The organism is Paenibacillus luteus (assembly GCF_006542765.1).
GTDB classification, from domain to species: Bacteria; Bacillota; Bacilli; order Paenibacillales; family Paenibacillaceae; genus Pristimantibacillus; species Pristimantibacillus luteus.
Genome location: NZ_SKCD01000006.1, coordinates 57,672 through 115,342, shown reverse-complemented (window position 1 = coordinate 115,342; position 57,671 = coordinate 57,672). Strand labels below are relative to the sequence as shown.

Genomic DNA, 57,671 nt, shown 5'->3' with positions numbered 1-57,671 from the left:
CAATTGATTTATTGAGAGAAGTGGCACCCACAAGCGCGAAGATGGTTAAGGATGTCCGTTATGTCGACAATGGGCAAATCATTTTATCTGCGGGAGTAACAGCCGGAATGGATGCCGCGCTTCATATCGTCCGCAGGCTGCTTGGATCAGAGAGAGCACATAATTCAGCTTCAATGCTCGAGTATCATTGGCGAGAGTCGGACTTTTCAGGGCTAGTCTCTAAAGATAGCTTACAAAAGGATGAGAAGCTGCTCATACGAAAAGCCGGATTAGCAGATCTGGAGGCAATGCAGCAGTTATATAGGGAAGCGGCTCGCTGGATTCACTCGTCCACAGGCTTCTTTCAGTGGCCTGAAGCGGCGTTTACAAAAGAGTACCTAACCTCGTTTGTTGAAGAACAAGAGGTATTTGCTGCATTTTTGAAGGAAGAGCTTGTAGGCTGCTTCTCGATCCAATGGCAGTATGAAGAGATATGGGGAGACCAGTTTCATGATAATGCCGGTTATGTTCATCGGCTGGCCGTATCTCGGAAATATAAAGGACAAGGGTTCGGCAGCCGCATTTTGGCTTGGGCAGAGCACTATATCCGCTATAGAGGCAAGGCTTGGCTTAGATTAGATTGCATGGCAGACAACCCGGCACTCAATCGCTATTATCTTAGTCAGGGTATGACATTTCGGGGGCGGTTCGACAGTCAAGGCTGGAGCGCGAATTTGTATGAGCGGAAAATCAAACGTGAGGAAGAAGACTTGTCCCATGAATAGGAGGATAGGGGCATAACGTTTCAGATTAGGAATAAAAACCAGAAAATGTGATGCTGATTGGGCAAAATAATACGACAACAAGAAAATGCAGCCGACGGGGCCTGCATTTTCTTTATAATAATGGACAGCTAACCTTTCAGCTTGCTCCGATACTCGGAAGGCGAGGAGCCGATAATCTTTTTGAACAGGCGCGAGAAATAATATGGATCACTAAGGCCGATAGATAGGCTGATTTCCTTAATGCTTCTATCCGTGAGATCGAGCAGTTGGCATGCTCTTTGCATTTTCAAGCGCAAGTAATAATCAATCGGTGCACAGCCAGTCGATTGCTTGAATAAGTGATTGAGATGCTGCTTGGAGATGTTGGTGAAAGCAACCAGACTCTCGAGCGTAATGTTGCTCTCAAGCCTCTCCTGCATATAGATGATGGCTTGTTCAATGTAGGCGAGCGTTTTTTCCTCCTGCTTCCTTCTCGGGATAAGCCCAATGAAGCTCAGCATGTAGCGCATCGTATGCGAGATATGAATTTGGTGCGCAACCGAATAGGCTTTCACAGATAGCAGGTCAAAGCATTGGTGAAACAACTCCAATATTTTATCCGCGTCGGATAGGACTAGCTGAAGCGGACCGTTATTAGAGCCGAAGCTTTCCATAAGCACATCTACCTGCGTACCCTTCAAATGAAACCAATAGATGCTCCAAGGATTGCTCTCGTCAGCACCATACGCGTGAGGCGTATCGGCTGGTATGAATGCAATGGATTGTTCCATCACAATAAATCGTTCGCCGTTCCTCATTTCAATCCAGCCTTGTCCGCTCGCACAATAAAAAAATATATAGGAATCGCAGCCGTCAGGCCGTTCGCGAAAATGATGCTTGGCTCTTGGGAAATAGCCAATGTCTGTAATATACAGCTGCTTTATAATGGGGTGTTCAATCATTTCACTCAATTGGTAAGGGGGAAGCACAATAATTTTTTGAGCATTAAAGCCATCAGCTTTTTTTAACATTTGTCGCTGCCTCCTTGACTGTACCGTTCTATTTTACAATTACAGGCTTCCTTAGTACAAGCTGCAAATAGACATTGACAGCGCTTCAAATCATTGTTAACATATGCCCATAAACGCGCGTTTACAAGCAAAGGAGGACATCGGTTGAGCAAGGAAATAAATAGTACGGAGATCGCCAGGCTGGCAGGCGTTTCCCGCAGCACGGTCAGCCGTGTCATTAACAACTATGCGAACGTTCCTGAGCAGACGAAGCAGAAAGTGATGAAGGTGATTCAGCAGTATAACTATTATCCCAATTTGTCCGCTCAGGTGCTGGCAGGGAAACGTACGCGAACGATCGGCTTGTTCATGATTGACTCTGGCCGCGTGTCAGGCGATAGCATTTCAAGTCTGTTGCTCGCCCGTATTATTGAAAGCGCTTCTTCACAGGGCTATTATGTGCTTACTCATATCGTTCGGGATATGAAGGATTCGGATGAAGCGAGGACGATCAAGGAAAGCTTCTACCAGCGCAGAATCGATGGTGGTATATTCATTGGCGCTGCCAATCACGAGCCTTTAATTGAAGAGCTGATTGCGGAAGGTTTTCAGGTTGGCATTGTAGATCAGTATCTGCCAGGCAGAACGGAGCCAAACCGTCTCGTATACAACTTTGACAATGAGACAGGCGTTGGGCAGGCCATCGATTATTTGGTTAGCCTGAGGCACAAGCGAATCGGCATGATTAATGGGGATATGAACCGCTATTCTGGTCCGTCGAAGCTAAAGAGCTTCCAGGCAGCGATGCTGCGGCATCAGCTTCCGATCATGCAGCAGTGGATGCTGCCAGGTGATTTTAACGAGGAGAGTGGCTACAAAGCTATAAAAGCTTTTCTGCAGACAAAGCCCTCGGAGCTTCCGACTGCGATATTCGCTGTGAATGACAGCGTGGCTTTCGGTGCGGTCCGCGCTCTCAAGGAGATGGGAATAAGCGTACCTGGGCAAATGTCCGTCATCGGTTTTGATGACCATTTTAGAAGCTCGTATTTTAGCCCAGCCTTAACGACCATTCACGTGGATTTTGCGGATATGATGGATCGGTTGACGAAGTCTCTTATCACAAGCATTGAGAAAGGCGCGGCAGCTTTTCAAATATTCTCAGCAGAAACCAAGCTGGTGGTACGTAATTCATGTCAAAGCCTGCTTGTGACGCAGCCGTAGATCATTTTATGCAGGCAAGCAGCAAGTTCGAATAAACACGTGTTCAGGAAGGTTGGGCATATTTTGAGAGGGGGGATGTGGGTGTAGAGAAGGTCTATTAACTTTATGATCGTTTAGACGAGTAATGATGACAACTAAAACCGATAGGGAGATGATAGGCATGGGGGAAAATGTTCTAGGATCACGGACAATTACGCAAATTGGGCTATTGGTTAACGATATTGAAGAGGTTTCGCAGGCGTATGCTGATTTTTTCGGCGTGGAGAAGCCGGCATGGTTTTGGACAGACACGGTTGATAAGGCTCAAACCGAATACAAAGGAGAATCGTCAGTGGCTCGCGCTAAGCTAGCGTTCTTCGATATGGGCTCGCTGCAGTTGGAGCTGATTGAACCAGATGAGCATCCGAGCACCTGGCGGGAGCATCTCGATAAGCATGGGGAAGGGCCTCACCATATTGCTTTTGTTGTGGATGGCATGAAGGAGAAGACGGCTTCTATGGAAAAGCTGGGCATGCCGTTAATTCAAAAAGGGGAATACACCGGAGGGCGTTATGCCTATATGGATACGTTCAAACAGTTAAAAGTGATGCTGGAGCTGCTTGAGAACGATAAGCAATAGCTCACGCCATTGGACACAGCAAGCTAAACTTAGAGAATGACTGGAGGATACATATCATGAATATTTTGATAACGGGCGCAAACCGAGGATTAGGCTTGGCTCTTGCAACCGAAGCATGTAAGCGTGGCCATCATGTGATAGCGGGCGTTCGCAGCCCCGGCTCGGATGCCGAAGGCTTGCAGAAGCTGCTTGCGGCCTTTCCAGAGCAAGTCACGATACTGCCGCTGGATGTAGCGGATGAGAATTCGGTACGCTACGCCAGTGAGCAAGCGGGAAGCCGCTTAAGCAGCCTTGATGCTGTCATTAACAGCGCGGCTATTCTGCTTGGGAGGGACCAAAAGTTGGAGCAGCTTGATATGGAGCAGGTCGAGCAATCATTCCAAATTAATTTATATGGTCCAATCGTCGTACTCAAGCACTTCTTGCCGCTGCTGCGCCAAGGATCGCAGCAAGTTATTATTAACATCAGCTCTGAAGCGGGCAGCTTTGCTGGGGCCTATGGTGGAGACTATTCCTATGCGCTCTCCAAGTCAGCCCTGAATATGTTCTCGGCTCAGCTAAAGCGTGAGCTTGCTCCCGCAGGCATAATCGTACATGCGCTCCATCCAGGCTGGATCAAGACCGACATGGGCGGTGATCAAGCCCCAGGCGACGCAGCGTCCTCAGCTGTGGGCATATTAAACCTTGTTGAGCGGAAGACGACGGCGGATGAGCTGTTTATTGACCATAGCGGCTCTGCTATGCGGTTATAAGGATTATAAGGAATTCGAACAGAGAGGAGCGAATTGGAATGAAAATAATTGCTGCTTTGGTTGGCGATTACTATCATAAAGAGGAACTGGCTCGTGCTTCATTGCAGGGGGCCCTAGCGGAACCGATCGCCTCGGGAGCATTGCAGCTTCTGTTAGTATCCGATACGGAACATCTGATTTCCGTGCTTGACGATAAGCCCGATGCAGTTATTCTGTTTGCAGAAAACCGGGTGGCTCCTGAAGCGCAGCCGGATCTTCACTGGATGACGCCTGACATCGAGGCTCGAATTGTGCAATATGTGGATGAGGGGGGAGGCTGGTTAGCCTGGCATTCCGGGCTCGCTTCATATCCCGCAGATGGAAGCTATACGGGAATGCTTCGGGGTTACTTCTTGTCACATCCTGAGCAGCATAAACGGGTCACGTATTTGGCCGCAAATGGGCAGTTGGATAAAGCGTTTGAATTTGTAGACGAGCATTATTTTGTTCATTGTGAGGAAGAGAATACAGAGGTGTTCCTTCGGTCTTCTTCGGTTGACGGATCATCGATTGCGGGATGGCGGCATCCTTATGGCGCTGGGAAAATAAGCTGCCTAACACCGGCGCACAGAGAAGAGGGCTTGCTGCATCCGGATTTCTTGCGCTTGCTGAAGGCGGAGGCGGAGTGGCTGGTTGAACTTCAACAGATCGACCATGCGTAAGCCTAAGCAGAACCTGATCTGGATAGGCGCAGCTTCGGCTCTATTGTTATGCGCTGTATTTTTCATAGTCATACTAACTTCTTCCAAAGGAGGTGATTCGTTGAACAAGCAGCAAATTGGAGATATTGCCCCATCAACGATTGAGACAGCAGTTCCGGCTGCGATGGAAGAAATCGTAAAGCCCGTGGAGCCATCCGGCATACAGCCACAGATAGGTGAGATGGTAAAGGTTGATCAGATCGGATACGGAACTGAAGAATCAAAGCTTGCGATAATCGAGGGTGACCATCCGGATGGAAAACCATTCGAGCTGATTGAAAAGAACAGCGGCGCAACGGTATTTACAGGCCGTCTCTCGGCTCCGCTGGCTGATGCAGCCTCGCTCAAAACGGTAAGAAGAGCGGATTTTACCAGCTTCCAGAAGGTTGGTGAATATCGCATTTTCGTGGAGGGAGCCGGAAGTTCCTATACCTTTGCGATAGCTGCCTCCCCGTACGATAAGCCATTGGAAACGCTGCTTCGTTCTTATACGCTTCAGAGGTCAGGAGTAGCTATAGATGATCCTGTAACAGGATTGAAGCTGAAGGCAGGTCATTTGCAGGACAAAATGGCTGAGATTTTTTTCGAGGACGGCATTTCCCATAAAGGGGAAACGATAGATGTGTCAGGCGGCTGGTATGATGCGGGCGATTATGGCAAATACATACCTCCGGCAGCCGTTACGGTTGCACAGCTCTTGCTGGCGTATGATCTTAATCCGACTGCTTTCTCTGCAGGGCAGCTCATGTTTCCTGAGGGGCTTAAGGAGGCAGACGAATCGCTGCCGGATTTGTTATCCGAGGTTCGCTACGAGTTGGAATGGATGCTGCGTATGCAGCGCAAGGATGGCGCAGTTTATCACAAGGTCAGCGGCGCCGCATGGACAGGTTTCGTAACGCCGGACACGGATACTCAGACCCGCTATGTATACGGAATGTCGACGTATGGCACTGCGCAGTTTGCAGGGGCAACAGCGCTTGCTGCTCGTATTTACAAGCCCTTCGACAAAGCCTTTTCTAATCGATTGCTGGCGGCCGCTGAGAAAGCACAAAGCTATTTAAGCTTAAATGAGGCAGCTGCTTTCCGGCAAGATCCAATGCAGGATAACGGATCAGGAGGCTATGGGAAGCAGACGGACGCAGAGGAGCGAATGTGGGCACTTGCCGAGCTTCTGCGTACGACGAATGATACCAACTACCGCGATCAGCTTACGAAGGAGTTTGGTTATTTGCTGGAGCAATCACCGCAGGCGGTTAATTGGGCGAATACGCAGCTGCTTGGGCAGTGGGCTTATTATAGCGCAGACAAAGCGGAGCAGCAGTGGCAAAACAATATTCGCCAAGCGGTGACCGGGCGCGCGAAGGTGCTAGTGGCGAGAGCGGAAGCAGACGGGTATTTGAATACGCTGAACATGGATGAGTATACGTGGGCGTCGGTCAAGTCAGGCGCTGCTAATGGAACGCTCCTCCTGATAGCTAACTTGATGGAGCCGGATGAGGGCTATACGGCAATGGCACTCGAGCAGTTGCATCATGTGTTTGGCAGAAGCGCAACAGGCTTTAGTTATGTGACGGGTATCGGCAGCCGTTATCCGATGGAGCCGCATCATCGAATTAATGCCGCTACCGGCATTACGATTCCAGGGCTTGTGGTTGGAGGTCCCAACCGCTATGGCGGCGACCCCGATCTTGATGCGGTGAAAGAAAAACTTGCGCCAGCTATGGCGTATTTGGATGTAAGAGGTTCTTATTCGAGTAATGAATACGCGATAGACTACAATGCCCCGGTTGTTCTGTTGGCTTCATTTTTTGCGGGGAAGTGATTGGCCAAGAAAAAGAGAAAGGCGCTCAAGTTGAGCGCCTTTCTTGTGTTTAGGGATCATGACTTAGTTATCCAGCTTGTATTGTTTGATCGATTCATTTAAATCAACGGAAAGATTTGACAGCTGTATAATGACTGCGGATATTTCTTGCATCGAAGCGCTCTGCTGCTGCGCCGATGCAGCAACCTCTTCCGTTCCTGCCGCCTGTTCCTGTGTGATGCCAGAGATTTGCTGCATCGATTCGGTTATTTTTTCAAAGGATTCATCGACCTTACCCAATGCGCTGAACATATGATTCGTATGCTCGGTAAACTCCGAAACGCCACCATAGATGCCTTTAAAGTTTTCGTATGTTCCCTGTATCCATGAGTGCCCTTGCTCAACAGCTTTGCTTCCATCGTTAATGCTTTTCATAACGAGCAAGCTGTTTTCTTGTGTACTGGATACAAGATCCGTTACAGAGAGTGCTGCCTGAGCAGATTGTGTTGCTAATTTTTTAACTTCACCAGCGACGATGGCAAAGCCTCGTCCAACATCCCCTGCACGAGCCGCTTCGATTGAAGCATTTAGCGCGAGCAGATTCGTTTGATTGGATATTTCAGAGATAATGTTTATAATTTCACTTATTTCATTAGATCGTTCCGTTAGTGTAGTAGCGGCTGCTTGAGATTGAAGCATCGCTTCTTTAATGGCAAGCATCTGCTGAAGAGTGCGTTCTACAAGGTTCTGACCTTGTTCGGATTGATTGTGAACCTCCGTGGCGATGTTCTGAATATCTTTCATACCGCCGGATACATCTTTAATTTCAGAATCGATGTGATTGATATTATGTTGACTAAGGGACACGCTCTGAACAATTTCATTAATTCCCTCTGTCATCCGATTGGTGGAGTCAGCAACCTGCTGCGCACTGTTCGTTGACTCATTTACCGTTTGCTCTAGGTGTTTGCTTGTTACGGAAATCAGATTGGAAGAAGCACTAACCTGTTGAATCAGGCTTTTAAGGCTAGTAATCATTAAGCCAAACGATACGGCTAGTTTTCCGATTTCATCCTTGCTTTGAACGGCAATAGCCGTTTTCATATCGCCAGCAGCAATTTTATCTGCAGCTAACATTAAGTTGCGCAGCGGATTTGTAATGACCCTACCGATAACAATCGCTATGATGCTTCCCACTAAAAACACAACAATAGAAATAATGATCGTTGTTAGATTTGAGCTTGCTGCCGTTTCGGGCACCACTGAAGCATCCAAATCAATGCCAAGAATGCCATATGAAGTGCCTGACCCATCAGATAAAGGGTAGAAGATCGATTTATGTGTGCCATATTCATCTTTGTAGATTGGGCTAATGATAGGACTGTTTGACGCAATGGCTTCCCTCATCTCATCCGTAAAGGGATAGGGGGTGCCAAAATCATCAGGTACGCCAGACAAGATAAGAATGCGTTCGTTATTTTGGTCATTTGCTAAAATATAGATATTTTCCAAGCTATGAATTACTTGCAATTTCTCAAGTTCTGTTTTGATTAACGTGTAATTCGGATCGTCCGTATTTTCTAGTTTTTTCTCAGATCCCGGTATTGTAGATAAGGTATTGCTTGCAATTTGGATATCGGTAGTAAGACGTTTATCAAATTGCTCGAGCAGCTTCTCCGATAGATTTTGTTGGCTCAAATAACCGGATACAGCAAATGCAACGCAGGTGATGACTTGCAATAGAAGAATACTAATTGCTATTTTCACAGCAAGATGTTCTTTGTACCAGTTAAAACTAAGTATAGATTTCCTCATGAGTGTTCTCCCTTGTAGTCAATCGATTATGTTCCGCGTATGCTTCATCAATTTTAAGCTTTAAATAGTCTACGATTTTATCAACATCACTCACTTGGGTATGCGGGGAAATCACAAATAGCTTGCTTGCATACAGCGCTATTCTCTGATTATCCAAAGTAGGCACGATCAGATGCTTTTTCGTATCGCCAAAGAACATTTCTCCGCGATCCCTTCCCAAAATTTCGAATAATAGCTCGTTTAATTGATTGACCTTATCAATTTCTTCGTAGCTTTTTGATCCGGCATACTCTGCCTCGTATCCATTTAATCGATCATGATAAAGGCGGAAGAGGGTAATTATTCCCGGGTTTAGCGGATTCACAATAATGGCTTCCGGTACTACTTTTAGTAATCTTTTTCGAAAGGCAACGTTAACGTCTACAAATTGTGCGAGCAGTTTTTGGTAACCTTCGATTCCAAAAGCTAATAAGGCACTATAAATGCTAATGGAGCTTCCCATTCTTGAGCATTCCAAGGTGTAGCTCGTATGATATTGCCCGTAACCTCGGTGACCTACGTAAGGAGTCTCATCTGGGTCTAAATCCAGAAGTTTTAAATCTGTTGCGTTCTTGACTAAAAACAGGCTTGTTGAATACGGAGTTTGCCCAAGCTTTTGAAAATCAAAGCAAAGGGAGTCAGCTTTGTATAGATACTTCATTTTTTGTTGGATTATTTTTAAAGCATAAAGCGTATCTTTCTCGATGCCTAATGAATTTTTTTCAAAGTCGTATTTATTGAAAAAGGCGAAAAATCCACCCAAAGCAGAGTCTGCATGGATGTGAGGCCTCTGAATACCGTGTTTTTGCGAGAGAAGCTCTGTCATATTAAATATTTCATCAATACTGTCAATGCCCATAGCGTCTGTTGTTCCTGTAGTAGCAACAACATAAATAGGGGTGCCCCCATTTAAAATGACATTTTCCATTTTCTCTTTCAAATCGGCGACATCTAATGAGCTATCCTCCAAGGTTCTGATCTTAATTAAGTTGTTGCTGCCAATGCCGGTGGCTTCCATTGATTTATATAGCGAATAGTGAGCACTTTCCGAGCAAAAGGCATATAAATTCCGGGGAACCCCGTTTGTGGCCGCGGATGAGCTAGCTTTGTTGATAGCTAGACGCAAACCGGTGAATATGGCTCCTTGCCCACCCCACGTGGTGTAGCCTCCGCTAACAGAGGGATCGTAGTCTACAAGCTCGGACATCATGGCAACGACCTTTACTTCGGCTTCGGCGCCGGCAGGACCATACACATCCCATAAATTATTGCCGTTAACCATAAAAGCAGCAATCATCCCAAGTACGCCGGGAATGCTAGCCATCGGAAGAATGTTCGTAAGAAAATATTTTGTATGATAGGGATGGGCATGAAGTAAGTTTAATAATTCTTTATTAACCTCTTCTAAAGGGCTTCCATTTACAGGTATATGACTAGAGTCTGCTAGTTCTTTATAAAAGAGTGGTCCTCTATCTTTTTGTCCTTTAAGGAACGCCGATTCAGGATCTTTTAATTCATCGACACCACTAACGATCTGGCCAATTAGTTCTAAAATTCTAGTACGCTGCTCTACGTTGCCGTCATCACTTGGGAATAAGCTGCGAATATTAGTTTCATTATTCATACTCATACTACCTCTCTCCATCATCCATATTTTCTCTCTGCATTAAAAAAGGTATACCTATAAATCCTCATAGGTATACCATTGCTTGTAACGTTGCAACTGGCTGACATTTCTTTGGAAGAAGTAGTCCCTATAGCTTTGCGTGACCATCTTTCGACGGGTTTGCCAATATTAAATTTGGATAAATTTGAAGTATAATTAGCAAACATTGTCATGTTATAGGAACATTCTACTATTTCACTTTTCCAAGATCAATATGCTTTTAGTTAAATATGACTAAAGAACTAATGAATTTTGTCGGCTAACTATATTTTTTGTCACAATTTATCTTTTAATATAAAAGAACCGCTCTTTTTCTCTATAACAATATAAATATTTTCAATAAAAACATATTAAAATAATTAAGTTTTAAAGGAATGTACCAAGTTATTTGGTAGTGATACGAAACGAAGACTTACTCATAAAACTAGAAAAATTGAAGCTATTTTTTTCTCTTTTAGGTAAAGATTGCAGCTTCTATACTTAGATTTGATAAGAGGATGGAATTGGAGGGACCGCCATGCTGCCTGCTATAGTAGAAAAAACGATTGATCTGTTGTGTAAATCACTCTGCGCTCGCACGACTAATATTGAATCCGTTTATTTATATGGATCAGTTGCGTTAAATGGTTATATTGAAGGATCCAGCGATATCGACTTTTTGGCAATCGCTAGAGAGCCGCTTAGTCAAGCGGATATTCAAGCCATTGCAGAGGCGCATGAAGAGGTTGAAAGGGTGCTGCCGAGCACGGATATTATGGGGGCGTACCTACTCCTCGATGATCTAATGAATAAGGGCACTGAAAGCAGCCCCTTACTGACTTATTATAACAAGCAGCTGAATACGACTGGGGCGGGAGCAGATATTAATCCGGTTACATGGTGGATTTTAAAAAAACATGGAATTAAAGTCTATGGCTCCGACTTAATTTTTCATTACGATTTAGATATTGACGCTCTGCAGGGATATGTCTTTATCAATTTGAATAGCTATTGGGTTCACTGGATTGATCGATTAGAGAAACAATTAACCGATGTCAAAGGATTGGAACAAGAAATTAACGAAAAGCAGCTGGATGAAGCGGTTGAGTGGTGCACTCTCGGCATGCTGCGACAATTGTATACATTAAAAGAGTATGATATCACGAGCAAAATAGGAGCTGGTGTTTATGGAATTGAGAGCTTGCCTGAACAATGGCACGGCCTGATTCAAGAAGCCATGTCGATCAAGCAGCTAAAGCCTGATCGACATTATACGTCACAAACGCAACGATTGAATGACCTGGTAGCATTACTGAGGTTCATTCATTTGGAAGCTAACTAGCCTGAGAAATTAACTAGACAGGACGAACTTATGCTGAACACGAAATCAGCTACTCTTCATTCATTTTCTGGAGATGTCAGTGAACAATAGGATAAGGTTTATGAATTAGATGGAATTTCTATATAAGTTCAACTAATCATTTTATACTTAATGAGTTTCTGAAAGAAGGATTCCATACGGAAGCACAGTCGGTCAATTATAGTCCATTTATAATTGGGGATTTCCTCCATAAATAATCGTGGATCATACTCCCGTCTTCAAACAAATCTACCTCAGCGGCTTCAAATGGGCAGCTTATAGCTCTGTTTTGGAGAAATAGATCTAATTTTTAGATCTAATCTGGCGGAAATCGCCGATTGGGATGAAATAGGTCTAAAAAATAGATCTAATCTAGCCCCGCGGCCCCAAATGAACTGGATATGGCTAGGATTTGGAGAAATAGATCTAATTTTTAGATCTAATCTAGCGAAAATAGCCGAAATGGATGAAATAGGTCTAAAAAATAGATCTAATTTAGCCCAGCGGCTTCAAATGGGCGGCGTTTGGCTGGGTTTTGGAGACATAGATAAGTTGAACGAAAGAGATGAAGGATATGAGAAGCGAGAAGATCGATCTGGAGAAATGAAGTGTTCGCCTTAGTAGCCGGATTCTTACCTTTACATGTCTTAGTCATTCTAAGAATCTGGGTGCAACCGCGACCCCATAGAATGATCAACTCGCGCAGCTACCAAAAAGAAAGAAATGAATTTTAAGCGAAGCAAGAGGAACGTTCTGAAGTATTGAACCGACTTCCTTTGCCGTTAAATGTTTACATTAGGAAGTTTATGAAATTTAACAATTAGGGCGCAATAGCGATTCATTTATGCATCTTCCAAATTGACCTTATACAATAAAAAATAGCTGCCGACGAGGTCATGATTGACCCTGCGAGGCAGCTATTTGTTTGAGAAAGTATAGTATAGATAGAATCAGCATTGATAAAAGTGTTTTCATACTCGGCATTTGCATCCGCAACTTTCACAACATGCACAACATGCACAACATGCACAACATGAAAAACCTACGCAACCATGCTGCTTATTTTTAGCGCGATTGCTTACAGATATACGGCTTTGCCCGTTTTGGACGATTCATAAATTGCTTCAAGAATTTGCGAGACTACGAAAGCTTGCTCCGGCGTAACGACTGGCTCGGTGTCTTCCTCGATCGCTTTCAGCCACATTCTCATCTCAAGGACAGCTTCGTTCTCCGTTTGGCCGTCAAAGAAAGCAACGCCGCCTGCTTTCAGGTCAACCTGCGTTGTGAACAAACGGCTGTGCTTCTCGCCATTGATACGCAGACCGTCCTTCATGTCAGCTCCGCCTTCTGTGCCTGACAAAGTACACTTAGCTTCGTCAACTTCAAGCGTGTTAAGCGCCCAGCTGGACTCCAGCACGATTGTAGCGCCGTTTTCCATAACGATCATGCCGAATGCAGAATCCTCGACTGTAAACTTCGAAGGGTCCCAAGGTCCCCAAGCATTTGCTGCGTTTTCGCGCTGCGAAAGCTTATGGTAGGAAGTACCAAGCACAACTTTTGGCTTGTAGTTGTCAAGCATCCATAGCGTTAGATCAAGCGCGTGAGTACCGATATCGATAAGCGGTCCGCCGCCTTGTTTTTCTTCATCAAGGAAAACGCCCCATGTTGGAACCGCGCGGCGGCGAATCGCATGTGCTTTTGCGTAATAGATGTCGCCAAGCTCACCAGCTTCACAAAGCTTCTTCAAATGCTGGCTGTCCGGGCGGAAGCGGTTGTTGTAGCCAACCGTAAGCTTCTTGCCTGTACGACGAGCCGCATCGACCATGCGCTGTGCGTCATGTGCAGTTTTAGCCATCGGCTTTTCGCTCATCACGTGCTTGCCAGCTTCAAGTGCTGCGATAGCGATATCGGCATGGGAATCATTTGGCGTACAAACATGTACAATTTCAATGGAATCATCTTGAAGCAATTCTGTGTAATCCGTATAAACTTTCGCGCCTTCAGCACCATACAAGCCAGCAGCTTCATAAGCGCGATGCTCAACGATATCGCAAAATGCGACGATTTCAACGTTGTTCAATTTTTTCAAGCTTGGCAGATGCTTGCCGTTGGCGATCCCGCCGCAGCCGATAATAGCTAATTTGTATACTTTGGACATGAGTAATAGCCTCCTAAAAATGTAGGGTTTTGGGTTAGGGCATAACTTTACTGCGGGTACTTCTCCGGTATTCAGAAGGTGTAACCCCGAATTTCTTACGAAACACGGCATGAAGATAATTGCCGCCTGCAAACCCCGCTAGCTTGGCAATTTTCTCCACGGATTGGTCGCTTTCCTGCAGCTCACGGCAGACGACATTTAGACGAATATCTTCCAGTATCCGGCTGAACGTGTGACCGTGATGAAGCTCCTTGAACAGCCGCTGAATATGCCGAGTGCTCAGGTTAAGCTTGTCCGCAACGTCTTCCAGTGTAATGAAGCCGTCATAGTTGGCGTAAATATACTCGAGCGCGAGGCGATAGCGATAAGCTTTCATATCCCGCGTCGGAAAATGCTTCTGCTCATTCGCGCTGTCATAAGCGCGAACGGCGCGCAGTAAAATTTGAATGACCGCCTGCTTAATGGTGGTATAGCTACCGACAAAATTGTCGTTGCAGGCCTGATAGGCTTCCAGAAAGCGAGGCATCGCCTGATGCAGGTCCGCTGCCGGGGAATGCGGAAGCGACTTCAGCTTCTCGATGCAATCGCGCGCTTCAGCGGCTTCCCAGTCGTCATAGGAGCGGGAATCGTCATGGAGGCCTTGTTCCAACCTGTCGACGATATCGACGTGCAAGCAAAGCTCATCCATCGCTTCCAGAGCATCGGCCTCTTGATAATGCATGATTTCGGGTCCCGTCAAATAAAGCATGCCGGGTTTCAGTGCGTATTCTTGATCGACAATAATGACTTTTCCTTTGCCTTGGGGTATGAAATGGAATTCATACTCCGCATGCTTGTGAAATCCGACGATTCTGCCGGGAGGAAATTGCGTCAGATGGAAGCGCAGCACATGGATGTCGTAAGATCCCCATCTGATGCACAGCTCCAGACGCTCAAGCGCATCCTGGCGTTCATGCATGACCTCATAAGGGAAGTTGGGCATGCCGGTTCCTCCTCGGAGGTCTCCGCTTGCGTTTGCCGCTACTCGCTTAGCTCGTCGATGCTAACTGCACGGTGCTCGCGAGCAGATCGGTTCGAAGCCTCCATAAGCTTTGTCAAATCGATGGCAAGGCTTACATTTTCATCTGCTGACGTGTTGTTTTCAATATGCTGTACCCATTGGTCAAATGCGCTTTCTCTGTTTGCAGGAATCTCTTGTTCCGTCCAGTTTTCTGATGAAGCGGCACCGGCAGCGGATGTGCGAAGAAGAAGCTTGCTCTCAGGCGTACCGTATAGCAGCGTTCCTTCCGTACCATGCACCTCAAGCGCAAATGGCGAATGATTGTTCACGAATCCAGCCTCTACGATGCCGATGGCTCCCGAAGCAGCAGACAGTGTTGCTACCGCGTTGTCTTCGACTTCCTTGCCGGTTACGTAACCAAAATGAGCCGACACCTCCTTAGGCATCTCGTTCATAAACAGTCTGGTCAAATACATTGGATGACATCCCAAATCGATTAAAGCGCCGCCGCCGCATTCCTGCAAGCTGTAGAAATGTTCAGGCAGCCAGTTCGCCGTTGCCCCGTTGTGAGACAAGCGTGCACGCACGAGGGTGATTTTTCCAAGTACGCCTTGTGACAAAATATCGCGAATCGCTAAGGTATAGCCGTCGTTCAAACGAGGCAGCGATACCGTTAATTTTACATTATTTTTGGCTACTGCATCCAGTATAATGTTAACTTCCTTCAAAGTTGGGGCAATAACTTTCTCCGTAAAAATATGTTTGCCCGCATTAGCGGCAGCAACCATGACTTCTTGGTGCCTAAACGTTGGCGCATCAACGATAACAGCATCGATGTCCTCGCGGCTCAGCATTTCATCTAAACTAGCGTGGAAATCAACGCCCAGCTTCTCGGCTGCGGCCTGTCCACGTTCCGCGATTTCATCCCATACCGCTACGATTTCTGTACCGGGATGCTCCTGCGCTTGCTTTGTATAATCCCATGCGTGCACATGCCAATAACTGATTTTACCAATTCGGATCATCGGTTCATCTCTCCCTGGGCGTCTATTAGTGATTTCGTGATTCGTATATAAATTTATGACAACAAATATAATCTAACATATTTGTATTCTTATTTTTAGTGCAATTTAATGACGATTTATATACGGAATTACGACATTGAATTTAGTATTTACAGATAGGGCTTACGGTATGCGCGCGGGGACAGCCGAGTGATCTTTTTGAACGTTTTGCCAAAATGGGAAAAGTTGTCGAAGCCGACGGCAGCGGCGATGTCGGTAATGCTGGAGCCGGTTTCACGAAGCAAGCGTTGCGCTTCCTTAATACGCGTAAGGATGACGTAGTCGGAGAAAGCAAAACCCGTGATTTCCTTGAACATACGGCTTAAATAGTAAGGACTGATGAAAAACTGGCCAGCAAGGCCGTTTAGCCGCAGCGGCTCCGCAAAATGGGCATTAATATAGCGGATAACCTCAGAAATTTTGGCGTGCATAGGCGTTGCATGGTGCAGCGGCGTCGATTCATGCTTCTGCATGTATCTGGCTGAGAGAAGCAGCAGCTCCATGACCGCATGCGGAGGATAGAGCTCGCAGCCGACAGGTCGGTCCCTAATTTCTGCAAGCATTCGTCTCATTAATTGATCGACGGCAAGCTGTTCCTGACGAGGCAGGCGAAGGATAGGGGAAGCTTGCCGGAATGGCGACAGCAGCAGGTCACTGTGGATACCTGCCAAGTCCCCAATCATCGCGTCGTCGAAGTGAATGACGAACCGCTCATGCGAGGCATCGCCAGTCTGCATCGTTTTGTGAAGCTCATGCTTATGGATGAAGACAAGATCTCCTTGTTCAATCGAATAGGAACGGTCCCGTATGAAATAGATGCGCTGTCCCGACAGCATGTAATAAAGCTCATAATAATCATGGTAATGATCATCTGCCATCGTAAACGGGGCGGAGCGCTTCAAATATTCCACATACAGCTCAGGCGTAAATCCGAAGCTGTACAATTCAAGCGGCATGTTCATCGCAGACGTGCTCCTTTTTAAAGTAATATGATTTGTAGTAATCGGTTACAGCTGCAATTGTATATGGCAGGGAAATTAAGGGAATGGTTATGCGAAAAAGAAGCAGTGATTGCTAATTATCGCAAGAAAAGCGGTGTTTTATCGAAAATAAGCATCATATGCAGAGAATTATATCATTCTCATGCCGTAAAATGAAGGCAAGCGAATAAAGGGAGGAATTATGATTATGTCAAAAAAACGTTATGTATTGGTAGGAAGCGGCGGAAGAGCTGAATTTTTTTACGGTGCGCTTGCAACCGATTTCAGAGAAACATCGGAGCTGACTGCTCTTTGCGATATTAACCAAACCCGTATGGACTATGCGAACCGCGTGTTAGTCGATAAATATAAATATGAAGCTGTAAATACGTACAAATCGAGTGAATTTGACCGCATGATTGAGACGGAGAAGCCAGACGCGGTCATCGTGACAAGCATGGACCGTACGCATCATACGTACATTATCCGTGCGCTGGAACTAGGCTGTGATGTGGTGACGGAGAAACCGATGACCGTAGACGAGAAAAAATGCCAGGAAATCTTGGACGCCGTCGAACGAACAGGCCGCAATGTACGCGTAACGTTCAACTACCGCTATGCGCCGCATCATACCAAGGCGAGAGAGCTTATCGCAAACGGCACGATTGGCAAAGTAACCTCCGTACATTTCGAGTGGCTGCTGAATACACAGCATGGCGCGGATTATTTCCGCAGATGGCACCGCAACAAGCAGAACAGCGGCGGCTTGCTCGTGCATAAATCAACGCATCACTTTGATCTCGTTAACTTCTGGATTGGCTCGCAGCCGGAATCGGTATTTGCCTACGGCGATCTCTTGTTCTATGGCCGCGAAAACGCGGAGGAGCGTGGCGAAACGCAATTTTATGAGCGCGCGACGGGAAATCCGATTGCCGAGAACGATCCTTTTGCGCTACACTTGGATAAAAATGAGCATTTGAAAGCGATGTATTTGGACGCGGAGCATGAGGACGGCTATCGCCGCGACCAGAGCGTATTCGGTGACGGCATTAATATCGAAGACACGATGGGCGTGCTTGTCCGCTACAAGAACAACGCGATTTTAACGTATTCGTTAAATGCTTATTTGCCTTGGGAGGGCTACCGCATCGCCTTTAATGGAACGAAGGGCCGTATTGAGATGAACATCGTCGAGCAATCATACGTGAATTCCGGCGGCGAGAAAGCGGACGAAGGCGCGCTGAAGGAACAGACGATTAAGGTGTTCCCGATGTTTGGCGCTCCCTACGAGGTAGAGGTTGAGGAAGGCGTGGGCGGCCACGGCGGGGGAGATCCTGTCCTGTTGAACGATTTGTTCGGAACGCCTGTGGAGGACCCGTTCAATCGTGCGGCTAACCACATTGACGGAGCAAGATCGATTCTAACGGGTATTGCAGCGAACCGCTCGATACAGACGGGGCTTGCGATACAGATCGATGACCTTGTGAAATTTCACAAATAGTGTTCGGGGGGAAGCTGGAATGAAGCCATTTATGGACGACAATTTTTTGCTATCGAATGAAACCGCTGTGCGGCTCTATCACGATTTTGCGAAGGACATGCCCATTATCGATTATCACTGCCATTTGAGCCCGCAGCAAATTTTTGAGAATACGAGCTTTGCGAATTTGACCGAAGCTTGGCTGTATGGTGACCACTACAAATGGCGTGCATTGCGCGCCAACGGGGTAGAGGAGAAGTACGTGACTGGCGGCGAGGGCGTAAGCGATTACGACCGCTTTGAAGCATGGGCCCGGACAGTACCGCAAACGATTGGCAACCCGCTGTACCAATGGTCGCATTTGGAGCTTCGCCGCTATTTCGGCGTATACGAGATCATTAATGAGAAGAACGCTCCGGCGATTTGGGAGCAGGTAAACGCGAAGCTGGCAACGGGCCAGTTCAAGGCGCGTGACCTAGTCAAAATGTCCAACGTAGAGGTTATCTGTACAACAGATGATCCTGTCGATTCGCTAGAGTATCATATTGCAATTAAGGGTTTGGAAGATTTCGACGTACAGGTGCTGCCATCTTTCCGTCCGGACAAGGCGCTTGAAATTAACCGTGCTACCTTTCTGGATTGGGTAGACAAGCTCGGCTCTGCGGCGTCCGCAACGATCGACAGCTATGACGCGCTGCTTGACGCGCTTGCTTCGAGAGTGCAGTTTTTTGATGAAGTAGGCTGCAAGGTTTCCGACCATGCGCTTGATTATGTTGCCTACGCCGAGGCGTCGAAGGACGAGGCCGCCGCTATTTTTGCCAAAGCACTAAAGGGCGAAATGGTCAGCCTGGAGGAAGAGAAGCAATACAAAACGTACACGCTGCTCTTTCTTGGACGTTTGTATGCAGAGCGCGGCTGGGCAATGCAATTTCATATCAATGCCGCACGGAACAACAGCTCCCGCATGTTCGGCAAGCTGGGCCCAGATACCGGGTTTGACTCGATCAATGACAGCCCTGTCGCTTATCCGCTTGCGAAGCTGCTTGATGCGCTGGATACAGACGATGCGCTTCCGAAGACGATCGTTTATTCCCTGAATGCGAATGACAATGATGTGCTCGGCTCGATTATCGGCAGCTTCCAAGGCGGTGGCGTGCCAGGGAAAATCCAACTAGGCTCGGCATGGTGGTTCAACGATACGAAGAGCGGCATGCTCGATCAGATGAATGCGCTTGCGAATCTCGGCTTGCTTAGCCGTTTTGTCGGCATGCTGACGGATTCCCGCAGCTTCCTCTCGTATACCAGACATGAGTATTTCAGACGTTTGCTTTGCAATCTTCTTGGCGAATGGGTGGAAAACGGCGAGGCGCCACAGGACATGGAATTGCTCGGCGACATGGTGCAAAACATTTCCTACCGCAACGCAAAAGCATATTTCGGTTTCTAATTTTATAGCGATTATACGTTCTGCAGCTCCGTCAGCTTTTTGCTTGGCGGAGGTTGTGGAACGTTTTTTGCGTCGAGCCGGTAGGCAGCCATCAAATATCTAAGCATCTGCGGTACAGCAATATTTGCGGCCATGCCGAATAGCTCGGAATGGGCCGTTTTTCTGCAAAGCAAATAGAAAGCGGTACCGCCAATGAGTTCAAAGGCGATAAACTCCTTCCATTTCCATGCGGGCACAACATAAATTTTAAATTCTTTCTTATGAACGGAACGTGTTCGCAAAATGGTAGCCCTCCTGCTGAATAGGCGCATTACAACCGTAACTAGACTATGCGCGGCGGCTTATCCATCATTCGTCAATTGAAAAGGTTAGCAACAATCATTAGAGGAGTGGGCACGGTGACAAAAACAGCTTTCGTAACAGGAGCGGACCGAGGCGTAGGTCTGGGGCTTGTGAAGGGCTTGCTAGCGCAAGGGTATGATGTATTTGCAGGACAGTACGCAGAGGAAGTGCCTGCTGTTCAGGCGCTGAAGGATGAATATGCCAAGCAATTGCAAATAGTTCGGCTGGATATCGCTAGCGATGAAAGCGTGGCTATGGCGTTCAAAGCTTGCGTGGAGCGAACGGAAAAGCTGGATTTGTTAATCAACAACGGAGCTATTTTAGGAGAAATTAGCGCCACCGTTCTGGATACGTTTAATTATGCCGAGATGCTCGAGGTATTCAACGTGAACACGCTCGGCAGCTTGCGCATGAGCCAGACCTTTATGCCGCTGCTGATCAAGAGCGATTCGAAATTTCTTGTCAACATTTCATCGGAAGCAGGCAGCATTGGCGACTGTTTCAGGGAGAGCTGGTACGCGTACTGCATGTCGAAGGCAGCGCTTAACATGCAGTCCAAGCTTATCCATAACGGTATCAAGTCGCAAGGAGGCCGCGTGCTGGTCGTCCATCCCGGCTGGGTGCAAACCTTTATGCAGGGCAAGCTGGATGCAGCGGCAGCGCTTACGCCTGAGCAGTCGGCCGAAGGCATTCTCAAGCTGGTTGAAGCAAGGTTAGGCCAGAGTGCCGAAGAAGCGGACTGTGAATATGTCGATTATGCTGGCAACGCACTGAACTGGTAGCTGATTCAGGGCCCGAATCCTGCCCCTGCTCCACGTACTATAGTTCTTGTAAGCTAACGTCGATGCAGTGGATGAGAGGGTTTTACATAGTCTAAAGTTTTATGGGGCTTTGTATGACGCAGTCTAGCATACCTAACTAATGAAAGCAGGTGTTGTATCCAATGACGGATTTACGTTCTTTTGTTGCTCGTGTCATGAACACGCTAGAGGCTCATCGATTGAAGGATGATAGCGGAAGGTATGCCCGGTATTTAGCGCAGCTGGAGACTGAACCTAACGATGAAGATGTATATGGTACAGCGGATGCCGCAATTATTTTGTATACACTCAATGCCATGCCAACAGATTCCACGGAGCAGAAAAAGTGGATTCATGCGCTTCAACAGCATCAAGTTAAGGAAACGGGTGTTTTTGCAGGCAAAGGCCATGATGAAATCCATAGCACGGCGTTTGCTTTGTTTGCTTTGGAGCTGTTTGATGCGAAAGCGCTCTATCCGCTAAGCAGATTTAATGAACGAATGGATAAAGAGGCAATTGTCAGCTTTCTTGAGGGGCTGGACTGGCGTAATCAGCCTTGGGGGGAATCACTGAAAGGCGCGGGCATTTATGCAAGCCTAGTGCTGTCAGCATCGGTGGATGAAGAGTGGGAGCAGGCTTATTTTGACTGGCTGCGCCAAAATGTCGATCCTATAACTGGCCTGTGGCGCCGCAGTTGCGTAAAGAATGAGGATGGAAGCTTGGTGAGCGCTCCCATCTTTCATCACATTGCGGGGAGCTTCCATTATTTGTTTAACCTTGCGCACCGGAAGGAGCCGATTCTGTATCCAGAGCGCATCTTGGATACGTGCCTATCGCTTTATCAGAGCGGTGAATTGGAAGTGCCCATCGAGCCATTTTCTTATTTTCATATTGATTGGGTTTATGTCATCCTCTGCTGCATGAGGCAAAACGCCACGTACCGAAGGGAAGAATGCGAAGCGGCTGTCAAAGGCACCTCCCAATCCTTCATCGCTGCGCTCGCACAGCTTGGAGAGGATTCGGAGGAGCCGCTTGACGATTTGCATTCATTATGCGGAGCGGTGTGCGGCTTGGCTGCGATACAATTGCTGCTTCCCGAGCTTATTCACACGGATAAGCCACTGCAGCTCGTGCTGGATCGCAGGCCCTTTTTATAAAAACTAATGAGCTCTAACGAGCGGAAAGCTCGCCGAAAGCGCGGCGCAGAATGCTCAGCATCTGATCGTTGTCCTGCTGCGTAACAATTAACGGCGGGACGAGACGCACCGTAGAAGAATTAGGCGTGTTAATCAGCAGGCCCATACGAAGACAGATAGCGGCAAGCTCGGCAGCTGTTCCTTCCGGTGTATCAAACGCCAGCAGCAGCCCCTTGCCGCGTACGTTTGTTATTGGATACTCGCTTGTGAGCCCCTGCAAGCCCCGGACCAAATATTTTCCCTGAACGTCCGCGTTGCCCGCAAGATTCCGCTCCAGAAGCTCGGTAAGTACGGCGTGGCCTGCAGCCATGGCAAGCGGAGCTCCCGTGTAGGTACCCCCTTGATCCCCTGGCTCGAACAAATCATATTTGCTCTTGGTCAGCATAGCCGACAACGGAAATCCAGCGCCAATGCCTTTGCCAAGCGTCATGACATCAGGCTGAATGCCATAATGTTCATAAGCGAAGAGCTTGCCGGTTCTGCCTAGCCCCGTTTGAATCTCGTCGAAAATAAGCAGCATCCCATACATATCGCATATTTTGCGAAGCCCGTACAAATAGGCCTCATCGACGGCATGAACGCCGCCTTCCCCTTGCACAAGCTCAACCATGATCGCGCATGTTTGATTGTTAACGGCAGCAAAGCAAGCATCCAGATCATTGATCGGGACATGCTTGAAGCCGTCAACTTTAGGTGCAAAGAGCTCTTTCCATTGTTCTTTTCCAGTCGCCGACATCATTGCGAGCGAGCGTCCGTGAAAGCTGTTCGTGAGCGTAATGATTTCGTAAGCTCCTCCAAGGTTAACGGACCCGTGTTTTCTTGCGAGCTTGATGGCACTCTCGTTTGCCTCAGCGCCGCTGCTGGCGAAAAAAGCTTTATCCATTCCGCTAACGCTAGTCAATAGCTCGGCAAACTCAATCATTGGACGATTGAAGTAGCCGGGACTAGCATGGACAAGCGTTCCGGCTTGACGCGACAATGCCTCCTGCAGTACCGCAGGGGAATGCCCTAGACTTGCAACAGCCCATCCGCCAACAAAATCTAAATAACGGTTCCCATCCGTATCCCATAAGTACATGCCCTGCCCACGTTCCATAACGAGGTTTGGGCGTTTTGCCGTAAATAGTACGGATTTTTCTGCTTGTTCCAATAAAGCCGACGTGATTGTTTTTTCTGTCTGAATCATGACTAGCCTCCCGAATATTCATCTCATTGCATAAATATACAACAAAACGATTAATTATTCAATATTTAAAAAATGAATTAGCATTGATAACAATTATCAATTAGAATGTAAGCAGCAGCAAATGTAAGATTGCACGCAAGGGCAAAGTGAATATGAAGCCGCAAACATGCAATAGGGATGGTGAAGCAGGAATGGATGGATTGGAACGTCTGAAGGAAACAATGGCAGACCAGCGGTTTGAAAACCTATGGCTGAAGCTGAAACATATAGAAAGTGTCCATGGCCAAGATCGGTCATTTCCTCGCTATAGCGAGCAAGAGAATCATTTGCTCTTAATCATAGCGGAGGGCAATTACGGGCAAGTGAAGATCGACGGCAGCCATTATCCGCTGCACCTGGGAATCGTTTGCGTGTGCTCGACGGCGCAGCAGATTGAAGTGACTTCGTCTAATGCGACGGGGACTGGCATTTTTATCCTCTCGTTTGAGGCTGGCGGCATGCGTTCCTCCAAGCAGGCTGCGGAATTGGTGGACGGTGAACAAGCCTACGAGGAGCTGCAGGCTATTCTCGGTGTATACAAGCTCTCGCCTGCCGCGGGCGCAATGGAAAAAAGCCAAAAGATCGACCGCTATTGGAGGAGCGGCAATGCCATCGACCGTTTATACGGAAATGCTGGGCTTTATGAGCTTCTCGGATTATCGCTGGCCGGTTCTGCGCATTCGCCAACAAGCATGCTCGAACTTGCAAGAGCGGAGCTGGAGAAACGGTATGCGGAAGATATTAAAATCGATGATTTAGCGGCACTTGTCGGACTCAGTCGTTTTCACTTTATGCGGATATTCAAGGAAAAGTACGGGAAAAGCGTGCTTGAATACGTAACGGAGCTCCGGCTTGGCAAAGCGAAGCGGCTAATGGTTGATCAGCCGGAACTTTCCTTGCACGATATTGCGGAGCAAGCTGGCTATCATAATGCTGCGTATTTCAGCCGGATTTTTAAGAAGCAGGTCGGAATTACTCCTAACTTGTACTGGCGCAACCGCTCTCGTAAGGTAGCAGCTTACAGTTGGGCGAATATCGGCCAGCTTTTGCCGCTCCAAATCATGCCTTATGCGGCGCCAATCGATCAATATTGGAACGATTATTATCGCAAAAGGTATCAAACGGACGTTGTTGTTCCGCTTAGCCACGACCATGATTTTAATCTGGCTGCGTTAAAAGAAGCACGTCCGGAGTGCATAATCAGCCTGGATTATCTTATTCCGGCAGAGGTGAGAGAGAAGCTTGAGCAGATTGCGCCGCTTCTCCTTATTCCGTGGTCCGTGGCGGATTGGCGCCAGCATTTGCGCCTTGTCGCGGATTTTACGGACAAGTCCAAAGAGGCAGAAAACTGGCTGGTCAACTATGATTGGAAAGCGGAGCTGGTGCGGCGCGAGCTGCAGGCTGCGGTCAAGAAGTCGGTTGTGCTCATTTTGAAAATAGCAGGAACACGCATCTCTGTAGTCGGACGTCGTGCGGCGACGGTGCTCTATGATGATTTGCAGCTTAAGACTCCTTATCGACTTGGTATGATTGATCCATGGCTGCAAGCGGTACTGCCCCATCAACTGGAGGATTTCCATGCGGATCACATTATGCTGAGCGTCAATGAGGATGCAGCGTCCGAGGCGACGTGGAGAGGCTTGCTTGCGTCCGGATATTGGCAGAGCTTGCGCGCCGTCAAGCATCGTATGGTCTCCTATTTGCCGGGCTTTCCATGGTTCGAATTCCCAGCTGGAGAATACTCTGCGCTGCATCATGAGCGAATGTTGGATGAGGTGCGTGTTACGCAGTTATGCGTGCAAAATAAATAGAGAGCCTCCCTGTTGCGAGCGAATTTTCGAAGCGGTAGGTTAAGAGGCAACTGCTCTATCAACTAATTCAAAACCGAAAGCTTGGAAGGGAAGCGGGAAGTCAACGATATAGAGCTAACTTATGATGATAACGGAATCCGTTGCTCTCCACTCATTTTTTTTGAACGTCTTCTCAGTACTTGGAATTAATTTAAGTATATGAGGATTCAAATGAGATAGCAGTTGTCTAGTTGCCCAGAAGGGTGAGAAGCATGATCAGATTCGTATTGCCAATTGCAAAAGCATACGCTATAGTTGTTTTAACTTCATATGGAGTACGGGTGCTGGATTTAGTCCGGCTGAGATAGGGGCCCTTTTGTCCCTGACCGTTAATCTGAACCAGGTAATGCTGGCGTAGAGAACGTATCGAATCGTAACCATTCGTGTATTCTCGAATGGTTTTTTTCTATTGCCCGCACCTGTTTTCCGTGAATGGGAGGAAACAGAAATGATGCAGGAAGCGTTAATTGAAAGGCTTCAGCAGCAGGTTGAAGACCGGCAGGAGGAGCTGCTTGCCCTGCTGTCGCAGCTGGTCGCTTATCCGACCGTAAGCCCTCCGGCGCGCAACACGCAAGAGGCGCAGCGATTTGCCCGGGAGCAGCTAGACGCTTGCGGATTTGAGACAGAGCTATGGGAGGTATATCCCGGCGACCCGAATGTTACAGGGATTAAACGGGGAACGCAGCGGGAAGCTTACCGGAGCCTGCTGCTTAACGGCCACATGGATGTAGCGGAGGTTGGCAGTGATGCCGAGTGGCAGTATGATCCGTTCCAGTTGACCCTTGAGGCAGGGAGAGTGTACGGGCGGGGAACCGCAGACATGAAAGGCGGATTGGCGGCCTTGCTGTTTGCAATCAGGCTGCTGAACGAGGGCGGCGCCGAGCTGAAGGGCGACCTGCTGTTCCAATCGGTCATTGGCGAGGAAGCCGGAGAGGCAGGAACGAGAGCCTGTACGGAAAGGGGCTGCAGCGCCGACTTTGCCATTGTTGCTGACACAAGCCATCTTGCCATTCAAGGGCAAGGCGGCGTGATCACCGGGTGGGTTACCGTGAAGAGCCCGGTTACGTACCATGACGGCTTGCGTTCGCGGATGATTCATGCCGGCGGCGGCATCAGGGGAGCTAGCGCTATTGAGAAAATGATTAAGCTGATCGTTGGGCTGCAGGAGCTGGAGAGGCACTGGGCGGTCACGAAATCCTATCCGGGATTTGCGGCAGGCTCGAACACGATCAATCCGGCGGTCATTGAAGGCGGCCGACATGCGGCATTTATTGCCGATCAATGCGCGTTATGGATCACGGTTCACTTTTACCCTGACGAGGATTATGAATCGGTGGCTGCTGAAATCGAGAGCCATCTGCTCAAGGTGGCCGAAGCCGATCCATGGCTGCGTGACCATCCGCCCACCTTTCGCTGGGGTGGAAGGTCCATGCTGGAGGAGCGGGGCGAAATATTCCCCTCACTAACGCTGGATGAAGAAGGGGAAGGGCTGAAGACGCTTGCCGCTGCCCATGCCAACCAGCTTGGTACAGCGCCGATAGTAGGCATGAGCCCGAGCGTCACGGATGCGGGATGGCTGGGAAGAGCTGGCATACCGACTGTTATTTACGGACCTGGAGAGCTTCGCCATGCACATGCAATGGATGAAAGCATCGAGCTTCGCGAGCTCATCCATTACGTCAAGGTGATGATTGCCTTTATCGCGGATTGGTGCAATCAACCAAAATCGGAAAGCGAGAGGTGCTAGCAAATGGGAGTAGATACGACAGTTGGAAGCTTTAGTGAGAGGCTCTACGAGTCGGTTCAGCCGGTATGGCAGAAATGCCATGCACACCCGTTCCTTACGGGCTTAAGAGATGGGACACTTGAACTGGAACGGTTCATTTATTATATGAAGCAGGATTATGTTTATTTGATCGATTATGCCAAAATGTTCGCTTTAGGGAGCATCAAGGCCCGCGATTTGGAGACGATGGGGAAGTTCGCCGAGCTGCTGCATTCGACGCTCAACGTGGAGATGGAGCTTCATCGCGAGTATGCCGAGCGCTTCGGCATTGCAAGAGATGAGTTGGAGGCTACAGTTCCTGCGCCGACAACGATAGCCTATACGAAGTATATGCTGGATGCAGGGCAGGGCTCGCTTGCGGAGGTGGTCGCAGCATTGCTACCGTGTATGTGGAGCTACCGCGAGATCGGGATAACCTTTGCGGAGCACCCGGGTGCGCTGAAGCATCCGCTGTATCGCGAATGGATTCTGATGTACAGCTCGGAGGAATTCGGAGAGCTTACGGAGTGGACGATCGGACTGATGGATAGGCTGGCCGAGGGTTTGCCTGAACGGGAGCTGGCCCGGCTTGAGGAGCTGTTCGTCGTTACGTCCAAATTCGAATATATGTTTTGGGACATGGCATATCGGCAAGAAGAGTGGCCGGTTTGAGCGACACGCTGCCGCTTGCAGCGACCGACCGTTCGTTGGCCTTGTCAGTAGAGGGGCTTACTTATGCCTTTGATGAAGGCGCTCCGTTGTTCAAAGGGTTAGACTTCCATATACGCAAAGGAGAATTCGTATCTTTCCTTGCACCAAGCGGTATGGGCAAAACGACGCTGTTTCGACTGCTGGCAGGGCTGCTTAGCCCGCAAGCAGGAACAGTGAGACTGGGCTCGTCAGAGGAAGAAACACTTGGCACAAGCTTTTCACGTTCTGGACGCATGGGTTATATGCCGCAGCGGGACAGCCTGATGCCTTGGCGAAGCGTGCTGGATAATGCGGCTCTCGGCCTTGAGCTGGCAGGAGTTCGAAAACGTGAAGCAAGGCAGCGCGTGCTGGAGCTGCTGCCAGCCTTTGGGCTCGCAGGAACGGAGGGGAAGCGTCCGCATGAGCTGTCGGGCGGCATGCGCCAGCGCGTATCCTTTCTGCGCTCGATGCTTGGAGGAGGGAACCTGCTGCTGCTTGATGAGCCGTTCAGCGCATTAGACGCGATGACGCGAATCAGCATGCAGGAATGGCTGCTTCAGGTATGGGAGCAGCACCGTAAAACCATCTTGTTTATTACCCATGATATCGATGAGGCGCTGCTGCTGTCGGATCGGGTGCTCATAGCGACGGAATCGCCGGTCTCCTCGCTGAAGGAACTCGTGATTTCGCTGCCAAGGCCGCGAACCTACCATACGGTGCTGGAAGATTCTTTTGCCGAGTTGAAACGACAGACACTTGAGCTTCTTGGCAGAGGAACGGGCGGAATGGGGGAAGCTTGCCAATGAGGCGACGTTTACGGTCTAGCCTCCCTATTCTAATCTTTGGCTTGCTGTTGGCGCTCCTATGGGAGGCCGCAACGAGATTGCTGGCGATTCCGCATTACATTATTCCGAAGCTGTCGGACGTGCTGGTTTCGATTTGGGACAATCGTCAGCTGCTTGGCAAACACTTTGCGGTTACGCTGGGAGAGTCGCTGCTCGGTTTAGGCATATCCATTATTTTCGGAACACTTGCGGCTATTTGCATCGAAGGCTCTTCCTTAGCGAAGAAGACCATCTATCCATTAATCGTCGCCTCCCAAACGATTCCGATCATCGCTTTATCGCCAATTATGGTCATGTGGTTCGGCTATGAGATATGGAGCAAGGTGGCCGTCGTTATTTTATTCACTTTTTTTCCTATCGCGGTCAACACGGCGGATGGCTTTCGTTCGGCAGATACCGGTATAGGTGAGGTCATGCGGTCGATGGGAGCCCGGCGGCGCGACCTGTTCTTCAAATGGAAGCTGCCATCGGCGCTGCCCGGCTTTTTCACCGGACTGAAGATGGCTGCAACGATCAGCGTAGGCGGCGCAACACTTGGTGAATGGTTGGGCGGCGAGGCTGGGCTTGGGATGTATACGAAGCGGGCATCTAGTTTGCTGCGGGGCGACGCTGTATTTTCAGGCGTGCTGCTCCTATCGCTTATGGGGATTTTATTGTTTCTGACCGCCCAGTGGCTGGAGAGGGCCAGCTTGTCGCGGCGTCAATCTTAATTGCAAATAAGAGAGGAATAATCATTCAATGAGCTTAAATAAATGGAAAAGACATTTTGGATTTACAATTGTATTTGCACTTGTCCTGACTACGCTTGCTGCATGCGGCTCCGATAATAAAGAGAAAGCGGCGGCGGAAGCCGAAACGGAGCTTACCGTGCTGCTCGACTGGTATCCGAATGCGGTGCATTCCTTCCTTTATGCGGCGGAGGAGCAGGGTTATTTTAAAGAAGCGGGGCTTAAGGTCAAGCTCCAAACACCGGCCGATACGAATGACGCGCTAAAATTAGTGGCTACAGGCAAAGCGGATCTGGCGCTCAGCTACCAGATGCAGGTAGCGATCTCTCGTGCCGAGGACATTCCGATTGTTTCCGTGGCGGCAATCGTACGTCATCCGCTAAATCGCTTGTTCGCGCTGGATTCAGCAGGCATTCAAAGCCCGAAAGATCTCATTGGCAAAAAAATCGGATATCCGTCGATTCCGCTTGATCAGTTGATCGTGAACACGATGGTGGAATCGGATGGCGGCGATCCGGCTAAGCTGAATTATGTCGATATCGGCTGGGACCTTATTCCGGCGATGACAACGAGCAAGGTCGATGCGATTATTGGCGGTTACGTCAACCATGAAAAGCCGCTGCTGGAGAAAGAAGGAATGAAGCTTGCGGCGTTTGATCCTTCTGCGTATGGCGTTCCCGATTATTATGAGCTTGTGCTTACAGCCAGTGAAGCTGGCTTGGAGAGTAAAAGCGCGGCGTTCAAGAAGTTTATCGAGGCGGCTGCAAAAGGCCAGCAGTATACGGTAGAGCATCCCGAGCAATCCCTGCAAAATCTGCTCGACTTGCAAAATGAGAACTTTCCGCTGGACGCTGAGATTGAGAAGCAAAGCTTGGATATTTTGCTGCCGCTTATGGATGCCGGCTCAGAACCGTTTGGCTCGCAAACGGAGGAGTCCTGGAACGCGGTTATTAATTGGCTGAACGAGCATGGGCAATTAAAGAAAGAGCTTAAGGCAGAGGATGCTTTCCGTAATCTATAATGGAATACAAATAGAAGTATTGTGCATCAAGGTTTTACGGGAAGGAGCAGGTTAGGTGGAAGAACGGTATTCAAGACAAATGCTTTTTGCGCCGATTGGCGAGGCTGGGCAGCGAAAGCTGATGGATAGCGCGGTTTGCATCGTAGGCATGGGGGCGCTCGGAACGGTACTGGCGAACCATATGGTGCGCGCCGGAGTTGGGCATGTGAGGCTTGTGGATCGAGATTATGTTGAGAAAAGCAATTTGCAAAGGCAAATGCTGTTCGACGAGGATGACGTGGAGCAGGTGTACCCGAAGGTGGTGGCAGCCGAGAAGAAGCTGAAGAAAATTAATTCTTCCATTCGCATCGAAGCGATTGTAGCCGATGTAACCGCCCTTAATATCGAGGCTTTGCTAGAGGGCATGGACTTGGTATTGGACGGTACCGACAATTTCCAGACCCGGTTTCTGCTCAACGACGCGTGCTTTAAGCTCGGCATCCCGTTTACGTATGGAGGGGCAGTCAGCTCGCGGGGAATGAGCGCAATCTTCATTCCAGGGCAGACCCCTTGCCTGCGCTGCTTTATCAAAACAGGCGATTCCGGCGGTCAAACCTGCGATATGATCGGGGTGATTGCACCTATCGTTGATATGGTCGCTTCCTATCAAGCCGTAGAAGCCATGAAATATTTGGTTGGAGACGAGAAGAAAAGAAGAAAAAGCTTGGTCACATTCGACATCTGGCAAAACCAATATTTTGAGATGAAGTTGGGCGAGCCGGACAAGAACTGTCCCTGCTGCCAGTTGAAGGAATACCCTGCCCTGGAGCCGGATGCGGAAAACACGTTCTTGTCCCTGTGCGGACGGGAGACTATTCAAATTGCAGGCAGCGGTTCGCTTGATCTGGTTTTGTGGCGGGACCGGCTTGCGCAGGCAGCGGTAAAAGTAAGCCTGAACCCGTTCCTGCTGAAGGCCGAGCTTCCTGAAGGCGAGCGGCTCGTATTGTTTGCGGATGGCCGGGTGCTTGTGCAGGGCACGGATGATTTTGTACGCGCAAAAACCTTATACGCCCGCTATATCGGGCTTTAATACGGAGGAGTGAGGAACCGATGAAGGATTTTAAATTGTACGCCATTACCGGCGAGCAATTCCATCCCGGCCGCGGCTTGGTAGAGGTTATGGAGGAAGCGATTCTCGGCGGAGTTGACATTATTCAGCTGCGCGACAAGTCAGGCGACAAAGCAGCGATATTGGAGAAGGCAAAGGCGCTTAGAGAGCTGACCCGAAAATATGGCGTAACCTTTATCGTTAATGACGATATCGATATTGCAATGGAAGTGGATGCGGACGGCATTCATTTGGGTCAAGGCGATGTGCCTCTCCTCGAAGCGAGAAAGATCGTCGGCACTAAAATCATTGGCATCTCAACCCATGCCATCGAGGAGGCGGTACTTGCGCAGGAGCAAGGAGCCGACTATATCGGGGTTGGTCCTATTTATCCGACAGCGACTAAGGTTGATGTCGTTGATCCGGTCACGATTGCATACGTGCGCGAAGTGGTGCGGGAAGTGAACATTCCGTTTGTAGCGATTGGTGGGATTAAGCTGCACAACGTAGATGAGGTAATTGAAGCGGGAGCAACCCGGATTTGCGCGGTTAGCGAAATTGTAGGCAGCGCGGATGTGAAAGGCACCTGCGAGGCCTTTATTCGGAAGCTGGAGAGAGGATAGTGAGCATATGGACCTTGTAATTAACGGAGAAAATCAGCAATTGGAGCAGGTTCGCTCGGTTTATGACGTGATCGAGAAGCTGGGACTGTCTGGGAAGCCGGTCGTTGCGGAGGCGGATGGCAACGTGCTGACCGCGGAGCAGTGGGCGGATACGCCCGTATATTCGGGCATGAAGATTGAATTGGTTCATTTCGTAGGAGGAGGCTGAACGGATGCAGACAGATGCTTTGGTCATTGGCGGTCGCACGCTGACCTCCCGTTTTTTTATTGGCACCGGACTATTTCCTAATCCCTATGTGCAGAAGGAAGCAATCAAGGCGTCTGGTGCCGAGGTGCTTACTTTTGCAATTAGACGAATCAACTTAGCTGCGACGGAGGATGATTCCATTCTTCAGCATTTGGAAGGGGAGAATTATGTTTATCTTCCGAATACTTCAGGCGCCCGAACAGCGGAAGAAGCCGTCCGGATTGCACGGCTGGCGCGGGCTTCCGGTCTCAGTGACTGGATTAAAGTTGAGATTAGCGTCAACGAGCGCACATTGCTGCCCGATCCAATTGAAACGCTGAAGGCAACTGAACTATTAGTGAAGGAAGGCTTTACGGTGCTTCCCTATACTTCGGATGATCCAGTCATCTGCAAGCGGCTGGAGGAAGCGGGCGCTGCGGCGGTCATGCCCGGCGCGTCGCCAATCGGTACGGGCCTAGGCATCCTGAATCCTTATAACATCGGTTTAATCGTTGAGGAGGCTAACGTTCCTATTATCGTGGATGCCGGACTTGGTTCGGCGAGCGATGTCGCGCAGGCGATGGAGCTTGGGGTGAGCGGAGTCCTGATGAACACGCCTGTAGCGAAGGCGAAGGACCCGGTGCGGATGGCGAAAGCGATGAGCCTTGCCATCGAAGCTGGGCGTCTATCCTATTTGGCGGGTCGGATTGGGAAGAAAAAGTATGCCTCGGCAAGCAGCGGGCTTGAAGCTTTTAAATTGAAATAACCGATTTACGGGAGCGATGGGATGTCAATGAAGGAACAAATTATCGTTTTGGGCGGAGGCATTATCGGATTGTCCTGCGCGCTTGAGCTGCAAAGGCGGGGCTACCAAGCCGTCTTGCTGGAGACAAAGAGCTGCGGCGGGCAAGCCTCAGGAGCGGCTGCGGGCATGCTGGCTCCCTACTCGGAGAATGTAGAGGGCCCCGATGCTTTCTTTCAGCTTTGTTTGGAGAGCTTGCAGCTTTACCCGGAGTGGCAGAGGACAGTGAGGGGAATTTCCGGCCAGTCGTTTGAATATAAGGAGTCAGGCAGCTTGTACGTGGCGTATCATGATGCCGATCTGCTGGCGCTGGAAGGCAGGCTGTTATGGCAGCGGGAATACGGTTCTTCCGGCTCAATCGTGGAAGGTGCTGCATTGCACCGTATGGAGCCGATGCTGACAGGTGAGGCAAGAGCTGCGTTGTATACGCCCGAAGAGAGCCATATCTATGCTCCCCATTATGTACGTGCGCTTGAGGAAGCATGCAGAAGACTCGGTGTACACATTTATGAGGAGCTGGAGCACCTTGAAATTGTGGAGTGGAAGAGCGAGGCGGTTGTCCGTGCTGCGGATGGGCGTTTCTTCGAGGGAGATCAACTGCTCGTATGCTCTGGCGCGTGGGCGCAGCAGCTCGCGGATACCTTTCATATGAACATTCCCGTCTATCCCATTCGCGGGCAGATTTGTGCTTACGAGGTGGATGCTCAGCCGGTTTCGCATATGGTCTTTTGCAATCAAGGTTATTTGGTAGGTAAAGCGAATGGCACACTGGTATGCGGCGCTTCAGAGGATGTGGCCGGTTACGACACTGCAGTTACAGAAAAAGGCATTACCCGGCTACAAAATTGGAACAAGCAGCTGCTTCCTTTTCTGGAGGACCAAACGCCGTTTCACAGTTGGGCGGGTCTCCGTCCTGCGACGCAGGACGGCTATCCGTTAATCGGGCCAGTCCCGGAAACGAGCAGGGTAGTGCTTGCCGTTGGGCATTACCGAAACGGTATTTTACTTAGCCCGGTGACTGCGCTGCTGGCGGCTGATTATATTGCAAACAAGCAGCATGCCGCCTTTAATCAGACATTTTCACCGAGTCGTTTCAGTTAGTCACCTATAAGCAAACCTTTCCTTTGGCTCCGTTTGTGCCCTCATCCTGTGATGAGGGTCTTTTTGTTGTTTTAAAATGCATGGACAGCATATGAGCTGATATAGGCTCTTTCTCAAGATAAGCGCTTGCTAACTCAACATGGAAGTTGTATTCAAGGATGTACCTAAATAGTCTTCTTTTGCTGTAACAAATGAGTTAGTAACTAAGCTTGGGAGTATTAAGGTGGATGCGGATGGTTCGTTTCACGAAAATGCTGCGGTAACTAAATAAGCAGACGTAAGAAAATAATGAAATGAGTTGCTATCATTCGTAGGATGGGAGTTGATTTAGAGTGGTTATGAATTAGCAGGAATTTCTCCCTATAGAGGGGGGATTCCATCTAAACCGAAATATAGAAGAGCTACTATAGCACTTAATTCTTGCTGCCTTGCCTCGCATCCAACTGCTTCTGTATTTCCCTCTGTACTTCTTCGATGCCTGCTTGCTTAAGCTCCTCGTTAAACTTGGGGAGGATCGTGTCAACATCGACGGTGCCAGTCATGAGGCTGGGATAATATTTCTTCCAAATCATCTCGATGTTTTCGGTTTTGGCGTTCAGTTTGGATAAGTCAGGCGTAAAGCCGAGCACGTTAGATTTGACTGCTTCAGCATTGTTTTTACGGAATTGATCCCATTTATCGAGAGGTTCCGGGTTATCACCGCCCATGGTTCTCAGGATAAACCAGTTACCCTGCGTATATTGTACACCTGCATAGCTTGCTGGCGCATCCGGGATCGGGTCGCCGTGGCTGTCTTTGCCGGGAATGGGGACCGCTTGCCCATTTTCGCTCAGCGTGTAATGCACTCCTTCAATTCCATAATTAAATAAGTTTCGTAGTTCAGGATCGGTATTGAGCATGTTCAAGAACTTGATAGACTCAATGGGATGTTTGGTATTGGCATTAACAGCCATGATTCCTCCACGGACGGATTCTGTGGTAACGACGTTAGGGGTTACTGGATTCGATACAATCGTATAGCCGCGATCCTTACTCCATGTCGTCTCCGAGATGGGGCCGCCACCGGAGGACTTCCAGAACACTTTATCCCCACGTTTAAGTCCACCTGGCTCCCGCAGTGCAGCGTCTTTGTTTATAAATCCTTCCTTATAGTAACGCCTTAATATATCTAATACTTCCCTAGCTTCCTTTGTCTCAAAGATATTAACAACTTTAGGGTGAGCATCCAGTGATTTTACCATTAACGGAACTTTATTGTTCACAATATATTCGTAGCCATAAAGAGCAAAGAAATTATGCGAATCCCGATCTAATTCCATGGGGATGTACGCAGGCTCCTTCTGCTGAATCATCCGCAACAGCGGTTCTAGCGATTCAAGCGTATTGTATTTGGTAATGTCGATATCGTATTTTTTTACGATGGAAGCAGGGTACATCCAATGATCACGCACGGCCAGCTCTTTATTGGTCGGTACCCCATAAATGCCTCCGTCATTCATTTGTACCCCTTGCCAAAAGATGGGGTCAACGGTGTTGTACAAATCCTTGCCTAGACCCGTAAGATAATCATCAAGCTTCAGCCATGCGCCGCGCATAGTCGTAGTTGCATAGTTGGATGCGAAAGCAACGTCGAAAGGAGTGCCTGCGGATATAAGGGTGTTCAGCCGATCCTCATACTCCTGCCAACCGATCTTGATATAGGTGATCGTTACGCCAATTTTACGAGCAGTGATTTCATTGATTTTATCATTTACGAGCTTCAAGTCCTTGTCGGGCTCTCCAATCGTGTAATAAATCAGGTTGACGGTTTCACTATAATCGATATCATTGATATTTCTGCTAGGCTGCCGGGAGCAGCCGGTTGAATACGCTGTGAGCAGCAGTATCATACTGATCGTCATGAAGATACTTTTGTATCTAGAGCACTTTTGCATCAATATTCTCCATTCTGCTTTGATCGTTGTTAACCTTTTCCCCGCAGATCAGAGGGAGACTTCCCGAAAAAGCTTTGAAAATGGGTATAGAAATAATTTAGATTATTGTAGCCTACGGAAATGGCGATAGATGAAATTTTTTCATCTGACGATTGAATGCGTTCTTGTGCGAGAAGCATTCGGTAAGCCATAAGATATTCCGAAAATTTCATTCCAGATTCTTTAAGAAATAATTGTCCAAGGTAGGTGCTGTTCATCTGGAAGAGCTCTGCCACCGATTTTAAGGTAATGTTCTGCGTGTACTCCGCCTTAATCATTAACAAAATGCGGTTGACCAGCTTGGATAAGCTAGTATAACTTACACCTAATACCGGGTCCTTGTTCAAGCTCTCGCAGCTAGCATTGCCTATCGTGCCATGGAGATCTTCAACAATAATTTTCTCAATGACTTGCTGCAGCTTTGTACGATCTAAAGGCTTAAGCAGATAGTCTTTCACACCACAGCGAATGGCTTCTTGAGCATACTTGAATTCACTATAGCCGCTCATAATGACATATTTGGTAGGAATTTGGAGCTCGTTAAGCCTTTGGATCGTTTCATAACCAAGATCCTTGCCAACGCAGACATCAAAAATCGCGACGTCCGGCAGCAGGTCTACAACCTTGGACATGGCCGCCTCTGTAGATTCGCACGTATCTATTCGACTGAAGCCGTATTGTTTCCAGTCTAAGATTCGCTTCATCCCCTCCAAAATCTGTGGTTCGTCATCCATGATCAGCAGTTTGTACATGCTCATTCACCTCTTTTGGAATCCGTACAGAAATCTTAACGCCAGCTTCCTCATTGTTTTCAATCTCTATGGAAAAGCTTTTCCCGTAAAAGAAGTTAAGCCTTGTATATACATTGCGTAAGCCGATACTCTCGGAATAAGTATCGTCCTGGTTGGACAGCGTGCTGCGCACGGAGTTTAATCGCTCGGCTTGAATGCCACGCCCATTATCTACGAATTCCAATACATAATAGTGTTCAGCTTCCCAGCCGTTCACGACATACAGATTAAACTCGCTGCTTGCGCTAAAGCCATGGATGAAAAAGTTCTCAGCCAAAGGCTGCATCCAAAATTTCACGGTAGGGATCGAGAGTAGCGCAGGGTCTACATTGACTTGATAAAAAAAACGTTCCGGATACTTAAATTCCATGATCTCTAAGTATTTATGCAGCAATTCCAGCTCACTTGCAATCGTAATAATATTTTCCTTCTTTACAATTTCGCGGTAAAGCGCCCCTAACGTAGCAATGGCATCAGCGGTGTCTCTGTCTTGGTTAACCAGTGCAGTGGAGCGAATAACCTCCAATGTATTGTAAAGAAAATGAGGATTGATCTGATTTTGGAGTGCTTTCATTTCGGTTTCTTGCTGCTTTAGTTTAAGCAAATATTCGTTCCGAATATGTTTATCCAACTGCTGAATCATATCGTCTAATTCCCTTGCGATCATGCCGTATTCATTTCGGCGATAACGGGCAGGGCGATTTGGTGTGAAATTGGCTGTTTTCACGCGTCCAATCGATTGAATAATGCGGTGCAGGAAGCGGGAGTCATCCCGCATATTGTACACAATGAGCAGCAGTACGCTAATCATGGTCGTTAGTACGATTAGAAAGATCGTGATCAGCATCTTGGCATGCTGCCGAATCAGCATCGATAAATCAACGATGCTAACAAATTTGAAATTGAACTTAGTTGACGGAAAGGTGATATAAAAGCTGTGCTCAAAAATTCCCTTCGATATATAACCATGGCTGCGTCCATTCGCCGCGGCTATAAGGGATAATTCCTTCAAGTCTTGGCCTTGTTCGCTGCCGATAAGATAGATCTCACCGGAAGCGCTGACTGCAGCAGCCTCTCCCAATCGATAATTTTGGATCGATTTAAAGATTCGGTCACTGCTGACCAAGAAGCGAAGCTCCCCTAACTCCTTAGAGCCGTGTGCTAGATCCGATAGTTTCTTGCGATATACGAAGCCTTTTAGGATGGTATCATGGAAAGCTTCATCTGTGTTTGGAAGACCGAACATAAAGCTCGCGATTCCGTTATCGTTAAAGTGTACGACATTGCCATACTGGCTGGTATGCAGACTAACCTGCGTAATTCCGCCTTGCGCCCAGCTATACAAGTAGGTTTTAATATCCTCTGGGAAAGATACCAGCGGCTGTGAAAATTGGCTGTTTTGCAAACTATTGGTTAAGTAGCCCTCGGCACTGCTGCTTAAAAAGCTGCGAGCATCATCCATTAGACCATGATTGGAGTAGATGCGCTGCATGTAAGCCTCAATTCGGTCGGCATCATACTGCAATTCATTCTCTACACCAGCGAAAGCATTAGCAGCCTCTAAACGGGCATCGCCAACCCATTGATTCAGCAGCATGGCACAAGTTAGAATGCCAAGCGCGAGTCCAATGGTCACGACGAAGATGACATAGGCAATAAATTTGTAGCGATAAATCTTGATTTGTAAAAAAGAGCTCATAGGGCACCTCAATTGCAGCAGCTAGCCTTAAAGTAAGCGTTTACCATACCACTTTAACATGATTAAGCAAAGCTTCATAGGTAGCAAGAAGAAAGCATCCCATACAGAGTGTCTCTATAAGGGATGCTTTGTTATTTTACTTGAAGTAATTATTAATTTGCTCTTGGGCAGCTTTCATAATCGTGTCCATGCCAGCAGATTTTAGTTCAGCTGTAAGCTTTGGTATCACTTTCTCAGGATCGGATGCGCCAGTGATGAGTTCATACTTGTATTTATCCCATACCGATTGGCAATTGGCTACTTCAGTTTGAAGATTGCTGATGTCCAGCGCGAAACCTAGCAGAGTGGAAGATGTCGCTGCATCGTTCAGCTTTTTAACCTGATCCCACTGATCCTCAGGAGCACCTTTGGTAACGGCTAGGTTAAAGAACGTAGCTTGGGAATAAGCAGCCAGTGGCCAAGTATCGGAAGTACGCTCGATGACCTTTTCGCCATCGACATTTTTGTAGTCCACGTCTAATTCACCGAATGCCAGCATATTGCGCAGTTTTGAATCTGTGTTAACTAATTCGAGGTACTTCAATGCTTCCTTCTTGTATTTCGAATTCGCAGAAATGGCGTTCAGGGAGCCTTGGATCGTACTTGTTGTATAAATAGGCCCGAAGTGCTGAACCATATCATACTTTTGAACAGCATCATTGATTTGCCAGCTTACTTCTGCGCCTGGGAATGCCTGCGCGGCAAAGAATGGTCTGCCTTTGTCGTTCTCTGTTTTAGTCGGAGCATCAGGGTTGATGATGCCATCTTGATACCATTGGTGCAGGAGCTTCAGATCAGCCATAATATCAGGCTGCTCAAGAACAGAGACAACTGTACGTGAAGCATCGTCAGCTTTGACTCCAATTGGAGTAAAGCCTAGCGTTAGATCGTCATAATTGTTGAAGAAACCGTTCAAGCCTTCACCTTGCGTCATTGGCAATGGGTAGAAGCTCTTGCCTTCGCCAGACTTTATGCTGTGAAGAGGTGCATCAAGGTCCTGCAGTGTTTTGATGTTGTTAATGTCGATATTGTATTTTTGCACGAATTTATCATCGTACACCCAATATTGAGTCAGCGCAGAATCCTTATAGGTAGGAACGGAATAATACTTGCCGCCAATTTTCGTGCCGTCCCATACCTTTTCTGGAATCAATTTGTATAAGTCAGGAGTTTCACTTTGAACCAGATCAGTGATATCGGCAAAAGCTCCCATAGCTACCTGCTTGCTGTATTTGCCGCTGTTTGTGAACATAATGTCGAAGGGTTCGCCTGTATTCACAATCGTGTTAATTTTGGTGTCCCATTCGCCCCAACTGGCTACCTTGATGTCAATTTTTACACCAATTTTCTCTGCTGTATAGGCATTCATGGCATCAATCGCTTTGCTGAAGTTATTCGGGACTTGGCCGCCGATGGTCCACCAGACGAGCGTTGGAATATCTTTACTAGGTGTTTCCGTGTCCTTTGGTGCATCTGTAGCTGCATTAGATGTCTTCGGCTCATTTGTTGCAGTTGGAGAATTTGAGCCGGAGCAGGCTGCTAAGGCTGTCACCAGTAGTGTGAGAATACAAAGCGTAGAGATGAGCTTCCAAGATTTCTTCATTTCATTTCCCCCTTATTGAAGTTGTGTCACCGTAACAGTGGTACAGTGATCTATCATAAACCAAGCTAGCTTGGCTTATTTCGTTGGTTATCCTTTGACAGCGCCGATCGTTAATCCGGAGATAAAATATTTCTGGAAGAACGGATAAGCGAAGGCTACAGGCAAAACGATGATTATGGCTACAGCCATACGGGCAGATTCCTTCGGCATTGTTGCAACAAGCACGGCATAGCTAACGCCCATGCTTGCAGCATTTTTGGCAAGGGCATCCACATTGCTCATCAAGCTATTTAACAGTGCCTGCAGAGAATATAAGTTCTGGTTGTCGATATACAGCATCGATTGGAACCAGTCATTCCAGTACGAGAAGCAAAGGAACAATCCAATGGTTGCTATAACCGGCAAGGAGATCGGCAGGATGATGGAGAAAAAGATTCGCAGCTGGCTCGCGCCATCAATTTCAGCAGATTCAATCAGCCCATCGGGAATCGTGCTTTTAAAGAAGGTTTTGCATATAATAACGTTGAACGATGAGACAGCAAGTGGTAGAATAAGTGCCCAGACGCTATCTTTTAGTCCTAATAAGTTAGTATTAATGAAGTAGCTGGATACCAGACCGCCATTGAAGATCATGGGGATGAAAACGATCCAGGTTAGAAAACCATTTAGCTTGTAGGTTGGGCGAGAAAGCACATAGCCCATGGAGGTGGTAAGCAATACGCCAAGCACAGTGCCAACCACAGTAACTAGAGCTGATACGCCGAGCGCCCGCAAAATCATCGTTCCCTGCTTGATTACATAGCCGTAGGCCTCTCCTGACATTGCAACCGGCAGCAGATGATATCCTGTCTCCCGAATGGAGTCCTCGCTGGACAAGGAAATGGATAGAACAACGATGACAGGGATGACGCAGAGCAGCGCCAAGACGATAAATATCAGATGGAAAGAGATGTTTACGACGTTGCTTGTTCGGTTGAATTTCTCAAGGCCTGATTCATAAGTCTTTCTCGTTGACATGGCGTGACCTCCTTACATCATCGCGCTATCCGGATCAATTTTGCGAACAATCCAGTTAGCGATTAGAATAGTTGCACAGCCCAGAACCGACTGCACGAATGCGGCGGCAGCTGCCATCCCCAAGGTAGCGGATTTCAGTTGTTTATACACCATGACATCGATGGTGGTAGATACATTGAACAGGGAGTTGGAATCTCGCGTGACCTGATAGAATAAGCCAAAGTCGGTGTAGAATATACGTCCAACTGCCAAGATGAACAGCATGACGATAACAAGTTTGAGCATGGGCAAAGTAATGTATCTCGTCTGCTGCCAAATGGAAGCGCCATCAATTACAGCTGCTTCATAGTAGGTGCTATCCAGGCTTGTGATGGTTGCCAGATAGATGACCATGCCGTAGCCTAAGCCTTTCCAGACATTTAAGAGAATAAGAAAGTAGGGCCAATATGCCGGCTCCATATACCAGTTAACAGGATCGCCGCCCATATTGACGAGCATTTGATTGACTATTCCTTTGTCAAAGCTTAGGAACGCCCAGCCTACCGCCGAGACGACAACCCAAGATAGGAAATAGGGGAGGAACATCATCGTTTGATAGACTTTGCTCGCCTTGCGGCTGTGGAGCAGTCCGATCATGATAGCGAGCAGGACGGGCAGCACAATGCCTAGGACGATAAAGATAATGTTGTATCCAATGGTGTTTCGAATAATGATCCAAGCGTCATTCGACTTAAATAAGAATTCAAAGTTTTTGAAGCCTACCCAAGGACTATTAAATACATTGCTCAGAAATCCGCCGCTAATTCTGAAGTTTTTGAAGGCAATAATGATCCCGAACATAGGGATGAAACAAAACAGGATGTACCAGATCGTTGTCGGCAAAGCCAAGAGGGTGAGTTCCGTATCCTGCTTGTGCCAACGGATTCGTAAGCGCTTTCTTTTATCTTGAAGCTGAACAGTCGATTTCATGCTTTTGCTCCTTTCGGTGTCTTCTCTGTTGTGTTGTACTTGTTAGGTACATTGTATAGTAGGAGGATTGGGTGGTTCTAGACAACAAACTTGATACTATAGTCAACAAACGTTAGATTCAGAAAATTCTGCTGATGGTGTGTATCTTCTCCAAATTCTCGCATTAATTTCCCATAGGTTAATAAACCACCCAATGTCCAATGACCATTCCAATGGTTGCTTAAAAAAGTGACATAATCGATTAAAAAACGGCATACCATTTGCGGGCAGCGGGAATTAAACTTTGATAGAGCAGGGTGAGAAGGAGGAGAACAGGAATGAGCGAACGTACACGCAAGCAGGGTAAGGTCCATGTCAAATCTCGTAGAGCTATCGCTCGGCTCTATGCGGCTGAGGATGCCATGTGGCTTCCGTTTACAGAAGAGGAACAAAACATGAAAACGGACGTGAATTCAGCTTTTAACATAGATGCTTATAAATGGGAATGATTCGAGGGGCTGCTCGGCAGCTGTGGGCCAAATCGCGAGGCTATAACCGTTTGCCGCGCAGTCCGGGCATATGTCCAATATGGAAACGCCGGAGGCGTTTAACCAAACTTTATTTTCTTTTCTGCAAAATCGATCTTAATGCCTTAATGGCACCAAGCCAAGGACAAACATTTCGTATCATCTGAAACGTGCTTTGTTATTAGACGTAACACCATAATAAAAATGTAGATGAGGGGTTGATGGTTGGATGTGGCATGGCGATTCTTTATTAGAGAAGCTGTATAATGAGGCAGTTAACCAGCATCAAGCTGATTCGGGGCGCGAGCTCCGCAATGAAAGAAGACCAAAGCTTAAGGCAGCCCTGCGTGAGGTTATCGGTCAATTTGAGTCAAATCCCGGACATGTAGTGAAGCTTCTGGAGCGCGTACAATGCGATGGATACGTTCGCGAACGAGTGGAGCTGTCGGCGACTCCGGAACTGACCTTTGCAGCATATGTCCTTATTCCGGATCATGCGGAGGGGCCGCTGCCTGGGGTACTGGCGATTCATGGTCACGGCTATGGTAGCCGAGAAATCGTCGGCTTGCTCAAGGATGGCTCGCCTGATGAAGCAGAGCCGGGTATTCATCAGCATTTTGCAGTTCAACTGGTCAAGCGGGGGATGGTCGTTATCGCTCCCGATGTGATCGGCTTTGGCGAACGCCGACTGCTTGCCGATTTGGAGCTTGATCCAAATGCGCCCAGCTCCTGCTACAATCTATCTACGCAGTTGATGATGCTTGGCAAGACGCTGACGGGCTTACGCGTAACCGAGGCATTAAAGGCTTATAATTACTTGGCTTCAAGGCGTGAGGTGAACGCGGATCGCATTGGCGTGATGGGCTTCTCTGGTGGAGGTTTGATCGGCTACGTTACCTCTGTACTTGAGGCGCGAATCCGAGCAACCGTACTCACAGGCTTTACGAATACGGTTAAGGACAGCATTTTTGCTGTCCATCATTGCATCGATAACTATACACCCGGCTTGCTTGTTCATGCCGAGCTGCCGGAGCTGATCGGCCTTATCGCACCGCGCCCGTTGTTCCTCGAATCTGGTGAGCGTGATCCAATCTTTCCGGTGGCAGGCTTCCGTAAGGCAGCAGCGGAAATCAAGTCGATTTACGAGGAGGAGGGCGCGGGAGACAAGCTGGAAACCGATGTATTTCCGGGCGCCCACGAAATTAGTGGCCGCTTGTCTTACAATTGGCTGAAGCGCACATTATCTGCTGATTAACAAATGAAACTTATTCTCGTCCAATAGAATGTTACTTTTATACATTTGTCTGCCATGGCTGCTTCGCTAGAATGGAATATAGGCAACTACATGTGAAGGAGCGATGGCGAGGATGGACACAAATGCATATTTGAAAGCGATTAATCGTACTATTGCAAGCGGCAGGTTTAAGGATAATTGGGAATCGTTAAGCGAGTATGAAGTGCCTGCATGGTACAAAAAAGCGAAGTTCGGCATTTTCATCCACTGGGGCGTTTATGCTGTGCCTGCCTTTAAAAATGAATGGTACCCAAGAAATATGTATATCCAAGGGTCAGAGGAATACAAGCATCACATTGAAACCTACGGAGAGCATAAGGACTTCGGCTATAAGGATTTTATTCCAATGTTCAAGGCAGAGAAGTTTAATGCCGATGAGTGGGCGGAGCTATTCCAGCAGTCGGGCGCAAAATATATTATGCCAGTCGCCGAGCATCACGATGGCTTCCAAATGTACAAAAGCGATGTCTCTCATTTTAATGCCTATGAGATGGGACCGAAGAGAGACGTATTAGGTGAAATGAAAGCCGCGTTTGAGGGGCGGGACATGACGTTTTGCGTATCCTCTCACCGGGCCGAGCATTGGTTTTTCCTCTCCCATGGCAAGGAGTTTGAATCCGATATCAAGGAGCCGCTTGAGCGCGGAGACTTTTATTGGCCATCCATGCCAGAGCCTGATCATCAGGATCTGTATGGTTCTCCGCCAAGCCAGGAGTACTTGGAGGATTGGCTAATTAGATGCTGTGAGCTGGTAGATGAATACAAACCGAATATTTTCTATTTTGACTGGTGGATCCATACGGCCGCATTCAAGCCTTATCTCAAAAAATTCGCGGCCTATTATTACAACAAAGCTATCGAATGGGGAATAGAGGTTGCCATTAATTACAAGCACGAGGCTTTTCATTTCGGAACGGCCGTGCCTGATGTGGAGCGGGGACAATTCGCTGCGCTGAAGCCTTATTTCTGGCAAACCGATACGGCGGTCGCAAAAAATTCATGGAGCTATACGCCGGGCAATGATTATAAAACATCGATTGAGATTATTTGTGATTTGATCGATATCGTCAGCAAAAACGGCAGCCTTTTGCTCAACGTGGGACCTCATGCGGACGGCACGATTCCGGAGGAGGATAAGCGGATTTTGCTTGAAATCGGCGATTGGCTGAAGATGAACGGCGAAGCCATCTACGATACGAGCTTTTGGCGAACGTTTGGCGAAGGACCGACCTTGGTTGAGGAAGGCCAATTCACGGACGGAAAGACGAAAGCGTTCACAAGCGAGGATATCCGCTTTACGGTGAAGGGAAGCCGATTGTATGCCATCGTGCTTGTCTATCCGGAGAACGGAGTAGTGAAAATAAAAGCGTTGCGGGAGAAATCTCATGATTTTCACGGGATGATCAAAGATATCAGCATTTTAGGCTTTGATGAGCAACCGGTATGGGAGAGAACGGAAGAAGCGTTGATCATAAAGACAAATAAGGTGCAAAGCGCGGCTCCAGTCGTGTTTAGCTTGAATATCGATTAATTAACCAAGAAGAATCCCTTCATGCTGCTCAATGTTTGTTGCTTATCTACAAAGATAAATGCAGACTTGCAGGGGCAGGGGATTTTTTTCTTTTTTATATTTCGTTATAGATCAAACTAAAAACATGGATGCACTCTAAAGTTTTCGTGAAGATTTTAAAAAGGATTGATCGTACGACATGTCTCCGAATTTGGAGCTTCCGCAAGCTAATTATTTGGTTAGCTTGCGGAAGGCAGCGGGGGAGAGGTTCATCCAGCGCTTGAACTGCTTGCTAAATTGTGAGATATCACGGTAGCCGAGCTGATAGGCGATGTCTTCTATTGTTAATTCGGGGTTAATGAGCAGCAGCTTTGCTTGGCGCACGATCAGCCCGGTTAAATATTGGCGCGGGGACATTCCGTACACCCGTTGGAATACGCGCTTGCAATGAGCGGGAGTATAGCCGAGCCGGACGGCTAGTTTCTCGATACTGATCTTCTCCTCCGTGGAACGGCTAGAAGCGCTGGCGCTCCGCAGCTCTCTTTCAATCGTTGCGGCGAGCGATACGTCGTTCTCGGAGGCCTCTTTTCCATGTATTTTGGCAGGACCGTCAGCAATGGCCCAATTCGTAAGCGCGGATAACAGTAGAAACGTATCGCTCAAGAAAGCAAGCCGATCCTGATGCAGGCCTGTTTGGGCATAAGGCAGCGTTTCCAATAATCTCTCAAGCGTGCTTCTGATCGCTGCTGAGGAAGGATGGCTTGTTGATAGCAGCGTCGTTTGCATGCCCATCAGGCTTCTGCGGAGTGTCAGGTCGTCAATATCAAAATGAAGGCAAAAATAGGTCATCGGCTCCTTATTGGGTGAACCGCTGCTGCTATGGAGAACACCGGGAGGAAGGAACAGAATATCGCCGATTTGCTGTACGAAGGAAAGATTATCCGCAAGCATGGTTTGTTCGCCTTCAAGCACCATGTTAAGCTCAAACATCGTGTGATGATGGTCGGGATAGCTCCATTGCTCGTTAACTGCGCGCTTATGCGCAGCCACAATTTGAAAGGCGAATTGCAGATCGGGCGTCATAAGCTCGTTTATGCTGTTTTCCAGTCCGAAGGGAAGATGGTTTCTCATCAAGCAAATTCCTCGCTAATTAGGATGAGTTCAGTATAGCATACCGGTGCGGTAGGGCAGCTGACGTTTTGTACAAATAAAAGTCCGTTATGTCCCTGTTTGGCAGTACGCAACGATCGTAAGATAGGAGGAGATCACACGACAAAGGAGCTGAATCCGTTTTGGCTAAAAATCAATTTTTTAATGCCCATCATTCCCCGATTGGTTCGTTTTCCAGCTTTACGCTTGGTTTTCCGGGCGCATCAGGCGGTTTTGACCTGGAGCTGGGAAGGCCTCCGAAGGAGAATATTTATATCGGCTTAGAACGACTGGACGGCAAAGGCTACGACACGCTGCCGTTCCATGACGTGAAGGAAGAAGACGAGAGCAAGCGCTATGATATCGAGAATCCTGATCCGAGCCCGGACAAGCCAAAGCTGCTGCATCCTTGGCCGCAGCAGGCGATCTCGCGTGATTTTAAGCTCACGACAGATACTTGGCAAGCAGGAGATTTAACCTTCCGAATCTATACGCAGGTTCGCTCCGTTCCCGATCCTTCGCTCGCTTCCGAGGAGGAACTCAAGGACGTGCTGGTTCCAGCAGTATTTGCCGAACTAACCGTAGACAACCGAAAATCCGACCGCAAGCGCAAAGCGATCTTCGGTTTTCAAGGAAGCGACCCTTACAGCTCCATGCGTAGAATTGTAGATACCGAAGGCAGAACAGGCATCGGCCAAGGCCGTCATGTTGCAATCGTGTCGGATGATCCGTCGGTTGCGGCTGCGCAGCATTTTAGCATGGAGGATATTCTTTCGGCCGAGCTTAAGGAGAACTGGACCTTCGGTCTCGGTCCGGTCTGCACCTTGTTGATGGATACAGAGCCGGGTGAGCTCAAGACCTATCGCTTCGCCATCAGTTTCTATAGAAGCGGTTATGTAACAACAGGCATCGATGCTTCTTATTACTATACGCGCTATTTTGCAAACGTCGAATCCGTGGCAGACTACGCCTTAACCCATTTTGACCGAATGACCTCGGAAGCTGTTCAGGCTGGTGAATTGACGGAGAAGGAAGGCTTATCCGACGATCAAATCTTTATGCTGAATCATTCGATTCGCAGCTACTACGGCTCCACGCAATTGCTCAACTATGAGGACAAGCCATTTTGGATTGTAAACGAAGGCGAATACCGGATGATGAATACGTTTGATCTAACGGTCGATCAGCTGTTCTACGAGCTTAAGATGAATCCATGGACGGTCAAAAACGAGCTGGATATGTTCGTGAAACGTTTTAGCTATGAGGATACGGTCCGCAAGCCTGGAGATAGCACGGAATACCCGGGCGGCCTCAGCTTTACTCATGATATGGGCGTTGCCAATGCGGTTTCCCGCCAAAGCTATTCCTCTTACGAGCTGTATGGCCTCGACGGCTGCTTCTCACATATGACCCATGAGCAGCTCGTGAACTGGGTGCTTTGCGCAGCGGCATATTACGAGAAGACGGCTGACCAGGAATGGCTCGCTGCCAACATGGAAGTATTTGAGCAATGTCTCGATAGCATGCTGAACCGTGATGATCCGGACCCGGCAAGCCGTAACGGGATTATGGGGCTAGACAGCTCGCGGACGATGGGCGGCGCTGAGATTACGACCTACGACAGCTTGGATGTTTCCCTTGGTCAATCCCGCAACAATATTTATTTGGCCGGCAAATGCTGGTCTGCCTACATTGCCATGGAACGGTTATTTCGGGAAAATGACCGCCCTTCGCTCGCAGAAACCGCGGGCAGCCAAGCGGACAAGTGTGCGGCAACAATCGTTAGCCACGTAACGGCTGAGGGCTACATTCCGGCGGTTATCGGCGAAAACAACGATTCCAAAATTATACCGGCGATCGAAGGGCTTATTTTCCCTTACGTGACGGGAGACCGCGCTGCTCTTGATCCCAACGGGCGCTTCGGCACCTATTTAGCTGCTTTGAACAAGCATTTGAGCTACGTGCTGCAGCCAGGCATCTGCTTGTTTGACGATGGCGGCTGGAAGCTTTCCTCGACGAGCAACAACAGCTGGCTGAGCAAAATCTATCTATGCCAGTTCGTTGCACGCGAGCTGCTTGGCCTTGCTTGGGAGGAGCGCGGGCATGCGGCCGACGCGGCACATGTGGAGTGGCTGACGCATCCCGAGCTGTCCATATGGAGCTGGAGCGATCAGATTATTTCCGGACGGATTACGGGCAGCAAATATTATCCGCGCGGCGTGACGTCGATTTTATGGCTGGAAGAAAGCCGCTTAACTAAATAGAACGGCACCGTATAGAGGGGCAGCACGTCTGCTCTTGCATATATGGTTAATAAAGCAGGGTTCTTTCTTGGCGTAGTTATTGCCGAAAGGACACTGCTTTTTTATTCACAGCAGTTGCATGGTGAGCTCGCCAAATGGTTCTGATGGTCATTTCGGAGATGCGGATTCTCATATAGCTGCCTATCCTGCACGGCTGCAGGAACTTTGTGCTGTTTGGTCTACATGACACTTCTATGTTGTATGGATGCATTAGAATCAGCCCTTTGTGTTACTTTTAGCTCTAAAATAGCTGCTTATATTGTACGTTCTACAACATACGAGCTTAGCGATAGAGGTAATAAAGCATTTGCCTGCAGAAGTGCAGTATAGCTAGTACAGCACTATTTCTTGTGTAAGATCTTTAAAGCGATTGCCTTTGAATGCAGGCATAATTTGTTTCCCTAAGATTTACGATTCTCCTAACTCGTTTGTGGCTGCTTAGCAGCCATTCGAAAGAAATTCAACTCGTATAACGCTTGCGAAACTTGGTTGGCGGCAGTCCGATCTGACGGGTGAAGCAATTGGAGAAATAAGGAACGTTCTCGAAGCCTACATGCATCGCGATTTCAGCAACGGGCCACTCCGTCTTCAGCAGCAGGAGCTTCGCCTGCTCTAATCGGTATTTGGCTAAGTAATCAATTGGTGTCATGCCATACACCTGCTTCATGCAGCGGGTGATATAGTTGTAGTGAAAATTGAGCGTTTCGGACATGGTTTTGCTCGTGATCTCCGTACGGTAATTGTTTTTGATGTAAGCTTCCGTCTTCTCGGCGAGCGTGACGACGGGGCTTGTATAGCTTTCATTTTGGCGTAAATCCATCATGCGCAGCAGCTCCTCAAAGGTTTGCTGTTGCGTCCAAAAAGCGCTAGATTGGCGTTCGCTGCCGGCCTTGTTCAGCGCCCGCATCAACCGATAAGCTTGCTCGGGATAAGGCAGTGTCCATGCTTTTTGAAGATGAAGCGAATAGGGTGAAGTTAGAAAACGTTTATAATGTGCTTCATGATTCAGATTGGCATGCTCCAGACTGGATTGTTGCCATTGCCCGACAGCCTGGAAGTGAACCCAATAGAAGACGGTATTCTCTTCTGAGGGTTTGACGGAATAATGATATAGATCGGGAAGGAGCAGAAGGGTCTGTCCTTCCGTCAATGACCACCTTTGCTCCTCCTCGCCGATAAACAAGCAGCCGCTTTCCACGATGAGCAAATCGAATACGCCAAGCTGCTTTCGGCTTGGGTGCTGGTCGCCAGGCTGATGAAGGGTTACGCCGCTTTCTAGGTAATAGGGAAGCGGCGGTGCCGCAAAATAGACATGCTCTGACGTTTCTGACATCGATGATCACACTCCCACTTGTGTGAAATTTTATAAGAAATAGGTTATTTGTGTTTGTAGTTATGTTCCATTCTAACGCATAAAATAGAAATCAGCAGTATGAAATTTAAACAATGCTGGAAGAGGTGCAGTGCAAATGGGACAAGCGATTAGCCAAGATCACGCAAAGCCGGTATCATTGAAGCAAGTGAAGATAACGGATGATTTTTGGAATTATTATATTAACCTAGTTAGGGACGTTGTTGTGCCTTACCAATGGGATGCCATAAATGATCGGGTTGAAGGCGCGGAGCGAAGCGGGGCGGTCAGCAATTTTAAGATTGCTGCTGGTTTGGAGAAAGGTGACTTTTACGGCTTTGTGTTTCAAGATACGGACGTAGCCAAGTGGTTGGAAGCCGTTGCTTATTTATTGGAGACGAAGCGGGACGAGGCGCTCGAGCAGGTAGCAGACGAGATGATCGACATTATAGGCAAGGCGCAGCAGCCGGATGGCTACTTGAATACGTACTTCACGATCAAGGAGCCGGACAAGAAGTGGACCAACTTGACCGAATGCCATGAGCTGTATTCGGCTGGGCATATGATTGAGGCTGGGGTCGCTTACTATCGAGCTACGGGCAAGCGGCAGCTGCTCGATATCGTCTGCCGGATTGCAGATGACATAGCAGTTGTATTCGGGGATGGCCCCGGCCAAATTGCCGGCTATGACGGCCATCAGGAAATTGAGCTTGCGCTTGTAAAGCTGTATGAAACGACAGGCAGTCGCAAGTATTTGGAGCTAAGCAGCTACTTCATCGATAAACGCGGACAGCTGCCAAACTTCTTCGAAGAAGAGGCAGACCGCCGCGGAAGAACAACGCATTGGAGCAATAACAAAATTCATATTGAACCAGAATATTACCAAGCGCATGTGCCCGTAAGGGAGCAAGAAGCGGCAGGTGGCCATGCGGTACGCGTTGTTTACATGCTTGCAGGTATGGCTGATGTAGCTCGGGAGACAGGGGACGAGTCGCTCCTTGAGGCATGCCGCAGGTTATGGGACAATATTGCATCGAAGCAAATGTATATTACGGGCGGAATCGGCTCGATGGCTCAAGGGGAAGCTTTTTCCTTCGATTACGATTTGCCGAATGACACGGTTTATTCCGAAACCTGCGCTTCAATCGGCTTGATCTTCTTCGCTCACCGCATGTTGCAGCTTCAGCCTAACAGCCGCTATGCAGACGTTATGGAGCGGGCATTATTCAACACCGTTATTGCGGGCATGTCGCGCGATGGCAAGCATTTCTTTTACGTGAATCCACTGGAGGTTACGCCGGAGGTTTGCGAGGGGAAAAACAAAAATTTCAATCATGTGAAGCCGGTCCGCCAGGAATGGTTTGGCTGCGCATGCTGCCCGCCGAATATTGCCCGCTTGCTGGCATCGCTGGGCGAATATTTGTATTCGACGAAAGAAAACACCATTTACTCGCATCTCTACATTGGCGGCGAGGTGGAGCTCTCCTTAGGCGCTACGAAAGTGCAGCTTAAGCAGAAATCGAGCATGCCATGGGAAGGGACAGCGCGCTTTGAGGTATCCGTAGAGCAGCCTGCTTCATTCACCTTGGCGCTTCGTATTCCGGATTGGTCCTTGAAAGCAGCCGTGCTCGTGAACGGAGAAGCTTATGCCATTGAGGGGAACATTGTGGATGGCTACGCTCATATTAACCGGATTTGGTCTACTGGCGATGTGGTTGAGCTGACGTTTGATATGCCTGTTCTGCGGGTGAGAAGCCATCCGCTCGTTAAACAAAATGCGGGCAAGGTTGCGCTACAGCGAGGTCCGCTCGTGTACTGCATAGAGGAAGCGGATAACGGTGCGCAGCTGCAGGAGCTTCTGCTGCCGCAGGATGCCAAGCTTGATTTGTCCTTCAACAATGAGTTGATTGGCGGGATACAGGTCATTAAAGCGGATGCGCTAAGGCTTCAGTTCGAGCAGTGGGGAAGCCAGCTGTACCGCACCAACACGGAAGCGGTATTGGAGCCAGCCAAAGTAACCTTCATTCCGTACTACGCTTGGGCCAATCGCGGCCAAGGCGAGATGGCGGTGTGGGTGAAGGAACGGTTGTAAGAACGGTTGTAAGAAAGGTTGTAAGAAAGGTTGTAAGAAAGGTTGTAAGAAAGGTTGTAAGAAAGGTTGTAAGAAAGGTTGTAAGAAAGGTTGTAAGAACAGTTGGAAGTACAGTTAATAAAGTAATCCTCCAGTTCTGTTTGGTGGATTAGCAGAAGGTTAATTTATATGATGCATGACGCACACCCCGAAAATGAACATCAGATAACCTTTATGGTTTCTGAGTACAATTTTTGGGGTGTTTTATTGTTGCTGTTTTTCGTTAACTTAGGCGTATAATGTGGAATTATAGGGAAAAATTTCATCTAAACGCATCGGAAGCTCCAAATTCCATAAAATAGAGGGAGCAATTCCTGTTAATTCACACCGAGAGTGGGGATAAGCAAAGTGATGCACAATCAGACGAAAGAGAAGATAAGAAAATGAAATAGTAGGAAACACAGCTCTTTTTGCATAAGAAGGTGAGATTCATAAGTGTGTTTTATATAGAATGAATTTCCAGAAACTATGAGATTTTGGTCAGCATGCTCAAAAACTTTGTTACAGGCTTAGTAACATAAGATTAATTCCGCAAAAGCAACTGCTTCATTGTTTCTGACGGGTGGGGTGAGATCATTTATAATGGTTATGCAATAATTTGCTGCAATACTGGGAATTTTCGTTAATAGAATTAATAACTAGAGGATACTTTTCGATCAATCTTACAATATGCAGGGAGGTAAGTTACATAGTTATAGAGGGTATTCATCTAAAAAACGTGTCCGTTCGCTGCAAGCCAAGTATTTTGGGTATAGTTTCTAAAGTTGATAAGTTGAATAATTTTAGTCATTATTTCTGCACTTCTACTGTTTATGGAGTTGTAAGCAACCCGGGTGCTGGTGCATGGGCTCTGTCCTATTCGTTGGCGGGAAAAGCGAAGCATGGTTCTGGAGATATTGTTTCAGGAGATAATGAAAAGTGGGATCTGAAAAGGTTAAGACAACATAGTTGTTATGTTGGTGATATTCTTTATAAAAGAAATAAATGGGGATTGAAGTATTATCCCACGGTTGAGCAATTACTTGAAGAAGATGTAGTGTTACCTAAGCAGTCGATTAACAACCTAGTAGAACAATTGGAAATTTCGCCAACTCGAATGAATCGTCCTTTGCACTTGATAAGCAATGAACGATGGAATGCCACAGTTGCTATTGGGCTTGCGCAGGGCAAGTCTATATTTTGTTTTCCATTCTTGAATAAGGATTGGAAGGAAAGTCTGATAGTTAGACTAGAAACTTGTAGTTCTTTGCTGAAAAATCATCAATGCATTACGATTGTACCTTCTGATAGCGAGTATATACTTACGAATATTGTGGGTGAAGTTGTTAATTTGTAGCAGTAATGTAAGCTAGTATTTCTAAAAACGCTAATTTCATTGCACAAAGAAATACTCATAGATTCTTGGGGAGGGGAACATGTGTGTTAATGCTGAAAGCAGAAATTATGTTTCTGGAGTCTGGTTTATCAAATAATATAAGTACAAAAAATATAAATAGGCCGGGAATTAATTTAGGCAATAATTTAATTTTTTCAGGCACGATAACTCCAATTGATAATATTGAAAATTTTATAAGAGGTATTTGGTATGAGGTGAATATCGAAATGCCCACTGTAGAAAACGAAGCTTATCAAAATATATCTCAATTTATCGTTACCGGAAACACTTTAACAATACAAACAGGGGCCAGAAAGATTGGTTTAGGAAAAATTATTGATTACTTATATTATTTTTGAAAAAGTATTAATCGAGTGGACAAATACTGAGATCATCTTGAATCGTACCTGATGAAGATGATATGACTCCAATTTGTGGGAAAAAGAATCATTCGAGCTTAAACCACTACCGTATGAATCAACTAAAAAGGAATCATGTAAATGCCGCATTCGAGCCCACACCTCGAGTGCGGCTTTCTTTTTTCCATGAAACACTTCCTCTCCCTCAATAATTATATACTTTATCGGGGCTTCACCTATACTTTTTACATTGTGCTCCATTGTGTTTGAACTTACAATCTAGTTAAATTGAGGAGTCTGACCATTTTAAAGGAAGGGGAGCTTGGCGATGGTAAACGTTCAGGATGTTATGGATGCGTTGGAGGGATCGGCCGGCCCCCAAAATGATAGTGTGGATCGTTTGTGTTTTGGCGACCCGCAAGCCGAGGTAACGGGCATTGCCGTAACCTTTATGGCGACGCAGGCTGTGCTGGAGCGAGCGGTGCGTACAGGCGCAAATTTGATCATTTCACATGAAGGCTTATTTTATAGCCATCATGATGTCACAAACCAAGGGCAAAACTCGGTTGCCGCTGCCAAGAGGCGTTTTTTGGAGGAGAATGGCTTTGCGGTCTATCGGTTTCATGATGGCATCCATCGCAGTCAGCCCGATGGCATTATGGAGGGATTAGTCCAGGCTTTAGACTGGCAAGCTTATGTGACGGAGCATCGGCCGGAGGCAGCGCTGCTGACGATGCCGGAAACGAGCGTCGATCAGGTCATTCTCCATATCAAAAGAAAGCTGTCTCTCCCGTACGTCCGCGCGGTGGGGGAGTTGTCAATGAATTGCAGCCGCATCGCGCTGTTAGCAGGCTATCGCGGCGGCAGAGATACCGCAATTCCGCTATTTGAAAAATATCACGCAGATGTAGTTATCTATGGAGAAGGTCCGGAGTGGGAGACGCCGGAGTATACGCGCGATGCTCAAGCTATGGGGAAACGTCAATCGCTTATCGTACTAGGGCATGCGGAGAGCGAGCAGCCGGGGATGGAGCTAGCGGCTCGCAGGCTGAGCGAACGGTTTCCGATGCTCCCGGTTCATTTTATTCCTGTGGAACCACTTTTCCGAATAGTGTAAAACGGCTTCATAGCTGCATAACAAGCCAGACAGAAGATATCATTAATCATCATCGAGGTCTAAAGGGAGGAAATAAAGATGGCATTGTACAGCGCGATTATTGTAGACGACGAAGTCTATACCCGAAAGGGCCTCCGAAAGCTGATCGACTGGGAAGGCTGCGGATTTCATATTGCGGGTGAAGCCGACAACGGCGAGGATGCGCTTGAATTAATTAAGACGCTTAAGCCCGCGCTTGTGATTACCGATATTCGGATGCCCGTGATCGATGGATTGGAATTGATTAGGCTTGTCACGACGGATAAGGGAACACATCCCACGTTCATTATTATGAGCGGCTACAATGACTTCAAATATGCACAGCAGGCGATGCGCTATGGGGTGCATGATTTTGTCGTGAAGCCGATTGATGATATTGAGCTGTCGCATATTCTTGGGAAATTAAATGTGGAGCTCCAGCGCGAGCATGAGGAGCAAGCCAGCAGGGAACGGCAGCGCGGCAGCGAGATGATCAAATCGCTTATTCTAGGGGAAGCGGATGAAGTCGCCCTTGCAGAATGGGAACAGCATCTTCAGTTGAAGCATGGGGAGCCCCTCGTGTATCTGTTTGCCGAATTGAATGACAACCATAAATGGCAGCCGTCCGATCAGAAAATATCCGATGCAAGGTTTAGGGATGCCGTCCGCGAGGAGCTTCTCCGGTTAACGGCTTCTGACCGGTTGATCTGCATGCATGAACATCGGAATCGGCTTGGCATATTGCTGCCCCGTGTGCTGATGGCTCCGTTTAATGGGGAGCTTGAGCGCTTTTTGCTTAAGCTGCGAATGGGACTCGATGCTCATTTCGGACCGCGCGCATTTTTGTATGCGGGTTCATTAGTCTCTGGACTGCCGAGTATCCGCGAGTCCTATATGGCAGCTAAGGAAGCCTTGCTTTATAAGTACAGCCATGAGAAGAAAAGAATCGTGATCTATGATCAGATTCAGTCTGAGCAGTTGAATTATATTGGCTTTGACCAGCTGCGGCTTGACCGATTTATGGAGCAATTCGAGGAGCAGAAGCTGGCAGAGGTCAGAGCGACCGTTGATCAGTGGTTCGATGATTTTGAGCAGAAGCATTACGCCCCGGAAGCTGTGAAAATGAATGTTCAGCAATGCCTCATGAGAGTGATGAAGACGATTCGGGATATGGAGGGTGACGAGCATACGTTATCCACGCTGGAGCCGCTGCTTAACTGGCATGATTTGAACCTGACGCTTGGCGAGCTGAAGAGGCTGTTTGTCGCTTTCATCGAGGAGAGCGGGCAGCTAGTTACAGAGCTCAGAAAGGAACAGCAGAAAGGCGGCATCCAGAAGATCAAATCCTATATCGAAGTTAATTTCTCCCAAAATATTAGCCTCAAAAGCATTGCTGCCCAGTTTTATATCAATCCCGTCTATTTAGGCCAGTTGTTTAAGAAAACCTACGGCGTCTATTTCAATGAATTTTTGCTTCAATTGAGAGTGAACGAAGCGAAGCGGCTGCTGCGGCAATCCTGCTCGATGCGGGTCTATGAAATAGCAGAAAAGGTCGGCTTCAGCAATGCGGATTATTTTGTGACCCAGTTCGAGAAGATTGAGCATATGACACCAACGGAGTACCGCAACAAGCTGATGTAAGCTTGCTCTCTACTATCATCCCGTTTCCGGGAAAAAAGGGGAATATTCGCGTGAAGCTGCGCCTGAGTCTCAATAATGTCCGTTTGCGCAACAAGATGCTCATTCTGTATCTTTTTTGCGTCTTTATTCCAATCGTATTCACCAACGTGCTGTTCTACAATGTGACCACCAATAATGTTAAAAATCAGCGCATGAAGGACATCTCGCGCGCGGTCGAGCAGATCAACATTGACTTTCGGTCTGAGGTTGAGGATGCCGTTACGATTTCATCGGTCTTTTATACGGATTACAATTTGAATCAAATCTTGGAAACCGACTATGACGAGCCAGCGGCCTATATCGAGGCCTATGATACCTATTTTCGCAGAATCTTGAATACTTATCCCCCGGTGTATACCTCTATTCAAAACATTAAATTTTACGTGGAAAATCCAACGATGCTGCATTCGGGCGGCATTGGCTATTTGTCGAGTGAAATGAAGCAAACCGACTGGTACCAAATGCTGAATAAGCAGGACGACGCCTACCCGATCTTTGTCCGGACGCAGCAAGAGGACCTTTATTTGAAAACGGATACAAGCACTGCGAAAAATACGTTTAGCATCATTCGTGCCATGAACTATTTTGAATCCAAAAACCATTGGCAAAAGT

At 47.8% G+C, this 57,671-nt stretch carries 49 protein-coding genes and 1 riboswitch (2 of these 50 cut by a window edge); of the genes, 32 read left to right on the top strand and 17 right to left on the bottom strand.

Annotation, left to right across the window (positions count from 1 at the left end):
- A protein-coding gene (locus tag E0496_RS04690) for a GNAT family N-acetyltransferase (protein ID WP_141500499.1) crosses the window boundary here: on the top strand, positions 1–764 show its 3' portion. Its footprint begins 388 nt before the window's first position; only the last 764 of its 1,152 coding nucleotides appear in the window; its start codon lies off the left edge, out of view; its stop codon occupies positions 762–764.
- A gap of 128 nt (positions 765–892) precedes the next feature.
- Here the strand turns inward: E0496_RS04690 and E0496_RS04685 are convergent, their stop codons facing one another.
- Positions 893–1,774, bottom strand: a complete 882-nt coding sequence (locus tag E0496_RS04685; protein WP_141500498.1) for an AraC family transcriptional regulator — start codon at positions 1,772–1,774, stop codon at positions 893–895.
- Positions 1,775–1,918: 144 nt separating this feature from the next.
- On the opposite strand from E0496_RS04685, the gene E0496_RS04680 reads away from it, so the two are divergent.
- The 5 genes from E0496_RS04680 (at position 1,919) to E0496_RS04660 (ending at position 6,907) form a co-directional block, all read left to right on the top strand.
- Entirely contained in the window at positions 1,919–2,974 is a 1,056-nt protein-coding gene (locus tag E0496_RS04680) for a LacI family DNA-binding transcriptional regulator (protein ID WP_141500497.1), read from the top strand.
- A gap of 160 nt (positions 2,975–3,134) precedes the next feature.
- Positions 3,135–3,593 carry a VOC family protein gene (locus E0496_RS04675; RefSeq protein ID WP_141500496.1) on the top strand — a complete coding sequence of 153 codons (459 nt, stop codon included), beginning with the start codon at positions 3,135–3,137 and terminating at the stop codon, positions 3,591–3,593.
- A gap of 56 nt (positions 3,594–3,649) precedes the next feature.
- Complete coding sequence (locus E0496_RS04670; protein WP_141500495.1) at positions 3,650–4,345, top strand: SDR family oxidoreductase; 696 nt, start codon at positions 3,650–3,652, stop codon at positions 4,343–4,345.
- Between the two features lie 38 nt (positions 4,346–4,383).
- Positions 4,384–5,046: a ThuA domain-containing protein gene (locus E0496_RS04665; protein ID WP_141500494.1), complete on the top strand. Its 663-nt coding sequence runs from the start codon at positions 4,384–4,386 to the stop codon at positions 5,044–5,046.
- Between the two features lie 100 nt (positions 5,047–5,146).
- Positions 5,147–6,907: a glycoside hydrolase family 9 protein gene (locus E0496_RS04660; protein WP_161601312.1), complete on the top strand. Its 1,761-nt coding sequence runs from the start codon at positions 5,147–5,149 to the stop codon at positions 6,905–6,907.
- A 63-nt stretch (positions 6,908–6,970) separates the two neighbouring features.
- Here E0496_RS04660 and E0496_RS04655 read toward each other — a convergent pair whose 3' ends face one another.
- Both E0496_RS04655 and E0496_RS04650 read right to left on the bottom strand, forming a co-directional pair.
- Complete coding sequence (locus tag E0496_RS04655) at positions 6,971–8,701, bottom strand: methyl-accepting chemotaxis protein (RefSeq protein WP_141500492.1); 1,731 nt, start codon at positions 8,699–8,701, stop codon at positions 6,971–6,973.
- Positions 8,682–10,370: a pyridoxal phosphate-dependent decarboxylase family protein gene (locus E0496_RS04650; protein ID WP_141500491.1), complete on the bottom strand. Its 1,689-nt coding sequence runs from the start codon at positions 10,368–10,370 to the stop codon at positions 8,682–8,684. Before E0496_RS04650 ends, E0496_RS04655 begins: the two co-directional genes overlap by 20 nt.
- Positions 10,371–10,455: 85 nt before the next feature.
- Positions 10,456–10,541: riboswitch (cyclic di-GMP riboswitch) on the bottom strand.
- 382 nt (positions 10,542–10,923) lie between these two features.
- On the opposite strand from E0496_RS04650, the gene E0496_RS04645 reads away from it, so the two are divergent.
- Entirely contained in the window at positions 10,924–11,727 is an 804-nt protein-coding gene (locus E0496_RS04645) for a nucleotidyltransferase domain-containing protein (protein WP_141500490.1), read from the top strand.
- Between the two features lie 1,096 nt (positions 11,728–12,823).
- Here the strand turns inward: E0496_RS04645 and E0496_RS04640 are convergent.
- The 4 genes from E0496_RS04640 to E0496_RS04625 all read right to left on the bottom strand — a co-directional run bounded on the left by E0496_RS04640 (position 12,824) and on the right by E0496_RS04625 (position 16,929).
- Positions 12,824–13,903, bottom strand: a complete 1,080-nt coding sequence (locus tag E0496_RS04640) for a Gfo/Idh/MocA family protein (protein ID WP_141500489.1) — start codon at positions 13,901–13,903, stop codon at positions 12,824–12,826.
- 34 nt (positions 13,904–13,937) lie between these two features.
- The gene (locus tag E0496_RS04635; protein ID WP_141500488.1) at positions 13,938–14,885 is read right to left on the bottom strand and encodes an AraC family transcriptional regulator; all 948 of its coding nucleotides are present in this window, start codon (positions 14,883–14,885) and stop codon (positions 13,938–13,940) included.
- 38 nt (positions 14,886–14,923) lie between these two features.
- Positions 14,924–15,928, bottom strand: a complete 1,005-nt coding sequence (locus E0496_RS04630) for a Gfo/Idh/MocA family protein (protein WP_141500487.1) — start codon at positions 15,926–15,928, stop codon at positions 14,924–14,926.
- Positions 15,929–16,077: 149 nt separating this feature from the next.
- A complete protein-coding gene (locus E0496_RS04625; protein ID WP_141500486.1) occupies positions 16,078–16,929 on the bottom strand; it encodes an AraC family transcriptional regulator in 852 nt (283 codons plus the stop codon).
- 223 nt (positions 16,930–17,152) lie between these two features.
- Between E0496_RS04625 and E0496_RS04620 the strand changes: the two genes are divergently transcribed.
- Entirely contained in the window at positions 17,153–18,448 is a 1,296-nt protein-coding gene (locus tag E0496_RS04620; protein WP_141500550.1) for a Gfo/Idh/MocA family protein, read from the top strand.
- 19 nt (positions 18,449–18,467) lie between these two features.
- A complete protein-coding gene (uxaC, locus tag E0496_RS04615; protein WP_141500485.1) occupies positions 18,468–19,874 on the top strand; it encodes a glucuronate isomerase in 1,407 nt (468 codons plus the stop codon).
- Between the two features lie 11 nt (positions 19,875–19,885).
- Here the strand turns inward: uxaC and E0496_RS04610 are convergent, their stop codons facing one another.
- The gene (locus E0496_RS04610; protein ID WP_141500484.1) at positions 19,886–20,155 is read right to left on the bottom strand and encodes a hypothetical protein; all 270 of its coding nucleotides are present in this window, start codon (positions 20,153–20,155) and stop codon (positions 19,886–19,888) included.
- Between the two features lie 117 nt (positions 20,156–20,272).
- Here E0496_RS04610 and E0496_RS04605 point away from each other — a divergent pair, with 117 nt between their 5' ends.
- Positions 20,273–20,998 (top strand): SDR family oxidoreductase, encoded by a 726-nt coding sequence (locus E0496_RS04605; RefSeq protein ID WP_241674590.1) that lies wholly within the window; start codon positions 20,273–20,275, stop codon positions 20,996–20,998.
- A 161-nt stretch (positions 20,999–21,159) separates the two neighbouring features.
- Positions 21,160–22,173: a prenyltransferase/squalene oxidase repeat-containing protein gene (locus E0496_RS04600; RefSeq protein ID WP_141500482.1), complete on the top strand. Its 1,014-nt coding sequence runs from the start codon at positions 21,160–21,162 to the stop codon at positions 22,171–22,173.
- A gap of 13 nt (positions 22,174–22,186) precedes the next feature.
- On the opposite strand, the gene E0496_RS04595 is transcribed toward E0496_RS04600, so the two are convergent.
- Positions 22,187–23,398: an aspartate aminotransferase family protein gene (locus tag E0496_RS04595; RefSeq protein WP_141500481.1), complete on the bottom strand. Its 1,212-nt coding sequence runs from the start codon at positions 23,396–23,398 to the stop codon at positions 22,187–22,189.
- Positions 23,399–23,550: 152 nt separating this feature from the next.
- Here E0496_RS04595 and E0496_RS04590 point away from each other — a divergent pair, with 152 nt between their 5' ends.
- The 11 genes from E0496_RS04590 (at position 23,551) to thiO (ending at position 34,175) form a co-directional block, all read left to right on the top strand.
- Positions 23,551–25,248, top strand: coding sequence for an AraC family transcriptional regulator (locus tag E0496_RS04590; RefSeq protein ID WP_141500480.1), 1,698 nt, complete (start codon positions 23,551–23,553; stop codon positions 25,246–25,248).
- A 490-nt stretch (positions 25,249–25,738) separates the two neighbouring features.
- Positions 25,739–27,034, top strand: coding sequence for an acetylornithine deacetylase (locus tag E0496_RS04585; protein WP_141500549.1), 1,296 nt, complete (start codon positions 25,739–25,741; stop codon positions 27,032–27,034).
- A gap of 3 nt (positions 27,035–27,037) precedes the next feature.
- Positions 27,038–27,724 (top strand): thiaminase II, encoded by a 687-nt coding sequence (gene tenA / locus E0496_RS04580; RefSeq protein WP_141500479.1) that lies wholly within the window; start codon positions 27,038–27,040, stop codon positions 27,722–27,724.
- Positions 27,721–28,548 (top strand): ABC transporter ATP-binding protein, encoded by an 828-nt coding sequence (locus tag E0496_RS04575; RefSeq protein WP_241674588.1) that lies wholly within the window; start codon positions 27,721–27,723, stop codon positions 28,546–28,548. Before tenA ends, E0496_RS04575 begins: the two co-directional genes overlap by 4 nt.
- A complete protein-coding gene (locus E0496_RS04570) occupies positions 28,545–29,297 on the top strand; it encodes an ABC transporter permease (protein WP_141500477.1) in 753 nt (250 codons plus the stop codon). Before E0496_RS04575 ends, E0496_RS04570 begins: the two co-directional genes overlap by 4 nt.
- 28 nt (positions 29,298–29,325) lie before the next feature.
- Positions 29,326–30,336, top strand: a complete 1,011-nt coding sequence (locus E0496_RS04565) for an ABC transporter substrate-binding protein (protein WP_141500476.1) — start codon at positions 29,326–29,328, stop codon at positions 30,334–30,336.
- Positions 30,337–30,391: 55 nt separating this feature from the next.
- Complete coding sequence (locus E0496_RS04560; protein ID WP_241674587.1) at positions 30,392–31,405, top strand: ThiF family adenylyltransferase; 1,014 nt, start codon at positions 30,392–30,394, stop codon at positions 31,403–31,405.
- Positions 31,406–31,425: 20 nt separating this feature from the next.
- A complete protein-coding gene (thiE, locus tag E0496_RS04555) occupies positions 31,426–32,046 on the top strand; it encodes a thiamine phosphate synthase (RefSeq protein WP_141500475.1) in 621 nt (206 codons plus the stop codon).
- Between the two features lie 7 nt (positions 32,047–32,053).
- A complete protein-coding gene (thiS, locus tag E0496_RS04550) occupies positions 32,054–32,254 on the top strand; it encodes a sulfur carrier protein ThiS (RefSeq protein WP_141500474.1) in 201 nt (66 codons plus the stop codon).
- Between the two features lie 4 nt (positions 32,255–32,258).
- Positions 32,259–33,038 (top strand): thiazole synthase, encoded by a 780-nt coding sequence (locus E0496_RS04545; RefSeq protein ID WP_139993733.1) that lies wholly within the window; start codon positions 32,259–32,261, stop codon positions 33,036–33,038.
- A 27-nt stretch (positions 33,039–33,065) separates the two neighbouring features.
- Entirely contained in the window at positions 33,066–34,175 is a 1,110-nt protein-coding gene (thiO, locus tag E0496_RS04540; RefSeq protein WP_141500547.1) for a glycine oxidase ThiO, read from the top strand.
- Between the two features lie 413 nt (positions 34,176–34,588).
- Here thiO and E0496_RS04535 read toward each other — a convergent pair whose 3' ends face one another.
- The 6 genes from E0496_RS04535 to E0496_RS04510 form a co-directional block, all read right to left on the bottom strand.
- Positions 34,589–36,076 carry an ABC transporter substrate-binding protein gene (locus E0496_RS04535; RefSeq protein WP_241674579.1) on the bottom strand — a complete coding sequence of 496 codons (1,488 nt, stop codon included), beginning with the start codon at positions 36,074–36,076 and terminating at the stop codon, positions 34,589–34,591.
- A gap of 62 nt (positions 36,077–36,138) precedes the next feature.
- The gene (locus E0496_RS04530; RefSeq protein ID WP_141500472.1) at positions 36,139–36,900 is read right to left on the bottom strand and encodes a response regulator transcription factor; all 762 of its coding nucleotides are present in this window, start codon (positions 36,898–36,900) and stop codon (positions 36,139–36,141) included.
- Complete coding sequence (locus E0496_RS04525; RefSeq protein WP_141500471.1) at positions 36,875–38,638, bottom strand: sensor histidine kinase; 1,764 nt, start codon at positions 38,636–38,638, stop codon at positions 36,875–36,877. Before E0496_RS04525 ends, E0496_RS04530 begins: the two co-directional genes overlap by 26 nt.
- Before the next feature lie 136 nt (positions 38,639–38,774).
- Positions 38,775–40,280, bottom strand: a complete 1,506-nt coding sequence (locus E0496_RS04520; protein ID WP_141500470.1) for an ABC transporter substrate-binding protein — start codon at positions 40,278–40,280, stop codon at positions 38,775–38,777.
- An 87-nt stretch (positions 40,281–40,367) separates the two neighbouring features.
- Positions 40,368–41,297 (bottom strand): carbohydrate ABC transporter permease, encoded by a 930-nt coding sequence (locus E0496_RS04515; protein ID WP_141500469.1) that lies wholly within the window; start codon positions 41,295–41,297, stop codon positions 40,368–40,370.
- 12 nt (positions 41,298–41,309) lie between these two features.
- Entirely contained in the window at positions 41,310–42,266 is a 957-nt protein-coding gene (locus tag E0496_RS04510; protein WP_139993719.1) for an ABC transporter permease, read from the bottom strand.
- Between the two features lie 317 nt (positions 42,267–42,583).
- Here E0496_RS04510 and E0496_RS35505 point away from each other — a divergent pair, with 317 nt between their 5' ends.
- From E0496_RS35505 to E0496_RS04500, 3 genes are all read left to right on the top strand, one after another.
- On the top strand, positions 42,584–42,754 hold the full coding sequence (locus tag E0496_RS35505; protein WP_161601311.1) for a hypothetical protein: 171 nt from the start codon (positions 42,584–42,586) through the stop codon (positions 42,752–42,754).
- A gap of 247 nt (positions 42,755–43,001) precedes the next feature.
- Positions 43,002–44,027 carry a dienelactone hydrolase family protein gene (locus tag E0496_RS04505; protein ID WP_141500468.1) on the top strand — a complete coding sequence of 342 codons (1,026 nt, stop codon included), beginning with the start codon at positions 43,002–43,004 and terminating at the stop codon, positions 44,025–44,027.
- Positions 44,028–44,139: 112 nt separating this feature from the next.
- Complete coding sequence (locus E0496_RS04500) at positions 44,140–45,597, top strand: alpha-L-fucosidase (RefSeq protein WP_141500467.1); 1,458 nt, start codon at positions 44,140–44,142, stop codon at positions 45,595–45,597.
- A gap of 210 nt (positions 45,598–45,807) precedes the next feature.
- On the opposite strand, the gene E0496_RS04495 is transcribed toward E0496_RS04500, so the two are convergent.
- Positions 45,808–46,707 (bottom strand): helix-turn-helix transcriptional regulator, encoded by a 900-nt coding sequence (locus E0496_RS04495; RefSeq protein ID WP_141500466.1) that lies wholly within the window; start codon positions 46,705–46,707, stop codon positions 45,808–45,810.
- A 161-nt stretch (positions 46,708–46,868) separates the two neighbouring features.
- Here E0496_RS04495 and E0496_RS04490 point away from each other — a divergent pair, with 161 nt between their 5' ends.
- Positions 46,869–48,989, top strand: a complete 2,121-nt coding sequence (locus E0496_RS04490; RefSeq protein ID WP_141500465.1) for a glycoside hydrolase family 52 protein — start codon at positions 46,869–46,871, stop codon at positions 48,987–48,989.
- 499 nt (positions 48,990–49,488) lie between these two features.
- On the opposite strand, the gene E0496_RS04485 is transcribed toward E0496_RS04490, so the two are convergent.
- Positions 49,489–50,361, bottom strand: a complete 873-nt coding sequence (locus E0496_RS04485) for a helix-turn-helix domain-containing protein (RefSeq protein ID WP_141500464.1) — start codon at positions 50,359–50,361, stop codon at positions 49,489–49,491.
- Between the two features lie 136 nt (positions 50,362–50,497).
- On the opposite strand from E0496_RS04485, the gene E0496_RS04480 reads away from it, so the two are divergent.
- The 6 genes from E0496_RS04480 to E0496_RS04455 all read left to right on the top strand — a co-directional run.
- Positions 50,498–52,471 carry a glycoside hydrolase family 127 protein gene (locus E0496_RS04480; protein ID WP_141500463.1) on the top strand — a complete coding sequence of 658 codons (1,974 nt, stop codon included), beginning with the start codon at positions 50,498–50,500 and terminating at the stop codon, positions 52,469–52,471.
- A 784-nt stretch (positions 52,472–53,255) separates the two neighbouring features.
- Positions 53,256–53,846, top strand: a complete 591-nt coding sequence (locus tag E0496_RS04475) for a hypothetical protein (protein ID WP_141500462.1) — start codon at positions 53,256–53,258, stop codon at positions 53,844–53,846.
- A gap of 83 nt (positions 53,847–53,929) precedes the next feature.
- Positions 53,930–54,244 carry a hypothetical protein gene (locus tag E0496_RS04470; protein ID WP_141500461.1) on the top strand — a complete coding sequence of 105 codons (315 nt, stop codon included), beginning with the start codon at positions 53,930–53,932 and terminating at the stop codon, positions 54,242–54,244.
- Between the two features lie 328 nt (positions 54,245–54,572).
- Positions 54,573–55,361, top strand: a complete 789-nt coding sequence (locus tag E0496_RS04465) for a Nif3-like dinuclear metal center hexameric protein (protein WP_141500460.1) — start codon at positions 54,573–54,575, stop codon at positions 55,359–55,361.
- Positions 55,362–55,439: 78 nt separating this feature from the next.
- Complete coding sequence (locus tag E0496_RS04460; protein ID WP_141500459.1) at positions 55,440–57,020, top strand: response regulator; 1,581 nt, start codon at positions 55,440–55,442, stop codon at positions 57,018–57,020.
- A gap of 95 nt (positions 57,021–57,115) precedes the next feature.
- Positions 57,116–57,671, top strand: partial view of a sensor histidine kinase gene (locus E0496_RS04455; RefSeq protein ID WP_141500546.1) — the 5' portion only. 1,172 nt of this gene lie beyond the right edge of the window; only the first 556 of its 1,728 coding nucleotides appear in the window; the start codon lies at positions 57,116–57,118; its stop codon lies off the right edge, out of view.

What these genes read in the sequence shown, in the direction of transcription:
- E0496_RS04685 (WP_141500498.1), bottom strand. Translation starts at nt 1,774, where the DNA reads ATGTTAAAAAAAGCTGATGGCTTTAATGCTCAAAAAATTATTGTGCTT.
- E0496_RS04675 (WP_141500496.1), top strand. Translation starts at nt 3,135, where the DNA reads ATGGGGGAAAATGTTCTAGGATCACGGACAATTACGCAAATTGGGCTA.
- E0496_RS04670 (WP_141500495.1), top strand. Translation starts at nt 3,650, where the DNA reads ATGAATATTTTGATAACGGGCGCAAACCGAGGATTAGGCTTGGCTCTT.
- E0496_RS04665 (WP_141500494.1), top strand. Translation starts at nt 4,384, where the DNA reads ATGAAAATAATTGCTGCTTTGGTTGGCGATTACTATCATAAAGAGGAA.
- E0496_RS04655 (WP_141500492.1), bottom strand. Translation starts at nt 8,701, where the DNA reads ATGAGGAAATCTATACTTAGTTTTAACTGGTACAAAGAACATCTTGCT.
- E0496_RS04650 (WP_141500491.1), bottom strand. Translation starts at nt 10,370, where the DNA reads ATGAGTATGAATAATGAAACTAATATTCGCAGCTTATTCCCAAGTGAT.
- E0496_RS04645 (WP_141500490.1), top strand. Translation starts at nt 10,924, where the DNA reads ATGCTGCCTGCTATAGTAGAAAAAACGATTGATCTGTTGTGTAAATCA.
- E0496_RS04640 (WP_141500489.1), bottom strand. Translation starts at nt 13,903, where the DNA reads ATGTCCAAAGTATACAAATTAGCTATTATCGGCTGCGGCGGGATCGCC.
- E0496_RS04635 (WP_141500488.1), bottom strand. Translation starts at nt 14,885, where the DNA reads ATGCCCAACTTCCCTTATGAGGTCATGCATGAACGCCAGGATGCGCTT.
- E0496_RS04630 (WP_141500487.1), bottom strand. Translation starts at nt 15,928, where the DNA reads ATGATCCGAATTGGTAAAATCAGTTATTGGCATGTGCACGCATGGGAT.
- E0496_RS04625 (WP_141500486.1), bottom strand. Translation starts at nt 16,929, where the DNA reads ATGAACATGCCGCTTGAATTGTACAGCTTCGGATTTACGCCTGAGCTG.
- uxaC (WP_141500485.1), top strand. Translation starts at nt 18,468, where the DNA reads ATGAAGCCATTTATGGACGACAATTTTTTGCTATCGAATGAAACCGCT.
- E0496_RS04600 (WP_141500482.1), top strand. Translation starts at nt 21,160, where the DNA reads ATGACGGATTTACGTTCTTTTGTTGCTCGTGTCATGAACACGCTAGAG.
- E0496_RS04595 (WP_141500481.1), bottom strand. Translation starts at nt 23,398, where the DNA reads ATGATTCAGACAGAAAAAACAATCACGTCGGCTTTATTGGAACAAGCA.
- E0496_RS04590 (WP_141500480.1), top strand. Translation starts at nt 23,551, where the DNA reads ATGAAGCCGCAAACATGCAATAGGGATGGTGAAGCAGGAATGGATGGA.
- E0496_RS04585 (WP_141500549.1), top strand. Translation starts at nt 25,739, where the DNA reads ATGCAGGAAGCGTTAATTGAAAGGCTTCAGCAGCAGGTTGAAGACCGG.
- tenA (WP_141500479.1), top strand. Translation starts at nt 27,038, where the DNA reads ATGGGAGTAGATACGACAGTTGGAAGCTTTAGTGAGAGGCTCTACGAG.
- E0496_RS04570 (WP_141500477.1), top strand. Translation starts at nt 28,545, where the DNA reads ATGAGGCGACGTTTACGGTCTAGCCTCCCTATTCTAATCTTTGGCTTG.
- E0496_RS04565 (WP_141500476.1), top strand. Translation starts at nt 29,326, where the DNA reads ATGAGCTTAAATAAATGGAAAAGACATTTTGGATTTACAATTGTATTT.
- thiE (WP_141500475.1), top strand. Translation starts at nt 31,426, where the DNA reads ATGAAGGATTTTAAATTGTACGCCATTACCGGCGAGCAATTCCATCCC.
- thiS (WP_141500474.1), top strand. Translation starts at nt 32,054, where the DNA reads ATGGACCTTGTAATTAACGGAGAAAATCAGCAATTGGAGCAGGTTCGC.
- E0496_RS04545 (WP_139993733.1), top strand. Translation starts at nt 32,259, where the DNA reads ATGCAGACAGATGCTTTGGTCATTGGCGGTCGCACGCTGACCTCCCGT.
- thiO (WP_141500547.1), top strand. Translation starts at nt 33,066, where the DNA reads ATGAAGGAACAAATTATCGTTTTGGGCGGAGGCATTATCGGATTGTCC.
- E0496_RS04535 (WP_241674579.1), bottom strand. Translation starts at nt 36,076, where the DNA reads ATGACGATCAGTATGATACTGCTGCTCACAGCGTATTCAACCGGCTGC.
- E0496_RS04530 (WP_141500472.1), bottom strand. Translation starts at nt 36,900, where the DNA reads ATGTACAAACTGCTGATCATGGATGACGAACCACAGATTTTGGAGGGG.
- E0496_RS04525 (WP_141500471.1), bottom strand. Translation starts at nt 38,638, where the DNA reads ATGAGCTCTTTTTTACAAATCAAGATTTATCGCTACAAATTTATTGCC.
- E0496_RS04520 (WP_141500470.1), bottom strand. Translation starts at nt 40,280, where the DNA reads ATGAAGAAATCTTGGAAGCTCATCTCTACGCTTTGTATTCTCACACTA.
- E0496_RS04515 (WP_141500469.1), bottom strand. Translation starts at nt 41,297, where the DNA reads ATGTCAACGAGAAAGACTTATGAATCAGGCCTTGAGAAATTCAACCGA.
- E0496_RS04510 (WP_139993719.1), bottom strand. Translation starts at nt 42,266, where the DNA reads ATGAAATCGACTGTTCAGCTTCAAGATAAAAGAAAGCGCTTACGAATC.
- E0496_RS35505 (WP_161601311.1), top strand. Translation starts at nt 42,584, where the DNA reads ATGAGCGAACGTACACGCAAGCAGGGTAAGGTCCATGTCAAATCTCGT.
- E0496_RS04505 (WP_141500468.1), top strand. Translation starts at nt 43,002, where the DNA reads ATGTGGCATGGCGATTCTTTATTAGAGAAGCTGTATAATGAGGCAGTT.
- E0496_RS04500 (WP_141500467.1), top strand. Translation starts at nt 44,140, where the DNA reads ATGGACACAAATGCATATTTGAAAGCGATTAATCGTACTATTGCAAGC.
- E0496_RS04495 (WP_141500466.1), bottom strand. Translation starts at nt 46,707, where the DNA reads ATGAGAAACCATCTTCCCTTCGGACTGGAAAACAGCATAAACGAGCTT.
- E0496_RS04485 (WP_141500464.1), bottom strand. Translation starts at nt 50,361, where the DNA reads ATGTCAGAAACGTCAGAGCATGTCTATTTTGCGGCACCGCCGCTTCCC.
- E0496_RS04480 (WP_141500463.1), top strand. Translation starts at nt 50,498, where the DNA reads ATGGGACAAGCGATTAGCCAAGATCACGCAAAGCCGGTATCATTGAAG.
- E0496_RS04465 (WP_141500460.1), top strand. Translation starts at nt 54,573, where the DNA reads ATGGTAAACGTTCAGGATGTTATGGATGCGTTGGAGGGATCGGCCGGC.
- E0496_RS04460 (WP_141500459.1), top strand. Translation starts at nt 55,440, where the DNA reads ATGGCATTGTACAGCGCGATTATTGTAGACGACGAAGTCTATACCCGA.